Below are 56,514 nucleotides of genomic sequence, written 5' to 3'. Positions count from 1 at the left end.
GCCTTCTCGATCGCGTAGATGGCGACGTTGCCGGAGCCGGAGACGGCGACCCGGCGCCCGTCCAGGCTCTCGCCGCAGCTGTGCAGCATCTCGGCGGTGAACATCACGCAGCCGTAGCCGGTCGCCTCGGTCCGGGCCTGCGCGCCGCCCCAGCCGAGGCCCTTGCCGGTGAGCACGCCGGTCTCGTAGCGGTTGGTGATCCGCTTGTACTGGCCGAACAGGTAGCCGATCTCCCGGCCGCCGACGCCGATGTCCCCGGCCGGGACGTCGGTGTGCTCGCCGAGGTGGCGGTACAGCTCGGTCATGAAGGACTGGCAGAACCGCATGATCTCGGCGTCCGAGCGGCCCTTGGGGTCGAAGTCGGAGCCGCCCTTGCCGCCGCCGATCGACAGCCCGGTGAGCGCGTTCTTGAAGATCTGCTCGAAGCCGAGGAACTTGACGATGCCGAGGTTCACCGACGGGTGGAAGCGCAGCCCGCCCTTGTACGGGCCGAGGACGCTGCTGAACTCGACCCGGAAGCCGCGGTTCACGTGGATGTCGCCGGAGTCGTCCGTCCACGGGACCCGGAACATGAGCTGCCGCTCGGGCTCGCAGATCCGTTCGATGATCCGGGCGTCGACGAACTCGGGGCGGCGGGCGAGCACCGGCCCGAGAGTCTCCAGGACCTCGTGGACCGCCTGGTGGAACTCCGCCTCGCCCCGGTTGCGGCGGACCACGTCCGCGTAGAGCGCCTCGATCACGCGCTGCTCGGCGTCGAAGGAGGTCGGCGAGGTCGGGGAGGTGGCGGCGTGGGAGGTGGTGGGCATCTGATCAGGACCTTCCGTGGTCGTCGGTGCTCGTGCGCGAGGCGTTCCCGTGCCCAGGAAACGGGGGAAGTCTCGCAGTGTCCACAACCCGGCTCCCGAGGCATCCACATGCTGAAACCCCCGCGCCCCGCGGACCGTACGATCCACCAGCGCCCTCGCGTCCGTACGGAGTCCGGCTGAACCGACGTCCGCACGCGAAGCCTCCGCCGCCCAGCCCCGGACGATCGTCACGGAACGTAGGCGCCCCGCTGGGAAAGCGGCGGGAACAGGTGGGGCACGGGCGGTGTTGTGCGCCTCCGTAGCTGTATCGGGCACAGACGGTATGCAGTTGTTCAAATTGGAACCAACGAGTACGGTCGACATCCGATCCACCCGATCTCCTGTTCATCTGCTCATCGACTCATCGACGGAGGCCCACCCATGCCGCAGCCCGGCCCCGCCACGGTGCGCTCGCGCGTGCGCATCCCGCTGACCTTCCCCGACGGCTACCGCGCCGAGGCGGAGGCCTTCACCTTCCACGGCCTGGCCGACGGCGCCGAGCACCTGGCCCTCGCGTTCGGCGAGGTGCCGGAGGGCGGGACGCCGCTGGTGCGCCTGCACTCGGAGTGCCTGACCGGCGACGTGTTCGGCTCGGACCGCTGCGACTGCGGCCCGCAGCTGCGCGAGTCGGTCGAGCGGATCACCGAGGCCGGCGGCTACCTGCTGTACCTGCGTCAGGAGGGCCGGGGCATCGGGCTCTACAACAAACTCGAGGCGTACGCCCTGCAGGACTCCGGGTTGGACACGTACGACGCCAACACCGCGCTCGGCCTGCCCGAGGACGACCGGGACTACACCGCGGCCGCCCAGATGCTCACCGCGCTCGGCGTCACGGGCACCACCGGCACCGCCGACACCGCTGACGCCACCGCCGGCGCCACGGGCATCGACCTGTTGAGCAACAACCCCGACAAGGCGGCGCAGCTGTCCGACCTCGGGATCACCGTGCGGCGGCGGGTGCCGACCGGCGTCCACCTGTCCGCGAGCAACGTGCACTACCTGCGGGCGAAGGTTCGCGGAACGACCCTCTCACTCGCCCACGATCTTCTGCAGGGGCGCGTCAGCTGACCGAAGGCCCGGCGCAGGCGGGTGGAATGCGGCCGTCAGCCGTCCGATCCCCGCCGGCGGACCGTACGCAGCACCCCGTACGCCGCGACCGGGAGCACCACCAGCAGGGCGGCCCAGAACGCGCCGTGCCCCCAGAGCTCCGCGACGGCCGAGAACTGCCCCTGGAACACCGGGATCCGCAGTGCCTCGATCGGGCCGAGCGGTCCGGGCCAGGCGCCGAGCACCAGGGTGGCGGGGATCCAGCAGCAGAGCAGCACCCGGGCGGTGGTCGGCGTTCCCAGGGTGCTCGCGCACAAGACGACGGCCAACAGGACGGCGAACCCGGCCTGGTAGGCCGCGCCGCTCTGGCCGGTCCCCCAGGAGGCCGGCGTCGGGTGGTGCCCGGTGGCCGCCAGCCGGACCTCGACCGCGGCCCACAGCAGCAGGACCAGCACGCCGGTGCTCCCGAGCGCGAACAGCGCACGGTCCCGGGCACCCGCCGCGCCCGTCCGCCACTGCCCGCCCTGCTGCCGAACCGTCGCACCGCGCCCGGCGAGTCGCCGCCAGGCCTCCCGGGCCTGCCGCCGGGCCTCGTGCGCGGGTTTCAGCAGCCGGTTCGCCGCGCGCTCGATCAGCGCGAGCGACACCAGGACCGCCACCACCGCCGCGATGCCGGCCCAACTACCCATCCCACCCTCGAACATGACCACCCGCTCGGCCACCGGCTTCGGCATCCGCAGGCCCGTCATCGGCGGCCCGAGCCGCAGGTAGCCGATGGCGAAGGCCCCGACGCCGGTCAGGGCCGCCGTGCCGAGGCCGACCCGGGCGGGGAAGAAGGCGAGGACGGCGGCGGCGACCAGCGCCGCGCCCAGTTGGCCGACCACCTGCTGCGCCGCGTGCTCGCCGGCCTTCTTCAGCGGCCCGCCGAGGGCGCCGTCGGGCGAGATCTTGAGCTGGACCCCGGCCTCGACGGGGTAGCGGAACACCGCCCCCGCCCACAGCAGCAGTCCGAGGGCGAGGAACAGCAGCAGGACGGCGCCCGCCCGGCGCGGCAGGCCGGTGCGGGCGTGCGGCCACCATGCCCGCAGCCGGGTCGGCCAGTCCAGCGACGCCCGCCCGCCCGCGCGCTGCCACAGCCGCCCCCACCAGTGGTCCCGGTCGACCCGGCCCTCCCGCTCCTCCCCCTCGGGGCGCTCCGCCCGGCCCCGGCCGCGCGGGCGCAGCGTCTCGGCGGCGACCAGGGCCGCGCGCCCCGCGCTCTCCCCCGGGTCGGCGCTCACCGCCCGCCGCCGCAGCGCCGACCAGCGGCGCCGGACCGCCTCCGGTGCGGCGATCGGGTCCGGTGCCGGGCGGCGCGCCGCGGCGCGGACGGCCGTACGGACGCCGGAGCCGGCGGCCAGCGCCGCGTCCACCACCGCCGCCGCGACCAGGGCGGCGAGCTCCGACACCCGCTCGGGCAGCGGCAGCCGGTGCAGGGCGGCGGGCAGCGGCGAGAGCCGGCCCAGCAGCCGGTCGCGTTCCTCGGGGCGCACGCTCAGCCACACCACCAGCCGGTGCGCCTCCTCGCGTTCCTGCGGGCTGAGCCCGTCACCGCCCCGCCGGCCGCCGCCGACGGTGCGCGCCGCGCGGTCCACCTCGGCCAGGACGTCCGGGAGCCCGGCCAGGGCGAGCAGCCGGGAGCAGTGCTCGCCGGAGCACTCGGGGTGGAAGCAGTCGTAGCGGGCGGCGACGGCCGGGGCGCCGACCTTGACCAGGGCGTCGATGAACGCCGCGCCGCCCGCCTCGGTGGCGATGCGTTCCAGCCCGGGGGTGTCGATCGGGCGGTCGAGGTAGTACGGGGTGGCGGCGGGGGCGAACGCGGCGCCGAAGGCGAGCACCGCCAGGGCGGCCACGGCGTCGCGGCGGGAGCCGGGCGCCCGGGCGACGTCGGTGAGGTGGTGCAGGTCGAAGACGTTGTCCTGGACGTCGTCGCGCAGCCAGTCGCGCAGCCGCTCCGCGCCCCCTGCGGATAGCCAGCGGGCCGCGTCGCCGGAGCGCCGGAGCAGGACCTCGGCGAGCTTGGCCGGGTCGCTGAAGGGGGCGCCGAAGAAGGTGATCGGACGGTGCGCGGCGCGGCCGCCGCCGTCCGGCCTGGGCTGCCGCCGGACCACTGCGGGGCTGCCGCCGGCCAGCCAGCTCCGGACCTGCGGGGCGGTCCACCGGCCCTCCGGGTTCTTGGTGAACAGCCCCTGGAGGAGCAGCAGCTGGCGCTGGTCGGCGACGGCGGAGAGGTCGACCTCGTCCCCCAGGACCAGTTCCAGCTGCAACGCCTCGTCGCTGATCAGCAGGCCGTCCGCGCCGAGGAAGCGGGGGCGGCCGACGAACAGCTCGTACAGGACGTTGCCGAGCGCCCACCAGGGCCCGGCCTCGTGGTTGCGACCCGCCAGGAGCTCGGGGGCCATGTACGGGATGGTGACGATCGTCTCGGGCGTGAAGCGGCGGCTGGCGGTGAGCCGGGCGACGCCGCCGAAGTCGGCGATCACAAACTCCCCGGGCGCGCGGCCGGGGCGGACCAGGATGTTGGCCGGCTTGAAGTCGAGCGGGTTGCGCTCGATCCGCCGCTGCCAGAAGTCGAGCAGGGCGACGAGCTCGTCGACGATCCGCTCGGCCTCCCGCCGGTCGGTGTGCCGGCCGCGCTCCCGCAGGTCGGCGAAGTGGTCGGCGAGGGTGACCGGCAGGTACTCCATGGCCACCCAGTCGAGTTCGGTGCCGTGGTGGCCGACCCGACCGAAGTCGACGATGTGCGGGACGTGGCGGCGGTAGTCGTCGTTGCGCAGGTAGGCGAGCAGGGCGGCGTCCATGGACTGGCCGGCGGCGGCCACCTTGACCGCGGCGTCGCCGCCGCCGTCGGTGCGCCGGACGTGCCAGACGGTGCCCTCGGTGCCGGAGCCGGCCACGCCCTGCGGGGCGAAGCGGCCCCGCAGGGCGTCCGGGAAGGCGCCCGCGAACCGTCCGCCGGCCGGCCCCTCGCCGTCCGGCACCCCTTCGGCGGACCCCGCACCGCCCGGCACGCCGTCCGCGGCGCCCTCGCCGCCCCGGCTGGGACCGGGGCCGATCCGGTCGGCCCAGGCGGGGGTGGCGGAGCGCCCGGCACCCGCGCGTCGCTGGACCCTGGTCGGGGCCTCCGGATCGACCCGCTCCGGCCTGGCCCGCTGCACCCTGGTCGGCGCCTCCGGATCGAAACGGGCGCCGCCGCCGTCCGGTGCCTGCCGGGTCGCGGCGTCGGGGTCCGCCCGGGTGCGCGGGACGGCGCCGAGCCGGGACGGCCGGTCCGGCACGACGCCGAGGCGCCGCCCCCACGGCCGCCGGTCCACCCTGGTCCGGGGCTCGGGCCGGGATCCGGCCCCGCTCTCCGACCAGGGCTCCGCCCGGCCCTCGTCGGCCGGGCCCGCGTCCTCCGGTGTGGCCATGCGGCGCTCTCCTCCCCGCTTCCCGGGGCCCGCGCACGGGGCGGCAGCCACGCGCGCACCGGCCCCGGGTGGTGATTTTGACGCGCCATCATCCCGCATGGTGGGCCGCGGTGTTGGCCGCTTTCCGGAACGCGGCCGAGTGGTTGCGCCACCGCCGTCAGGCGCGGACGTGGTCGGGCTCGGGGCCTCGCCGTCGGGGCCTTCGACGGCTGGGCCCTCGACGCCTCAGCCCTCGATGCTTGAGCCCTCGGCGCTTGAGCCCTCGGCGCTTGAGCCTCCGATGCTTCAGCCCTCGGCGCTTGAGCCTCCGACCGGGCGCCCCTGGGGCTCCTCCGTGATCCGACGGGCGATCTCGCCCGGGCGCACCGGGCGGCCGAAGTGCCAGCCCTGTGCCCAGTCGCAGCCGATGGTCCGCAGCCGCTCGGCGTCCTTGCGGGTCTCCACGCCCTCGGCGGTGACGGTCAACCCGAGCGCGTGCGCCATCGACACCAGGCCGCTGACGATCCGCCACCCGGTGGACTCGTCCTTCGCCGGATCGTGCAGGTCGCCGACGAAGGACCCGGCGATCTTCAGCCCGGAGACCGGCAGGTCGCGCAGGTAGGCGAGGTTGGACCAGCCGGTGCCGAAGTCGTCCACCGCCAGCGAGACGCCGAGGTCCACCAGCCCGTGCAGGGTGCGCAGCGCCTCGTCCTCGGGCCCGACCACGGTCGACTCGGTGATCTCCAGCTGCAGCCGGGCCGGATCGAACCCCGTCGTGTCGAGGATCCGGCCGAGGTCGGTGACCAGCGCCGCGCTGCGCGCCTGGCGCACCGCCAGGTTGACGTTCAGCTGCGGCGCGGCGTCGCCGAACCGCTTGATCCAGTCCGCGGCCTGACCGCAGGCCTGCTCCAGCACCCAGCGCCCGAGCGGCATGATCAGCCCGGTCTCCTCCGCGGTGGTCACGAACTCGTCCGGACCGAGCACGCCGAGCTGCGGGTGGCGCCAGCGCACCAGCGCCTCCACGGCGGCCAGCCGGCCGTCCGCGAGCGCGTACAGCGGCTGGTAGTCGATGAAGAACTCGCCCTGGTCCAGAGCGGCCGGCATCCGGACCGACACCGCGTAGCGGCTGACGGCGCGGGCGTTCTCCTTGGGGTCGAACAGCGTCCAGCGGCCGCGGCCGGCCTCCTTGGCCCGGTACAGCGTCAGGTCCGCGGCCCGGACGGCGGCGCCCGGGGTGGTGGTGGACACCCGCCGCTCCAGCACGCCGACGCTGGCGCCCACGGCCAGCTTGTGGTCACCGATCAGCACCGGCCCGGCCAGTGCCTTGAGCACCGTCTTCGCCGCCGCGACCGCCTCCTGCTCACCCCGGCAGTTCTCCAGCAGCACCACGAACTCGTCACCGCCGAGCCGGGCGACCAGGTGGCCGAGCGGGCTGAGCGCGGCCTTCAGGCGGGCGGCCACGGCGGACAGCAACTGGTCGCCGGTGTCGTGGCCGAGGCTGTCGTTGACCACCTTGAAGCCGTCGAGGTCGACGTAGCAGAGGCCGAACCTGGCGCCCGGCTCCGGCTCCTCGAACAGCTTCTCCAGCCGTTCGAAGAAGGCGGCCCGGTTCGGCAGGCCGGTCAGCGAGTCGTGGGTGGCCTGGTGGCGCAGCCGCTCCTGGAGCCGGTAGCGGTCGGTGATGTCCTCCAGCATCGCGACCTGGTACTGCGGGATGCCGTCGTCGTCGCGGATCAGCGAGACGGTCAGGTGGGTCCAGACCACCTCGCCGTCCTGGCGGTAGTACGGCTTGTCGAACTGGAAGTACTCCCGCTTGCCGCTGATCAGCTCCTCGTAGGCCTCCCACACGCCCGGGGTGTCCTCGGGGTGCACGAGGTCGCCGACCCGGCGGCCGGTCATGTCCTCCGGGGCCGCGCCGAACAGCTCCTGGAGCGCCTTGTTGACGGCCAGGATGTTGCCGTCGGTGTCACCTATGCCGATGCCGATGGCCGCGCTCTCGAACAGCGCGCGGAAGCGTGCCTCGGAGGCGCGCAGCGCCCGCTCGGCCTCCTTGCGGGCGGTGTCGGCGGCGGTGCGGATCGCCTCCTGCTCACGCAGTGTGCGCTCACGCAGGGCGGCCGCCCAGCCCGCCGCGAAGGCGCCGGTCAGGGCCGGGCCGCGCGCGTCGCCGACCGGCTGGGCCTGCAGCAGTTCCACTGCCCTGGCCAGCAGCACCGGGTCGGTGAAGTGCGCGTCGACCAGCTCCGCGCCGGCCTGCGCGGCGAGCCGGGGCTCGAACGGCTCGTCCTGCTGGGCGCGGTGGAGCAGGGCGGCGGTCCGGGCGACCAGGCGGCGGAGCAGCCCGGGGTGGACGGCCATGCCGTGGTCGGCGGAGAGCAGGCGCGCCCAGGCCTCGTGGAACCGTTCGGCGCTGTCGGACACCGGGATGGTGCTCATTCGTCCACCAGGGTGGGCGCGGTCACGGCGGCGGGGTGCGCGGTCGCCGCCGCGGGGGGCGCGGTCACGGCGGCGGGGTGCGCGGTGGCGGCGTCAGACCGGGCGGGGGGCGCGACGGTGCGCCCGACGGCCGCTTCGCGGAGCCCGCGGCCGTCGGTCCCTCGCCAGATCCGTCCGCTCAAGGGCGGAACCCTACGCCCGCCACCCCGGTCATCCGCTCCGGGTGCTCGCCGACCGCCTCCGGCTGGTCCGGATGCCACTGCGGCAGGTAGACCACGCCCGGTTCGATCAGTTCGAACCCGGCGAACATGCCGGTGATCTGCTCATGGGTGCGCATGGTCAGCGGGGTCGGCGTCCTCTGGTAGAGCTTCTGGTGGTCCTCCGCCTGGTCGGGGCGGCCTTCCAGCGAGGCGTGCGAGAGGACGAGCGCGCTGCCGGGCGGGAGCGCGTCGCGGATCGTGCCGATCAGCTTCCACGGGTCCTCGTCGTCGGTGACGAAGTGCGCGACGGCGACCAGCAGGACGGCCACCGGCTCGCCCTGCGCCAGCAGCCCGGCCACCTCGGGGCGGGCCAGCAGGTCGTCGACGTCGCGCAGGTCGGCCTGGACGACGTCGCTGCCCGGGTCGTCCTCCAGTAGCAGGCGGCTGTGCGCGACGGCGACCGGGTCCCGGTCCACATAGACGACCTGGGCCTCGGGGCGGACCGCGCGGACTATCTCGTGCACCGCGCCGAAGGTCGGGATGCCGGAGCCGATGTCCAGGAAGCGGGTGACGCCGCGCTCGGCCAGGAAGGTCACGGCCCGGCGGAGGAAGGCCCGGTTGGAGCGCATGATCTGCGGCAGCTCCGGCCACAGGGCCATCGCCTTGCGCGCCATCTCCCGGTCGACCTCGAAGTTGTGCGAGCCCCCCAGGTAGTAGTCGTAGACCCGCGCGGCGTTCGGTTTGTCCAGGTCCGTGCCCTCCGGTACCCAGCTCGGTCGCCGCATGCCTGTGACTCCTTCACTCCGGTTCTGGGGATGCAGCGCCTCGCGGCGACTGCATATGACAGATGAGACTACAAGCACGGAAGATCCTCCCCCGCACCCCGAACGGGTGCAAGCGGAACGTCTCCGTCCTGACGTGCGGCGTTTTTTGAAGCGTTCGCCTCCCGTCCGGCCGGCGCGCGGGGACCACCGGCCGGCGGCGTCGGGGACCGCCCCCTCAGCCGCGAACCGCAGGTCGGGCGCCAATTCGACGGATCCCCCGAGGTGTTGAGTTGAACGGCGCCCGTCGAAAGCCGCCGCCGCCCCGGCCGGACCGGGCCGGGACCGGACTAGGGTGGGGCGCGTGGACCCCAACCACTACCGCTTCCGGGGCGTGTGGCGGCTCTCGGCGCCGGCGCCCGCTGTGTACACGACACTGGAAGACGTGCAGAGCTACCCACTGTGGTGGCCCGAGATCCTCGACGTGCGGCAGACCGGCGAGGACTCCGGGGAACTGGTGGTGCGCGCGCTGCTGCCGTACCGGCTGGTGATCGGGCTGGAGGCGCGACGGCACGACCCGGCCGCCGGCGTACTGGAGGCCGCCATGCGGGGCGACCTCAACGGGTGGTCGCGGTTCACCGTCACCCCGGACGGCGCGGGCAGCCGGGTGCTCTTCGAGGAGGACACCCGACCCGGAAAGCCCCTGCTGCGCCGCCTCGCCCTGCCCCTGCACCCACTGTTCCGGGCCAACCACGCCGTGATGATGCGCCGGGGGCGAAGGGGGCTGGCGGCGCATCTGGGTGGCCGACAGATCACAGGGGACAAGTAACAGATAACAGCGAACAGATAACAGATTTCGACATCTGTCATCTGTTCGCTGTTATCTGTTCGCCGCCAGCTCCGCCCTGGTGACCACGGGGCCGGTGGCGGTTAGCGTGGCGGCGCACCCCCGAGCCGCCGGAGGACCGTCATGCCCACCACCGCACCCGACGCGTTCGGCTTCGCGGCCCCCTTCGACCGGGCCGGGACGGGCAGCAGCAAGTGGGCCCGCGCGGGGGCGCCCGGGGTGATCCCGATGGGCCTGGCGGACATGGACCTGCCCGGGCCGCCGGCCGTGGCCGAGGCGCTGGAGCGCCGGGTCCGGCACCGTGCGTACGGGTACACGGTGTGCGACCCGGCCGGGCGGGCGCTGGTGGCGCGCTGGTACCGCACGCGGCACGACGTCGAGGTGGACCCGGACTGGGTCCTGCTGCTGCCGTGCGGTCCCCGCACCGCCGTGCGCCTGCTGCTGGAGACCGTACGACCGCAGGCGCCGGTGCTGTTCCCGACCCCGGAGTGGGGCGGCTTCGCCCAGCTGTGCCGGGCGGCCGGCCTCCCGTACCGGGAACTGCCGCTGGCCGCCGGCCCGGACGGCTACCGGCTCCCGGACGGCCCGCTCGCCGGCCCAGCCGGAGCCGTGCTGCTGAGCAGTCCGCACAACCCCTCCGCCCGGGTCTGGCCGGCCGCCGAACTGCGGGCCCTCGCCGAACGGGCGGCGGAGGCGGGCGCGCTGCTGGTCTCGGACGAGGTGCACGGCGATCTCACCCACCCCGGGTACGTCCACCCGGTCGCCGTGACCACCGTGGACCCGGCGCTCCGGCCCCGGGTGGTCACCCTGAACTCGGTGGGCAAGACCTTCAACTCCTCCGGCGTACCGAGCAGTTTCGCGCTCGTCCCGGACCCGGACCTGCGGGCCCGGTTCACCGAGGTGCTGGCCGGATTCGGCCTCTGGGAGGGCGGCCTGCTGGAGCAGACCGTCCAGCGGGCGGCGCTGGAGGAGGGCGGCCCGTGGCTGAACGCGCTGCTCACCCACCTCGCCGCCGCCCGGACCCGGCTCACCGACCGGTTGGGACCCGCCGTCCGCTCCGCGCCGCAGGCCTCCTACCTGCTCTGGCTGGACGCCGCCGCCCTGGGCCTGCCGCCGGCCGGGGCCCGCCGGGCGCTGCTGGAGCGCTGCGGCCTGGAGGCCTCGGACGGCGCCGAGTTCGGCCCCGGCGGCCGGGGTTCGCTGCGGCTGAACTACGCCCTGCCGGGCCCGGTGCTGGAGACCGTCCTGGAACGTCTGAACCGCCTCTGATCCCACCGCCAAGCCACGGCCAAGCCACCGCCAAGCCGCCTCCAGGCGCCGCCGGACCGCCCCGCAACCACCCCGAAGCCATCCCTCCCACCGCCCGGAAGCTGCTCCCGCAACCACCCCGGATCCCCCGATTCACCCGATCGCACCACCCCTGACCTGCGGAAACGAACGTTCACACGATATTTGCGAAGCGCTCCCGCATGCTCCGTAGCAGACTGGGCAAGGTAGTTCGGGCCGCAATCGTGACCCCGAGGATGGTAAGTCCGGTGATACCGACATCCCGTACCACTCCGCCCGACCGGCAGAGCCCCCCATCGCCCCCGACCGGGGTGACCCCGTTGACCGAGTCGGGGGCGCGCAGCCACGTGTCGGGCGTCTGCTTCAAGATCGGACCGCCCCGCCTGGTGGGCGTCGAGGTCGAGTGGTTCGTCCACGACGACCGATGTCCCGACAAGCCCGTCCGGCCCGAACTGGTCGACCGCGCACTGGCGTCGCTGCCACTCGGCGGCCCGGACGGCGACTCGCTCCCCTCCGGTTCGCGTCTCACGCTCGAACCCGGCGGTCAGGTAGAGCTCAGCTCCCCGCCCGCCACCGGCCTCCTGGCCTGCGTCGAGGACACCCGACGCGATCTGACCGCCCTGCGGGCCGCCTTCGCGGCGCAGGGCCTGCGACTCACCGGCACCGGGACGGACCCGCTGGCCCGCCCCCGCCGGATGGTCCTGGACCACCCCCGCTACCGGGCGATGGAGCGCTTCTTCGACTCCGCGGGCCCCTGGGGCCGGATCATGATGACCGGCACGGCGTCGGTGCAGGTGTGCCTGGACGCCGGCGACGCCGGCGGCCCGCACGCGGTGGAGCGCCGCTGGCGGCTGACCCACCTGCTCGGCCCGGTGCTGGTCGCCGCCTTCGCCAACTCCCCGCTGCTGGACGGGAGACCGACCGGTCACCGGTCCACCCGGCAGACCGTCTGGTCCCAGATGGACCCGACCCGCACCCTCGCCCCGGAGCCCGACCACGGCGACCCGAGCGAGGCCTGGGCACAGTACGTGCTGGACGCCCAAGTGCTGTGCGTACGCCGCCCGGAGGGCCTGCCGTGGACGGCCCCGCCCGGGCTGACCTTCCGCGACTGGATCCGGGGCGCCGGCGAACGCCCGCCCACGCTGGCCGACTTGGACTACCACCGCACCACCCTGTTCCCGCCGGTGCGCCCGCGCGGCCACCTGGAGCTGCGGATGATCGACGCCCAGCCCGGGGACGGCTGGGTGGTGCCCACCGCACTGGTCACCGCGCTGCTGGACGACCCGGTGGCCGCCGACGCCGCGCTCGCCGCGCTGGAGCCGCTGGCGTGCCCGGGCGGTCCGCGCCCGCCGCGCAGCGACGTCTGGCGCCGGGCCGCCACGCTGGCCGTCGCCGATCCCGAGCTGCGCCGCGCCGCCCTGACCTGCTTCGCCACCGCCGACGCCGCGCTGGGCCGCCTGCCCGGCGCCGGGCGGCTGCGCGCCGCCGTCGCCGAGTTCGCCGAGCGCTACCCCGCGCGCGGCCGCTGCCCGGCCGACGACCAGCTGGACGCCCTGCGCTCCGGCACCCGACGCACTCCTCCGGAGGAGGCCGCACCATGACCGACGTCCGACCCCCTGCCGCCCCGGCGGCGGGCACCGAGTCGCTGCGCGAGACCATCGCGGCCGAGCTGCTGGCCGCCCGCGCCCGGACCGCCGCGCTGACCGACTGCGTCGAGGACGGCGACCTCACCGCCCAGCACTCGCCGCTGATGTCCCCGCTGGTCTGGGACTTGGCGCACATCGGTAACCAGGAGGAACTCTGGCTGCTGCGCAACGTCGGCGGCCGCGACCCGATGCACCCGGAGATCGACCCGCTGTACGACGCCTTCCAGCACCCCCGGGCCGAGCGGCCGAGCCTGCCGCTGCTGCCGCCCGCCGAGGCCCGGGCGTACGCGCACGAGGTACGCGGCCGGGTACTGGACCTGCTGGCGGCCAGTCCGCTGGAGGGCGCACCGCTGCTGGACGCCGGGTTCGCCTTCGGGATGATCGCCCAGCACGAACAGCAGCACGACGAGACGATGCTGATCACCCACCAGCTGCGGAAGGGGGAGCCTGCGCTGGCCGCTCCCCCGCCGCCGCCCGCCCCGGCGGACGCGGCCGCCCTGCCCGCCGAAGTGCTCGTCCCCGCAGGGCCGTTCACCATGGGCACAGACACGGAGCCGTGGGCGCTGGACAACGAGCGCCCGGCGCACGTGGTCGACCTGCCGGCCTTCCTGCTGGACACCACGCCGGTCACCAACGCCGCGTACCAGCGGTTCATCGCGGACGGCGGCTACGACGAACCGCGCTGGTGGACGGCGGAGGGCTGGGAGCACCGCCGGCGCGCCGACCTGACCGCCCCGCTGTTCTGGCGCCAGGAGGACGGCCAGTGGCTGCGCCGCCGGTTCGGCACCGTGGAGCCGGTCCCGGCGGACGAGCCGGTGCTGCACGTCAGTTGGTACGAGGCGGACGCCTACGCCCGGTGGGCGGGGCGGCGGCTGCCGACCGAGGCGGAGTGGGAGAAGGCCGCCCGGCACGACCCCGCCACCGGCCGCTCCCGCCGCTACCCGTGGGGGGACCAGGCCCCCGGCCCGGAACACGCCAACCTCGGCCAGCGGCACCTGCGCCCGGCCCCGGCCGGCAGCTACCCGGAGGGCGAGTCCCCCTACGGTGCACGGCAGTTGATCGGTGACGTGTGGGAGTGGACGGCCAGCGACCTCCACCCCTACCCCGGGTTCCGGGCGTGGCCGTACCGGGAGTACTCGGAGGTCTTCTTCGGGCCCGAGTACAAGGTGCTGCGCGGCGGCTGCTTCGCGGTGGCGCCGGTCGCCTGCCGGGGCACCTTCCGCAACTGGGACTACCCGGTCCGGCGGCAGATCTTCTCCGGGTTCCGCACCGCCCGCGATCTGGAGTCAGCCTGATGTGCCGTCACCTCGCCTACCTGGGTGAGCCGGTGGCGCCGCAGGAGCTGCTGGTGCACCCGCCGCACGGGCTGTACCGGCAGTCCTGGGCGCCCCGGGCGCAGCAGTACGGCACGGTCAACGCGGACGGCTTCGGCCTCGGCTGGTACGCGGACGGCGACGAGGTGCCCGCCCGCTACCGCCGGTCCGGGCCGATCTGGGCGGACGCCGCGTTCGCCGACCTCGCCCGGGTGATCCGCACCCGGGCGCTGCTGGCGGCGGTCCGCTCCGCCACCGACGGCTGCGCGGCGGGCGAGGCTGCGGCCGCGCCGTTCGCCGCCGGGCGCTGGCTGTTCAGCCACAACGGCGCGGTGGCGGGCTGGCCGGGCAAGCTGAACGCCCTGGCCGCCCTGCTTCCGCCGGCCGAACTGCTGGACCTGGAGGCCCGCTCCGACTCGGCGCTGCTGTGGGCGCTCGTCCTGCACCGACTGCGGGCGGGGGCCGGGCTCGGCGAGGCGCTGGCGGACACCGTCGCGGACGTCACCGCGCACACCACCGGCCGACTCAACCTGCTGCTCACCGACGGCCACGCGATCGCCGCGACGGCCTGGGGCGACACCCTGCACCACCGCACCCTGCCCGGGCTCGGCACGGTGGTGGCCTCCGAGCCGTACGACGACGCCCCCGGCTGGACGGCCGTCCCGGACGGCTCGCTGGTGATGGTCGAGGGATCCGACGTCACCGTCCGTCAACTCCTCGGCCACCACTGATCCTCCACCGTCCATTCATCTTCTGAACAGAGGACCACCCTGTCATGGACACTTTCGATCTCACCCGACTGCTGCCCTCCGACCACTTCAGCACCGCGTTGCGCCACGACGTGCAGCGCGGCCTGACCTCCGAACCCAAGTGGCTGCCGCCGAAGTGGTTCTACGACGCGCGGGGCAGCGAGCTGTTCGAGGAGATCACCCGGCTGCCGGAGTACTACCCGACCCGCGCCGAGCGGGCCATCCTGACCGCCCGGGCCGGCGAGATCGCCGCCGCCACCGGGGCCCGCACCCTGGTCGAACTGGGCTCCGGCTCCTCCGAGAAGACCCGGCTGCTGCTGGACGCGCTGCGCGCACTCGGCACCCTGGAGACGTACGTCCCGGTGGACGTCAGCGAGAGCGCGCTGACCGCCGCCGGCGCCGCGCTCGCCGCCGAGTACCCCGGGCTCGCCGTGCACGGCGTGCTGGCCGACTTCACCGCACGGCTCGGCCTGCCCCCGGACGGCGGCCCCCGGCTGGTCGCCTTCCTCGGCGGCACCCTCGGCAACCTGCTGCCCGACGAGCGGGCCGCCTTCCTGCGCGGGCTGCGCGCCGCCCTCGACCCGGGCGACTTCCTCCTGCTCGGCACCGACCTGGTCAAGGACCCGGCGGTGCTGGTCGCCGCCTACGACGACGCGGCCGGGGTGACCGCCGAGTTCAACCTCAACGTGCTCAACGTGCTCAACCGCGAGCTGGGCGCCGACTTCGACCCGACCGCGTTCGCGCACGTCGCGCGGTGGGACCCGGAACGGGAGTGGATCGAGATGCGGCTGCGCTCGCTGCGCGCGCAGACCGTGAAGATCCCGGCCCTGAACCTGCCGGTGCACTTCGACCGGGGCGAGGAGCTGCGCACCGAGGTGTCGGCCAAGTTCCGCCGGGAGCGAGTGGCCGGGGAGCTGGCGGCGGCCGGACTGCGGCTGAGCCACTGGTGGACGGACGAGGAGGGCCGGTTCGGGCTGTCGCTGTCCGCCCCGGCGTGAGCCCTGCGGCGGCCGGCGCAAATGCCGCCCCATTTGCTTGTTCACCTTACTAATGCTCAGAGCAAGAATTGAGGTTCCTACGTACAAGCCTTAAACGAATAGGGGTTACGATCTCGGCACCGAGCTCAGCGTTGAGTACCAGGAGTCAAGATCATGAGCGCCCCCCAGAAGCCCTCCGAGGCGGTCGAGGCGGTCGAGGCCCCCGCGCCCGACCGCCTCGGCTTCGTCGTCTTCATCACCGCCGCCGCAGCCCTCGGCGGGTTCCTGTTCGGCTACGACAGCTCCGTGATCAACGGCGCCGTCTCCGGGATCCAGGACAAGTTCGGCGTCGGCGACGGCGTGACCGGTCTGATCGTCTCCTCCGCCCTGCTGGGTTCGGCGGTCGGCGCCGCGCTGGCGGGCCGGTTCGCCGACCGCTACGGCCGCATCAAGGTCATGAAGGCGGGCGCGCTGCTGTTCGCCGTCAGCGCGGTCGGCTCGATGCTCCCCTTCTCCGCCTGGGACCTCGCCTTCTGGCGCGTCCTCGGCGGCGCGGCCATCGGCATCGCCTCGGTGATCGCCCCGACCTACATCGCCGAGGTCGCGCCCACCAAGTACCGGGGGAGGCTGGCCTCCTTCCAGCAGGCCGCGATCGTGCTCGGCATCGCGATATCCCAGCTGGTCAACTGGCTGCTGGCGAACACGGCCGGCGGCGACACCCGCGGCCAGCTGCTCGGCCTGGAGGCCTGGCAGTGGATGCTCGGCATCTGCGTCGTCCCGGCCGCGGTCTACTTCACGCTCGCCTCGGTGATCCCCGAGTCCCCGCGCTACCTGATCCAGGCCGGTCGCCTGGACGACGCCCGCGCCGTGCTCGCCGACGTCGAGGGTCAGGGCGTCGACACCGACGCCCGGATCGCCGAGGTCCAGGGGCTGATCGCCTCCGACCACCGCCCGCGCTTCCGCGACCTGCTCGGCGGCCGCTTCGGCCTGCTGCCGATCGTCTGGGTCGGCATCGGCCTGTCGGTCTTCCAGCAGCTGGTCGGCATCAACGTGATCTTCTACTACTCGTCGATCCTGTGGCAGTCGGTCGGCATCGACCAGAGCAACTCGCTGCTGATCAGCTTCGTCGGCTCGGTCATCAACATCCTCGGCACCGTGGTCGCGATCCTGCTGGTGGACCGGATCGGCCGCAAGCCGCTCGCCCTGATCGGCTCGGCGGGCATGGCCGTCGCGCTCGGCGCGGCCGGCTGGGCGTTCTCCTCCGCCACCGGCAGCGGCGGCAACGTCACGCTGCCCGACCTCCAGGGCACCGTCGCGCTGGTCGCCGCCAACGCCTTCGTGCTGTTCTTCGCGATGTCCTGGGGCGTGGTCGTCTGGGTGATGCTCGGCGAGATGTTCCCTAACCGCATCCGGGCCGCCGCACTGTCCGTCGCCGCCTCCGCGCAGTGGATCGCCAACTGGGCGATCACCGTCTCGTTCCCGTCGATGTCGCGCTGGAACCTGTCCGCGACCTACCTGGTGTACGCGGCGTTCGCGGCCCTGTCGATCGTCTTCGTGGCGAAGTTCATGAAGGAGACCAAGGGCGTCCGCCTGGAAGACATGGGCTGATCCGACCGTCAGACCTTTCGGCCCCCGCACCCTAGCGCCATCAGCGCCGGTGCGGGGGCCGAATCGTTTACTCCCTGCGGCGGTGTGGGCACCTCCGGTACTCCTGTTCGCCAGGAGGGATGTGTCCTTGATCTTCGACCGGCTTCGCGCCCGCAGACCCGCCGCCCCTGCCGGCGGCTGCCCGTACGCCCACACCCACGTTCACGCCCCGGTCTGGCCCCCGGCTCCGGTGGCCGCGAACACGGCACCGGCCCCGGCGCCCGCCGAACCACCGTCGGCGCCACCGCCGTTCACCGATCCGGAGCAGGCCGCCGAGTTCATCCGGCGGTTCCACGGCGAACAGCCCACCGCCGGCCCCGCCGACGCCCGGATACGGATACGGAGCGTCCTCGACGAGATCGACCGCACCGGCACCTACGAGCACACCCCCGCCGAACTGGCCTACGGCGCCAAGCTCGCCTGGCGCAACGCCGCCCGCTGCATCGGCCGGCTGTACTGGCGCAGCCTGGTAGTGCGCGACCTGCGGCACCTCGGCTCGGCCGACGACATCGCCGCCGAGTGCTTCGAGCACCTGCGGCTGGCGGGCAACGGCGGGCGGATCCGCCCGGTGGTCTCGGTGTTCGCCCCCGACCGCCCGGGCCGCCCGGCCGCCCGCATCGTCAACCAGCAACTGGTCCGCTACGCAGGCCACCGGGTCGACGGCGGCGTCGTCGGCGACCCGGCCGGCGCCGCGCTCACCACCCGCGCGCGCGACCTCGGCTGGAAGTGCGCCGAGGACCGCTTCGAGGTACTGCCCCTGCTCGTCCAGGAGCGCCCCGGCGAACGCCCCCGCTGGTACGAGCTGCCGGACGACACCACGCTGGAGGTGCCGCTCGCCCACCCCGCGTACGACTGGTTCGCCGACCTCGGCCTGCGCTGGTACGCGGTGCCCGCGATCAGCGACATGACGCTGGAGATCGGCGGCGTCCGCTACCCGACCGCGCCGTTCAACGGCTGGTACATGGGCACCGAGATCGGCGCCCGCGACCTCGCCGACGCCGACCGCTACGACATGCTCGCCACCGTCGCCGAGCGGCTGGACCTGGACACCTCCAGCGACCGCACCCTCTGGCGCGACCGCGCGCTGATCGAACTCAACATCGCGGTGCTGCACTCCTTCCAGGAGGCCGGGGTGACGATCGCCGACCACCACACCGAGTCCGCGCGGTTCCTCCGGCACGTCGCCCAGGAGAAGCGGCTCGGCCGGCCGACCCCGGCGGACTGGAGCTGGATCGTGCCCCCGGTCTCCGGCGGGCTCACCCCGGTCTACCACCGGTACTACGACGCGGTGGACCCGTCGCTGCGGCCGGCCTTCGTGCCGCGCGAACCCTGGTGAGGCCCACCGGGTGAACGCGGGCCCGTGGCTGCCCGGCGCACGTCCGGACATCCGGCGGGCTCACCCCGGACGTACGAAGGCTCGACGGACCGCGAACGCCCGCCCCGCCTACGGGCGTTCGGCCTACCACTGCCCGGCTTGCGGACGTTCGGCCTACAACGGCCCCGCCTACGGGCGTTCGGCCCACGACGGCCCGGCTTGCGGGCGTTCGGCCTACGACGGCCCGGCCTACGGGCGTTCGGCCAGGCGCTCGAAGCGCAGGACGAGCCCGTCGAGCAGTGCCTCCAGGCCCGTCTCGAAGGCGCCCTCGTCCACCGTCCCGCGGTGTCCGGCCAGCCGGTGCGCCTCGCCGAGGTGCGGGTAGTCGGCCGCGTCGTACACCTCGGCGTCCGCGGGGAAGCCGGCCGCGAAGGAGGCCAGCGCCGATCCGGTGACGAAGTAGCGCATCAGCGCGCCGATCCGGGTGGCCTGGCCGCGCGGCCAGCCGGCCTCGACCAGGTGGCCGAAGACGGCGTCGGCCAGGCGCAGCGCGTTCGGCCGGCGGCCCGGGCCCTGGGCGAGCACCGGCACGATGTTGGGGTGGGCGGCGAGCGCGGCGCGGTAGGAGCGGGCCCAGTCGCGCAGCGCGTCCGGCCAGGGCGTCGCCCGACCGCCGGGGGCGCCGAACATCGACAGGTCGACTTCGCCGATCACGCTGTCCACCACCGCGTCCAGCAGTTCGTCCTTGGTGGCGACGTGGTTGTAGAGCGAGGGCCCGCTGACCGACAGTTCGGTGGCGAGGCGGCGGGTGGAGAGGGCCGCCAGGCCCTCGGCGTCGATCAGTCGCAGAGCGGCGGCGACGATGCGCTCGCGGCTGAGCAGCGGGGTGCGCGGGCGGGCCATCGGGGTACGTCCTCCGGTTCCTCCGGTCGGGTGGGGCGGCGACCGATTCTGACAGGTGCCCCTTCCCAGCGCGGGCCGGCCGGGGCTACAGTCCCTCCATAAAACTTGCAGCGCTAGTTTAAGGGATCGGGAGCCGCCGTGAACCTGGAGCTGTCCGCGGAGCAGAGCGCCGTCCGGGACCTCGCCGCCTCCTTCACCGACCGCGAGATCGCGCCGTACGCCGCCGAGTGGGACCGCGCCGAGTCCGTCGACCGCGCGATCATCGGCAAACTCGCCGCACTCGGCTTCCTCGGCCTCACCATCCCCGAGGAGTACGGCGGCAGCGGCGGCGACCACCTCGCGTACTGCCTGGTCCTGGAGGAGCTCGGCCGCGGCGACTCGGCCGTCCGCGGCATCGTCTCGGTCACGCTCGGCCTGGTCGCCAAGTCGGTCAACGGCTACGGCACCGAGGAGCAGAAGCGGCACTGGCTCCCCCGGCTCACCTCGGGCGAGGCGCTCGGCTGCTTCGCCCTCACCGAGCCCGGCACCGGCTCCGACGCGGCCAACCTCACCACCCGCGCCGTCCGGGACGGCGACGACTGGCTGATCAGCGGCGCCAAGACGTTCATCACCAACGGCACCTGGGCCGACGTCGCCCTGGTCTTCGCCCGCACCGGCGGCGACCATCCCGAGCACCAGGGCCACAAGGGCATCACCGCCTTCCTCGTGCCCACCGGGCTGCCCGGCTTCACCCGCACCGAGATCCACGGCAAGCTCGGACTGCGCGGTCAGGCCACCGCCGAACTCGCCCTCGACAACGTCCGGGTGCCCGACAGCGCCCGGCTCGGCGAGGTCGGCAAGGGGTTCCGGGTGGCGATGTCCGCGCTGGCCAAGGGCCGGATGTCGGTCGCGGCCGGGTGCGTCGGCATCGCCCGCGCCTGCCTGGAGGCCGCCGTCCGCTACGCCGGCGAGCGCGAGCAGTTCGGCAAGCCGATCGCCTCGCACCAGCTCGTCCAGGAGCTGCTGGCCGGCATCGCCGTCGACGTCGAGGCCGCCCGGCTGCTCACCTGGAAGGTCGCCGACCACATCGAACGCGGCCTGCCGTTCGCCACCGAGTCCTCGGTGGCCAAGCTGTACGCGAGCGAGGCCGCCGTCCGGGCCGCCAACAACGCGCTCCAGGTGTTCGGCGGCTACGGCTTCATCGACGAGTACCCGGTCGGCAAGTACCTGCGCGACGCCCGGGTCATGACGCTCTACGAGGGCACCAGCCAGATCCACCAACTGCTCATCGGCCGCGCCCTGACCGGCGTCGACGCGTTCTGACCACACGTTCCGACAACACGTCAACACCCGCTGAAAACACCGCTGTTCCGTCTGCTAAGGAGCCCGACGACGTGCGTCCCGTCTACTTCGCCGCAGCCCGCCGCACACCCATCGGCCGGCTGCGCGGAGCGCTCGCCACGGTCCGCCCGGACGACCTCTCGGCCACCGTGCTGCGCGCCCTGCTCGCCGACGTCCCCACCCTCGACCCCGCCCGCATCGACGACGTCTACTGGGGCGCCGCCAACCAGGCCGGCGAGGACAACCGCAACGCCGCCCGGATGGCCGTCCTGCTGGCCGGCCTGCCGGAGACCGTCCCCGGCGCCACCGTCAACCGGCTCTGCGCCTCCGGCCTGGAGGCCGTCACCCTCGCCGCCCGGGCCATCGGCTCCGGCGAGGCGGACGTCGTCCTGGCCGGCGGCTGCGAGTCGATGACCCGCGCCCCCTTCGTCCTCCCCCGCCCCGACGAGGCCCTGCCGCACCGGATCGAGACCTACGACACCCGGCTCGGCTGGCGGCTCACCAACCCCCGGATGGCCGACCTGCACGGCGTGCTCAGCATGGGCGAGACCGCCGAGGAGGTGGCGAGCCGGTACGGCATCGGCCGGGAGCGCCAGGACGCCTTCGCGCTGCGCAGCCACCAACGGGCCGCCGCCGCCCGCAAGGACGGCCACTTCGACGCCGAGCTGATCCCGGTCGAGCGGCCCGACGGCGTGACGGTCGGCCAGGACGAGGGCATCCGCGAGGACACCAGCCTGGAGAAGCTCGCCCGCCTCAAGCCCGCCTTCCGCCCCGGCGGCACCGTCACCGCCGGCAACGCCTCGCCGATGAACGACGGCGCGGCCGGGCTGGTCCTGGTCAGCGAGGAGGCGCTGCGCGAGCTCGGGCTGCGGCCGCTCGGCCGGTACGTGGCCGGCGCCTCCGCCGGGGTGCACCCCGACATCATGGGAATCGGCCCGGTGCCGGCCACGCAGAAGGTGCTCGGCCGGGCCGGCTGGTCGCTCGCCGACCTCGACACCGCCGAGCTGAACGAGGCCTTCGCCGCCCAGGCCCTGGCCTCCGCCGACGGCCTCGGGTTCGACCCGGAACAGGCCGACGAACTGGTCAACCCGAGCGGCGGAGCGATCGCGCTCGGCCACCCGCTGGGCGGCTCGGGCGCGCGCATCCTCACCACCCTGCTGCACCGGATGCGCCGCACCGGCGCCCGGCGCGGCCTCGCCACCATGTGCGTGGGCGTCGGTCAGGGCACCGCCGTCCTCGTCGAGAACGTCCTCTGAGGGAGCACCGGAAGTGACTGAAGTGACTGAAGTGTCTGCGGCGAGCGGAGCCGGCGAAGTGAACGAGGTCGGTGAAGTGAACGAGGTCGGTGAAGTGACGGGCCACGCGCGCAGGTTCGCGGGCCGGGTGGCCGTCGTGACCGGCGCGGCGCAGGGCATCGGTGCGGCCACCGCCCGCCGACTCGCCGCGGAGGGCGCCACGGTCGCCGTCCTCGACCTCACCGCCGAACGGGCGGCCGGGACGGTCGCGGAGATCACCGCCACGGGCGGCACCGCGCGAGCGTACGGCTGCGACGTGGCCGACTACGACGCCGTCGAGGCGGTGTTCGCGCAGGTCGCGGCGGATCTCGGCGGGGTGCACATCCTGGTGAACAACGCCGGGATCACCCGGGACAACCTGTTCTTCAAGATGCCGAAGGCCGACTGGGACGCGGTGCTGACGGTCAACCTGACCAGCGCGTACAACTGCAGCCACGTCGCACAGAAGTACATGGTGGCGCAGAAGTACGGGAAGATCGTCTCGCTCAGCTCGCGCTCCGCCCTCGGCAACCGGGGCCAGGCGAACTACGCGGCCGCCAAGGCCGGCATCCAGGGGCTCACCGCGACCCTCGCGATCGAGCTGGGCCCGTTCAACATCAACGTCAACGCCGTCGCCCCCGGGTACATCGCCACCGCGATGACCGCGGCCACCGCCGAGCGGGTCGGCAGCACGGCCGAGGACCACCAGGCGGAGGTCTCCGCCCGGACCCCGCTGCGCCGGGTGGGGCAGCCGGAGGAGATCGCCTCCGTGGTCGCCTTCCTTGCCAGCGAGGACGCCTCCTACGTCAGCGGGCAGACCTTGTACGTCAACGGCGGGGCCCGGTAGCCACGGCAGGGTCATCAGGTATTCTGACGATCGTACTGACGTGTCATCACATAGCCGTCCCAGGTGCGAGGTTACCTTCACCTGGGACGGCCTTTACCTTTTCGCGTGGCCGAGCATGACCATGTCCTTGATCAAACGACCCCACCAAATGACTATGGCATGATCATGCGACAATCGATGGGATGGCCGGACCACCCGACCGGACCAGGTCGGGCCCTGCGTCCCAAGGAGTCCCATGGGCAGCCCCGCCCCCCTTCGCCGCGCCCTGGCTCTGCTCGCCGTCGGGGCCACCGCCCTCACGGCCGGCACCATCGCCGTACCGGCGGTCGGCGCCGCGACCGCCGCCCCCGCACACGACCTCGCGGGCGTCCACGTCCGCCCGGCCTCCTTCGGGCACCACAACGCCCAGGCGCGCGTCGCTCCGCTGAGCACCACCCAGTGCGTCAGCCAGATCGGCATCCACTGCTACTCGCCGCTGCAGTACCGCAACGCCTACAACCTGAACCCGCTGTACCAGGAGGGCGTCACCGGCAAGGGCCGCACGATCGTCATCGTCGACTCCTTCGGCTCGCCGACCATCCAGCACGACCTGGAGGTCTTCGACAAGCAGTGGGGCATCCAGGACACCCAGGTCGAGGTGGCCAAGTGGGGCAACGTCCCCGTCTTCGACCCCAAGAACCCCGACCACACCGGCTGGGCCGGCGAGACCACCCTGGACGTCGAGTACGCCCACGCCATCGCCCCGGACGCCCACATCGTCCTGGTCGAGACCGGTGTCGCCGAGACCGAGGGCACCACCGGCCTGCCCGAGATGATGGACGCCGAGCAGGCCCTCATCAAGGCCGGCCGCGGCGACGTCATCTCGCAGAGCTTCGGCGCCACCGAGAACACCTTCCCGGGCTACGACAAGGGCGACTTCAAGTCGCTCACCGACCTGCGCTACGCCTTCAAGGCCGCCGCCGACCGCAACGTCACCGTGCTCGCCGCCTCCGGCGACAACGGCGCCACCGACGCGCAGACCAACGGCACCGACCTGTACCCGTACAAGGTCAACTCGTGGCCGTCCTCCGACCCGCTGGTCACCTCCATCGGCGGCACCCAGCTCACCCTGGACGACAACGGCGCGCGCACCGCGCCCGACAAGGTGTGGCACGACAAGTCCGGCGCCGGCGGCGGTGGCGTCTCGGGCATCTTCGACCGCCCGTGGTACCAGGCCGGCGTCGCCAACGTCACCGGCAACCACCGCGGTACGCCCGACATCAGCATGAGCGCGGCCGTCGACGGCGCCGCCTGGACCTACGAGTCCTACGACCCGACCGCCGTCGGCTGGCACCTCACCGGCGGCACCAGCGAGGCCACCCCGCTGTTCTCCGGCGTCGTCGCCCTCGCCGACCAGCTCGCCGGCCACCGCCTCGGCCAGCTCAACTGGCGCCTGTACGGCCTCAACCTGCTCCCGAGCGGCTTGAGCGGCATCGAGGACGTGAAGGAGGGCGACAACTCCTGGAACGGCGTCACCGGCTACACCGCCACCGAGGGCTACGACCTCTCCAGCGGCCTCGGCACCATCAACGGCGCCAAGTTCGTTCACGCCATCGCCGGTCGGTGACCGGTAGCAGGTAACAACTAACAGCGAACAGATAACAGATTTCGAAATCTGTTATCTGTTCGCTGTTTTCTGTTCTCTGTCAGCTGTCGGCTGCCAGCTGTCCGGCCGAGGTGTCAGGCGCGGTCCGCCGGGGAGGGGACGGGGGCGGCAGGGGCAGGGGCAGGGGCAGGGGCAGGAGCAGGAGCGGCGGCCAGCTGGGCGAGGTAGCGCTCGGCGGCGCGGAGCTTGCGGCCGTCCCGGCCCGGGAGGAAGGCGCGGAGTTCAATGATCTCCGGGGCGATCCGGAGGGCCGCCGCCCGGTCGGGGATCGAGCGCCAACAGGCTTCGGCGTTGGTGGCCGCCTGCTGCGTCTCCGGGTGGTCCGGGCCCTGCGAGCGGAGCAGCGTCAGCGCCACCTCTCGGTAGATGTCGGCGGCCTCGGCGGGCCGACCCGCGAGACGGCACACGTGCGCCCGGACCTGGCGCACCTGGAGGACCGGTTCGGAGACCGCGCCGTGCTCGGCGATCGCCTCCAGTTCGAGGGCGAAGGCGAGGTCGGTGGCGGCACCGTGGTCCCCGGCATCCGCGCTGCGGACGATTCGGCCGATGACCTCCCGGTAGTCGGCGCGCGGCGGAACGGACGCCGGAGCGTCAGCGGGCGCCGGGTCGACTTGCACCGCATCGACCGGCACCGCGTCCACGGGGGCCTCGTCCTCGGCCGGCGCCGCGTCCTTCGGCAGCTCTGCCTCCGGCGCCGAGTCTGCGGGGGCCTCGTCTGCCAGAGGAGCTTGCGCCGGGACGGCGTCCTGCGGTTCCGCCGTGACCGGGACGGCATCCGTCGGCTCCGGCTGCTCCGTCGGTTCCGGTTCCGGTTCCGGCTCCGGCTCCGGCTGCTGAAGCTTGGCCAGCGACACGCCCGCAGCCGACTCCACGGCCTCGGCGGCCTCGACGACCTCGGGCACCTCGTCCGCCGGCGCGAGCTTGCGCAGGGTCACGCCCGACGAGTCGGCGGGCTGCGCCTTCAGCAGACTGACCGGGCGGGCCGGCCGGGGCGGGGTCGGCGGCACACCGGGCTTGACCAGGCTCACCAGTCCGGCCTCGGCCACCGGGGCCAGGGCCGGAGCCGGGACCGGGGCGGCCACGGACGGTTCGACGACGGCGTCCCACGGCTCCGCCTGGCCCGGCACCAGCGGCGCCGGTGCCGCCGGCGGCACCGACGGTGCAGGTGGCTCGGACGGTGCAGGTGGCTCGGACGGCGCGGCGTCGACCGGCGGCACGGCCTCGGCGAAAGGCACGGCCTCGGCCACCGACGGCACGACGTCCGACAGACCGTCGCCACGGCGGGCGGTGTTGCGGAAGACCGGGCGGTCCGGGGCGTGCGTGGCCAGGATGATGACGTCCGGCCGCAGCACCGAGTACACCTGCTGCCGCAGTTGCTCGGGCGCGAGCACGTCGCCCGCGCCGGGGCGGCCGCCGTGCAGCGCCTCGATCAGGGCGCGGGTGAAGGTGCCGATCTGCTCCGGGTCCGGGCTGACGACGGCCCACAGCGGAATGCCCTCGCTGAGCGGCGAGACGGCGCCCTGGAGGTACGGCCACGCGTTCTGGTCGGCGCTCAGGTCGGCGATGACGAGGGTCTGCCACTCGGCCGGGCGGTGGCCCAGCTCGGCGGCGACGGCCTGCCAGGGCAGACCGTCCTGCTTGGAGTCGCGCAGGGTGAGCTGAAGCTGGCCGCCGCGCTTGTCGGCGACGATGTGCCCGCCCAGATGGACGAGCAGCGGCCCCGGGTGGCGGGAGGCGGCGCGCAGGTGGGCGAGGACGGTGTGCGGGTCACTGGCGCCGGGCAGGTGGACGGCGTCCACCGCGTCCGCTGCGAGCAGCACCTGCGGCGAGACGGCCGCGAGCATCGCGGACAGCACCGACGCCTGGGCGGGACCACCACGGCCCCAGGTGCGGCGCCCGGAGTTGCCGTAGCCGCCCTCGACGACCAGGATCCGTCCGCGCGGCGCCGCCCCGAGCCCGCCCGCACCGGAGGCACCCGCACCCGCACCCGGTGCCGGGAACGGCAGCGGCGTGGCCGCGGAGGGCGGCACGCTCACGACGGGCATGCCGGTGACGGTCCATCCGGTGGGCGCGGCCGGCAGCGGGGCCGGGCCCACCGGGGCGGACGGCGGGACCGGCGGCGCGGGCGGCGGCTCGTACAGCGCGGCGGGCCCGGGCGGGTGTTCCTCCGCCGGGATGCGCGGCGGCGGTACGGCGTCCCACGGGCCCGAGTCCGCTGCCGGTTCGGGGCCTCCTGGGACAGCTGTCGTCTCCGCCATCTTCTGGTCACCGCCCCACCCCGCCGCTTCGCGGCGTCTGATGCCCTTGCTGTGTGGTGCCTGCCACCACTCCCGTTGCGCCACCCTACGAGATCCCGGCACACCCGATCCAGGCCGGGTCTCCGATCAGCGCGCCACACGGCCCGCTATCGTGCCGTCATGGCAGGCCTCGGCGTACCTCTTCTGTTCCTCGACATCGACGGACCACTGATCCCGTTCGGCGCGCCGCCCCCGGGCGGCTACCCCACCTACCGCGGCCCGTACGCCACCGGCCCAGGCCCAGGCCCCGGCTCAGGCCCGGATGCCAGCCCCCTGCTGGCCCGCGTCGATCCGGCACTCGGCCGACGCCTGCTGAACCTGCCCTGTGAACTGGTCTGGGCGACGACCTGGATGTCCGACGCCAACGCCTGCCTCTCCCCCTGGCTCGGCCTGCCTCAACTCCCCGTTCTGGACTGGCCGGTGGCCAACGACGACGAACCGGTCGGCCTGCACTGGAAGACCCGCGCACTGGTGGCCCGGGCCGCCGGCCGCCCGTTCGCCTGGGTGGACGACGAGATCACCGCCGCCGACCGCCGCTGGGTCTCGGCCCACTCGCCCGCTCCCACGCTCCTCCACCGCGTCGATCACCAACGCGGCCTCGCCGACGCCGACTTCGCCACCCTGGACGCCTGGCTGCGGTCAGTCTGACTACACTCCCCCGCCATGGACTACGCCGCCGGACCACCACTGCCCTGGCACGTCGCACTGGACGGCGGGGTGCTGATCGAGCTGTGGGCGGACGGATACGGCGTCGAGGACGGGGCGTACCTCTTCAGCGTGCTGGCCCGGGCCACACAGGAGGAACAGCGGCAGGTCGACGTCGTCGCCCGGACCCCGACGGACCCTCAGCGGGTGGGTGTCGCGGTCGCCCGGTTCCCGGCCACCGCCGTCCGGGACGTCCACACCGCCACCACCCGTGCCGCCGACGGCCGGTGCGCCTGCCCGGGCTGACCGGGCACAGCACCCCGCCCGCGTGTCGCTGCCCGGCCGCTCCGAGGGGCGGCCGGGCAGCGGAACGGGCCGGGTCAGGAACCGGCGAGCAGATCGCGGAGGAGGGCGACGGTGTCGGCGTCGAGGTCGCGGCCGGTGCGGCGGCTGAGCGCGTCGAGGCGGTTGACGGCGCGCAGGAGCTGGTCGCGGGCACCGGCCGAGGCGTAGGCGTAGAAGAGGTCCCGGTGCAGGAGCTCGACGTCCGGGGCGACGGCGAGGCCGCGGAACACGGCGGCCTCGGCACTGCGGTGGTCGCCGTACTGCAGGCGGCGGGCGGCCAGTTCGTGGGCGGTGTCGACGATCGCCGCGATCATGTCCTGGCGTTCGGCCTCGGCCCAGCCGTAGGAGGCGGGCGGGGCCTCGGCGAACGGTGCGCCGCGCACCAGGGCCAGGGCATGGGCGAGGGCGGCGTCGGCGGTGGCGCTGGTGCTGCGCATGCCGCGCCGGTAGAGGCTGCGGAACTCGTCCCAGTCGCAGGTGACGACCGGGGTGAAGGAGTAGCCGTCGGTGGTGTCGGTGGGCAGGAAGGCGCGGCCCTCGGGCGAGGTCCCGAACCAGGCTGCCAGGTCGGCGAGTTTGCCGGGTAGCGGGCTCTTGGCGTCGGCCGCGGTGGGGTGCGGGTCGAGGTGGGCGGCACCGGGGTGGAGGTCGTGGTCGAGGGCGTGGTGGTCGGCGCCGGGGCGCAGCGCGAGGTAGACGGCGAGTTCGGTGAGCCGGGGCAGCGCGCCGGGTTCGGCGGTGCCGAGGGCCCCGGCGACGTCGACCGGGCCGAGCAGGCGGATCCGGGGGGCATTGCGGGTGGCGTGCGCCTCCGGGGAGCGGAGGATGGCGAGCAGGTCGTCGCTGTCGCTGCGCCCGGGGGTGGTCTGGGCGACCAGGGCCGCGGCGGGGCCGGGCTCGGCGACGGCTCGGGCGGCGGGCCCGGCGGCAGACGCGGACTCGGACGCGGCGCCAGGCCCGGGATCAGCCAGGGGCTCCGGGCGGGACGGGATGCGCGGGTCGGCGCCGGTGGGCGCGGGCGCAGGCTGGTGCGTCGGAGCGGGCTCGGCGCGCGGCGCGGGCACGACCGGCTGGACGGGCTGGACGGGCTGGACGGCCGCCGGGGCTTCCTCCGCCGCCTCCGCCGCGCCCGGACGGCGCAGGTCCCGGGTGGCCTCGTCGACGGCCTGCTCGGCCACGGGCTCGCTCTCGGCCCCGGTCCCGACCTCCGTCCCGACCTCCGTCCCGCTCCCGGCCTCCGTTCCGATCCCGCTCCCGGCCTCCGTCCCGCTCCCGATCTCCGTCCCGGTCTCGGCGGACGCGGCCTGCCGCCCCTGCCCGTTGACCGCGTACCGCCCCGGTCCGGCCGACGGGGCCGGTACCGGCGTCGCCGGGTCGGTGCCCGCGAACGGGCTGGCGCCGGTGCCGATGCCCCGGGCGAGCAGCCGAGGCCCGGAGGCCGTGTCCGTACCGTCCTGCGCGCCGACCGCCGGGGCGCCGACGGCGGCCAGCACCGGTACGGCGGCGGGCAGTTCGGCGGTGTCGGCGTCGTCCGCGTCCGGGTCGGACCCGGGACCGTCCAGGGTCCAGGCGGGGGCCGGGTGCTGGGTGAGGTCGTCGGCGGCGCGGAGCAGCTCGGCGACCTGGTCGTACTGCTGGTCGCTGAGCCGCTGGAGTTCGACGGTGAGGTGCAGGCCGGGGATGGCGGCCTGGCCGGTGGCCGGGAGGGTCCAGCGGGCGACGGGGCCGGTGCCGCGCTCGGGGGCGCGGGTGATCACGGCGACGCAGGTGCGCGGGCGGGCGTCGAGCAGGCGGCCGAGTTCGGCCGGGATGTCGCCGTCGGGCTGCTGGGCGCAGAGCACGATCTCGGGGATCCAGGACTCGTCGGCCTGGCCCCGGCTGCGGGCGTCGCGCGGGCTGGCGGCCTCGGCGGCGACCAGCGTGGCACGGGCCTTGGCGGTGCGCGGACCGAGTGCGGCGAGCGCGGCCTCCAGGGTGGGGTGGCGGTGGACGCGCTCGGCGGCCGGGCCACTGATCGGCACCTCCTCGGCGAGGTCGACCAGGTGCAGGTGGAGCCGGTCGGCGAGCGGGCTGTGCGCGAGTTCGATGGCGAGGGTGCGCAGGATGTCGCGGGCGTCGTCGGGGTGGCCGGAGAGGTGGAGCAGCCGCACGGCCTCCAGGTCGGCGAGGACGACCGAGCCGTCGGGCGAGGCACCGAGGGTGACCAGGGCGGGGTAGGGCGCGGCGGTCTTGCGGGCCTGGGCGGCGCTGAGCAGGTCGCCGGAGTCGGGGCTGCACCACCAGACGTTGGCGGCGTGCGCGGCGCGGAACGGCGCGATCGGGGTGGCCGGGCCGGAGAGGTGCAGTTCTATGGTGTGGCCGGGGGTGATCCGGGCGGCGACGATGGCGGGCAGCCGCTTGCCGCCGCGCACGGTGTTGCGGGCCATGGTGCGCAGTGCGCGGTCGAGCAGGTCGAGGCCGGCGTCGTCCTGGCGGGCCCTGAGCTCGTTCTCGAAGGCGGCGGCCTCGGCCGCGGGCATGGCGATGCGGTGCCGGGGGCGGCGAGCGCGTTGCTGGGTGCCGCGCTTGTGGGCGACGGTGCCGACCATGACGGCGGCGAGCAGGACGCCGACGGTGGAGGCGGTGAGAGCGATGGAGTAGTCGTCGCCGGCGGCCGGTTCGGCGTGCGCGGCGGGCGCGGGCGCGTGGACGGGCGCCTGGGTGGGCGCCGGGGTGGCCGGCTTCGGCGCGGCCTGGGAGGGCGCCACCTGGGTCGGCGCGGGGGCCGGGGCAGGGGCAGGCGCAGGAGCAGGCGCAGGCGCAGGAGCAGGCTCAGGCGCCGGAGCCGGAGCCGGAGCCGGCGAGGAGGCGGGCGCGGGAGCGGCGGCCCCCGGCACGGTGAGCACCATCCCGGGTACCACCACGTCCGGATCGGTCAGCTGCTCCCCGTCCGGCGCCTGTGCCCCCTTGTTCGCCTCGAACAGCTTCGGCCACGCCTCGGCGTCCCCCAACTCCCGCTGGGCGATGGCGGACAGGCTGTCCCCGGCCTGCACGGTCACCGTCGCGTGCCCGCCCGCACCCGGCTCCGTCCCGGACTGCGGCGCCTGCGCCGACCCGGGCGCAGAGCCGGACGCCGCCCCTGAAGCCGACCCGGCGCCGGGCGCCGGCGCGGCGTCCGTACCGGAGGCGGGCGCCGGAGCCTTCGCCTCGTCCGCCTTGGCGTCCCCCGGCATCAGCAGCGACCACCCCGGCTGGATCGGCCGGTCGGCGTCGAAGCGGATGCCGGAATCGTCCATCACCCGGCCGTCGTTGAGCTTGGCGATGTCCACCCACCTCTCGCCGGAGCCGAGTTGGTTCTCGGCGATGGACCACAGGCTGTCGGCGGGCCGGCTGTCCCGCACGGTGTACGTGGGGTTCTGCTCGGCGGCGGGTGCCAGGGCGGGCGCGGACTGGGCGGCGGGCAGGGCGGCGCGCTGTACGCCCGCGGTCAACTGGGCCGGGGCGGTGACGGTGTGGGCGGGGGCGGCCGCGAAGGCCGAGCCGGCGACCGGCATCAGCGCGAACACCGAGCCGACCAGCCCGGCCGCGAGCCGCTGGCTCCAGCCGAAGGCCGGGATGCGGCGGGCGATCCGGCCGCGCAACTGGGCGGGGATCTCCAGCAGGACGGAGAGCGCGAAGCAGGCCCAGGCGAGCCAGCCGACCACGACCAGCAGCCAGAGGAACAGCCGTCCGTCGTCCGGACCGGTGAGCGCCTGGCCGACGCCCTCCGGCGCGACCTCGCCCATCGCGGCGACCGCGCGGGTGCCGTAGAGCAGCAGCGCGGGGACGCCGAGCAGCAGGGCGAACAGGGTGACCAGCGCGGCGAGTGCGGTGATCAGGGCGGCGCCGCGGCCGCGCCCGCGCGGTGGGCGGGGCGCCGGGGCGGCGGGCCGGCCGGCGGCCCGGTGTCCGGTGTGGGCCCGGTCGTTGGCGGTTCGAGCCCGGCCCGGGGCGGTTCGGGCCTGGTCCTTGGCACGTGGCGCGGCCATCAGTCGGTCTCCGCTTTCTCGACTCCGTGGACGAGGGTCGCACTGCCCTTGCCCGTTACCTTCCGCTCCCCGAGTGAGCCCAGCAGGACGGGCCGGAAGTCGGCCCGCACGGTGACGGTGACGACCTTGCCGTCGCCGGAGAACTCGACCTCGCCGGCCCGCAGGCCGTACAGGGCCAGGTAGGCGTCGGCGGCCTGCCGGACGTAGTCCTGCTGGATCCTGAAGCCCTTGCCCTGGAGGACGGCGGCCTGGTCGAGCTGCTGTCCGCCGACCCGCGCGGCCTCCTGGGCGTACGCGTCGGTGCGTTCGGCGACCCGCAACCGGCCGCCGGCGTCGATCACCAGGGCGATGACGAGCACGACGTAGGCCGCGCAGATCGCCACGAAGAGGGCGACCGCGCCCCGGTCGGAGCGGCGCCGAAGCCGCGCCCTGAACGGCACTCTCATCCCCCCTGCCCCTTCCGCACTCGTTCTCCCCACCGGCCCCCACCGGGCGCCCCTCGGTCCCGTTGCGTCATCCCCCGAGCGCTCTCCGCTTGCGTCTCCCCCGCGCGGGCCGTCCCCAATCCCCCGTTGTGGCCCGTGTCCCGCCGGGCGCCCTCCCGGGCCGTCATGTGCCCCGGTAGCGGTCCACCACCGAGGTGAACTCGCCGACGAGGTGCTTCGTCACGGGTACGCCGGACGGTCCGCCGAGCAGGTCGGCCAGTTCGACGTCGCACACCACCGTGACCTTGACGGTCGTGACGGCTCCGCCGGGCAGGTCCAACTCGCCCGGCACCACCTGGACGTCCCCGTTGCGGCAGGACACGCCCTGCTGGCGCAGCGTCGCGAGGGCCGACTCCCGGCCCGGTTGCACCATCCCGTCGACGCTGCGCTGCAGCGAGGCGGTGCGCGCGCCCGCGCGGGCGGCGGCCTCGACCGTGCCGGCCGTGGTCTGCACCCGTCCGGCGGCGACGGCCACCAGGACCAGCCCGACCACGGCCGGCACGACGATCGCCGCCTCGATGGCGATCCCGCCGCCGTCGCCCCGCCGCCCGGGCCACCACGCTGGCAGGCGCGCCGGCCGCGGTGCCGACGCGCGCGGGGCGCGGGTCCGCCGTCTCACGGCCGCACCACCGCGGGCGGGACGAACCGCTCGCGCGGCGCCTCGGCGAACTGCCGGAGGGAGGGTGCCGACAGCCCGGGTATCAGCAGCGGCGGCCGCACCGCCACCGTGACCCGGATCAGCTCGGGCGTGCTTCCGTCGGTCGTCACCGTGTAGGAGCGGACGCCCTGCCGGTCGAGGAAGTCGCTGGCCTGCCGGCCCGCCGCCTCGTTCTTCGCCTCGTCCGTCGCGTTGCCCTGCACCCGGCCGGCGTCCACGCCCTCCCGGGCGGCGGTGAGCGCGAGCTGCCGGTCGTACCACCAGAGCGCGGCCTGGACGACGAGCAGCAGGAGCACCAGGACGACCGGGAAGACGATGGCGAGGCTCACGCTCATCGACCCCCGGTCGCCGCGACGGCGGGGTCGGTACGTCACTTGGTGGCGCCACCCGCACCCGCGCCCGGCATGTTCGGGTCCTGCTCGACCTTCTGCACGACCTTGTCCTTCAGCAGGTACAGCGCGGTCGCGACGGCGCCCGCGACGAAGACCAACGCGATGATGGCGAGGGCGAGTTCGATGCTGATGGCGCCGCGGTCGCCGCGCGCGCGGGCGGCGCGCAGCCGGCCCAGCCGCAGGGTGAACAACAGCAGGGCGAACTGCACGGGCAGCAGGACGGGCCGGATCAGCCTGCCCGCCAGGCGGGCGAGTCGGACGGTCATTCGGGTCTCCCGGTGGTGTGGTGTGGTGTCAGATGCACTGTGAGGGACGTCAGTTGAGCATCTGGTGGAGTGCGGGGAAGACGATCAGGACGGTCATCAGCAGGGTCAGGGCGGCCCCCGGCGCGACCATCCGCTCGCTGTCGGCGTTGGCGCGGGCGAGGTCCTCGGCGAGCAGTTCGCCGCGCAGGCCCTTGGCGCGCGCCCGCAGGGTGTCGTACACGGCGGCGCCGTCGGTGCCGGACAGCCGCATGATGTCGGCCACGTCCTGCAGCGGGCTGAGCCCCAACTCCTCGGCCAGCGCGTCGAGTCCGGCCCAGGGCGGGAGCCGGTCGGTGGCGGCGCGGTCGAGGGCGTCGCGGATGCGGCGGAACACGGTGCCGCGCCCGACCGCGGCGGCGCGGCGCAGCGCCTCGGCGGGCCCGCAGTCGGCGGCCCGTTCCAGGGCGACGAGTTCCAGGTAGGCGGCGATGCCGTGCAGGTACTCGGTGCGCGCCTCCTTGGCCTCCCCGCGCACGATGGCGTCGGGGACGAACCAGAGCAGGCCGGCCAGCAGCGGCCCGGCCAGCAGCGGCAGGGCGAAGGGCAGGCCGACGTCCATCAGCGCGGCCATCGCGCCCAGGTAGGCGGGCAGCGCCAGGCCGATCACGGCGAACAGCAGCTTGTGCACCATGAACCGGGCCGGGGTGCGGCCGATCAGGGCGAGTTCGCGGTGCGGGACCGACACCCCGCGCAGGTGGACGGAGCGCTCGCCGATCCGGTCGTACCAGCGCGGCCGCTCGTCCGGGTCCGCGTCCCGCTCGGCGGGGGTGCGGTGCAGCCGGTCCAGGGCCTGGCGCAGGTCGGGCGGTGCGGGCCGCAGTTCGGCGATCAGCAGGGCGAGGCCGCCGGCGGCGACGGCCCCGGCCAGCACGGACCAGGGGGAGATCACCGGACCTCCCCGAGCTGCTCGACGGCGGCGTCCTCGCGCACCGGGGCGCGGCGCCCGCCCTTGCTGCGCCGGTCCGGCGTCAGCAGCCGGGGCACCGGCGGGTGCGAGGCGAGCGCGCGCATCCAGGCGATGATCGCGACGAACAGCGCGGCGACCACGGCGAGCACGATCTGGCCGAGCAGCGTCCCGTACGGGCGGGTGTACTCGGTGTTGAAGGAGCCGACCGTGACGACCAGCACGATGATGCCGACCAGCCAGCGGATGGTGGTGCGGTGCTTGGCCCGGTCGGCCTCGATGGCGCGGCGCTGGCGGACCTCCTCGCGCACCGAGTCGGCCATGTCGGACAGCGCCCGGGCCAGGCCGGGGCCGCTGTCGCCGGAGCGCAGCACGAGCGCGGCGAGCACCTTGTCGGCGGTGGCGTCGGCGAGGCCGTCGGCGAAGGCCTGCAGCGCCTCCTCGGGCCGCCAGCGGGCCTGTAGCCGGGCCGCCAGCTCGCCGATCTCCTCCTCCAGGGCGGCGGGGGCGGTGCGGCGGCTGGTGACGATGGCCTGGTTGAGGCCGACGCCGAGCAGCAGCACGTCGGCGATGCGCTGGGTCCACTCGGACAGCGCCTCCAGGCGTTCGATCCGGCGGGTGTCCGGGCGGGTGGTGTCGAACAGCCAGGGCAGGCCGAACACGGCCAGCGGCACCAGCAGCGCGGTCAGCGGGATGCCGGTGAACAGCCAGCCGAGCGGGGCGCCGATCAGCGCGAGCGGCAGCTGGATCCGGCGCAGCCGCACGACCCGGGCCGAGCCGGCGCCGGGCGCGCCGTACCAGAGGACGTGGGCGCGGCCGGCCGGCGGGCCCTCCCGCTGCGGCGTCTCCTCCTCGTCCGCCGGCTCGCTCCCGCGGGCCCAGGCCACCAGGGCGACCAGGCCGCCCGCGACCGCCAGCCCGCACAGGGCGAACAGCAGCATCATCGCGCGCCACCGCCGATCCGCAGCTGCAGCGGGGTGGCCCAGCCCCCGTACCGGGAGCCGAGCAGGGCGGCGTCGAAGCCGGCCCGGCGCAGGTCGTCCAGGCACTGCGGCGGGGTGTGCGGGACGGCCCGCGGCTCGCCGAGGTCGACCCGGGGGCCGAACACGGTGTTCAGCGCGGGCCGGCCGCTCTCGCCGAGGCCGGTGACCTCCAGGACGTGGGAGACGAAGCGGTGCCGGCGGCCGCCGACGGCGGTCTCGTCGACCATGGTGACGTGCACGATGAGGTCCAGGGCGTTGGCGGTGAGCCGGTAGGCGAGCGAGTCGGTCATGTGCGAGCCGTATTCCAGGCAGAGTTCGGCGATGCGGTCGACGACCATGTGCGGGCCGCGGGCGTGCAGGGTGCACATCGAACCGCCCTCACCGTTGGTCATGACCCGCAGCATCGGCACGACCTCGCCGGAGCGGACCTCGCCGACGATGATCCGGGACAGCGTCATCCGCAGCGCCGCCGGGATGAGGTCACCGATGCTCAACTCGCCCGCCAGGCGGCCCTCGACGCGCTCGCCGTTGCCCTCGCGGGCCTCCATCGGAACGACCTGGCGCAGGTGGCCGAGGGTGTGCAGCCACAGCTCGAACTCCGACTCCAGGGTGCCGATCCGCTCGTCCGGCGGGATCTCGGCGGCCATCGCCCGCAGCAGGCTGGTCTTGCCGACGCCCTGGGTGCCGGTGATCATCACGTTCTTCCGGGCCCGGATCGCGGCGGCCAGGAAGGCGGCCAAGGTGCTGTCCAGAGTGCCGAGTTCGACCATCTCCGGCAGCGTCGCCGAGGCCACCCGGTGGCGCCGGATCGCCACGTACGGGCGGGGCGTCACCTCGGTGAGCGCCTGCAGGCGCATGCCGCCCTCCAGGCGCAGCGCGAGGGTCGGGCTGGCGGTGGACAGGCTGCGCTCGCCGCCGCCGTGCTGGCGGGCCAGGTCCTGGAGCAGTTCGACGAGTTCGGCGTCGCTGTCGGCCACCGGCGGGACCTGGCGCAGGGGTTGGTGCACCCGGGAGACCCAGACGTCGTCGCAGCCGTTGATCAGGATGTTCTCGATCTCCGGGTCGTCCAGGTAGGGCTGGAGGCGCCCGGCCCGGAACAGCAGGTCGAAGACGGCCTCGGCGAGGGCGCGGTCCTGCTCCCGGGTGGGCGGGATGCCGTGGGTCTGCGCGTAGGCGTCGGACCAGCGGGCGACCGCCTCCTCGATCAGCGCCCGGCCGCGCTGGCGGCGGGTGGCGCGGTCCGGTTCGGCGCCCGAGGTGGCGGTCAACCGGGTGATCTGCTGGTGCAGTTCGGCCGCGACCTGGCGCTTCAGCTCGCGGGCCACCTGCGGGTCGACGGCCGGGCGGGTGGCGGCGCCGCGCAGGTCGAGCGAGGGCAGCTGGGAGGGCACGGCGGTGGGCGTGGCCGCGCCGCCCTGGTGGGCGTACGGCGGCGCGGGCTGCGGCCCGGGCTGCGGGGCGACCGGGCCCGGCTGGTAGGCCTGCGGCGGCGCGGCGGCGGGCGCTGGGCCCTGGATCGGGGCCTGGACCTGGGCTTGGGCTTGGGCTTGGGCCTGGACCTGGGCTTGGGCTTGGGCCTGGACGTGGGTGGCCCAGGGCAGCGCGGCCGGGTCGGCCGCGGGGTGCTGGTGCAGGGGGCTACCGCGCACGGAGCACCTCCCCGGGGTTGTACGGCTGCGGATCGTTCGACTGCACACCGTTCGGCTGCGCCTGGTCGGGCGTCACGGCGGGCTGCTGGAGCGGGTACCGGCCTTCGTCCTCGGGCTCCTGCCGGACGGAGGGGGGCCGCTGATCGGACGGGGCCTGCCGGCCGTACGGGGTGTACGCGACCTGCTGCCCGTACGGCGGCGGCTGCGGCGACTGGACGTGCGACGGGAACGGCGCCGGCGCGGCCGGCTGGGGGGCCAGCCCGGCCAGCGGTGCCACCGGGCCGGTGACGATCACCGGCGCGACCGGCTGCGGCGGGGTGTACGAGGGCTGCTCCCCCTCGGCGCTCCCCCACGCCGTCTCCGCGTACGCCGCCGTCTCCACGTACGCCGCCGGCGGCGCGGACGTTGCCGGCGGCGCGGACGTTGCCGGCGAGGGCACGTGCGGCGCCGGGACCGGGGTCGGGGTCAGGACCTGGGCCTGGGGCGGCACCGGGGCCTGGGCCTGGGCGGTGATCTGGGCCTGGGCCGGGATCGGCGCGGCCGTCGGCGCCAGCCGCTGGCGCCGCCGGCGGACCAGCAGCTGCACCTCGTCCGCCGCCGAACGCGCCGTCCGCATCAGCTCCGAGCGGATGAACCGCCGGTCGGTGATGTCACCGCCGTCCGAGAGCACCCGGGCGGTGCGGGTGGCGTGCGGCAGCAGCCCGAGCAGCGGCACGCCGAACTCGCGCGACACCTCCGCCCCCGAGTAGGGACCCTCGGCGACCAGCAGCAGCCCGAGCGCGTCCACCCCGGTGCCGGCCGTGGAGAGGTCCTCGGCGAGCGCGGACAGCCGGGGCCGGACCGAGCTCAGGCCGCGCAGCGTGGTGCGGACGGTCACCGCGACCACGTCCGCCCGGCGGGCCAGCACCGCGCTCACACCGGTGGCGCCGGAGCGGCCGAGGTCCACGATGACGTCGTAGCCCTGTGGTTCGAGGCCGTGCAGCAGGTCGGCGAGCGGCTCCCAGGTGTAGGCGAGGCCCGGGGCCTGGGTGGGGTCGGTCAGGCCGGGCAGCAGCAGCCGCTCGGCGGTGCCCTCGGGCGAGAGGTCGATCAGCTGCTCCCAGATGGTCTGGGCGAGCAGTCCGCGCCGGTCGGCGACGGCCAGGTTGCGCAGCCCGTACACCGCGTCGACCCGGCCTTCCAGGGCGCCCGCGAGCACCGCGCCGCCGTCCGGGTCGGCCTCCACCAGCAGGACGCGCCGTCCGGGCGACAGCGGCCAGGCCAGCAGCAGGGCCAGGGCCGTCGTGGTCGCGCCGGGCGCGCCCGGACCGCCGACCACCGCGATCACCGCCATCAGGCGCCACCCGCCCCGGTCGGGGGCACGGGGGCCGCGGGAGCCGTGCCCGCACCGGCGGGCGCCCCGGAGGCCGCACCGGTCGGCGGGGCCGTCGGCGCGGCGGTGCCACCGGTGCCGCCGACCGCGCCCGAGCCGCCCGTCCCGGCCGCACCGCCCGCCGCGGCGGCGCGCGGCGCCAGCAGGACCTGGATCCGCCCGCCGGCCACCCACTGCGCCAACCGGGGGCCGTCCGCCGCGCCGACGGCCACGTCGATCACCTGGCTGCCGTCGGTGTCCACCCGGCCGACCGTGATGACCGTCGCGGGCATCGAGTCGGCCTTGTTGTTGTCCGGGGTGTAGACCACGACGATCTGCAGCCCGGGCTGGAGCCGACCGGCGGGCAGCTGGGTGCGCTTGGCCGAGACGCCGACCACGATCTGGCCGGGCTGCACCAGAAGCGCCTGCGCGACGTCGGCCCGGGTGAGCATCGCGCCGCGTTTGAGATCGGTGGCGGCCCGCATGCCGACCGTCTTCTCCCGTTCCGTGGCCGCCAGCGGCCGCAGCGCCGGGTCGCCGGCGATCCGGGCCACCACCAGGTCGTCGTCGGTGATCACCTGACCCCACGGGACGTCCCGGGCCAGCGCCAGTACGGCGACCCGTTGGCCGGTGCTGTTGTAGAGCACCGCGCCGCCCAGGCCGCCGGCGGCGATCAGCGCGACCGCCATCGCCAGCACCGCCGGACGGCGCCGCCGGGCCCGCAGCGTCCGGCCGGGGGCGTGCGGGGCGGCGTGCCCCTTGCCCTTGCCCTTGCTCGGGCCGCCGCCGGGAGCCTGGCCCGGCCCCTGGCCCTGGTCCGGGACCGCCACGGACACCGCGGCCCCTGCGGGTGTGCCGGATCCCGGCGTCGCGAATGTACGGTTCTCCACCGGGTTCCGCCCTTCCCTCGTGCTCGTGCTCGTTCCGGGTCGTCAGTGCTGGGTCGTCAGTGCTGGGTCGTCGGTGCTGGGGTCGTCGATGGTGGGGTCGTCGATGGTGAGGTTGTCGGCGCTCGGATCGCCTCCTCCCGCAGGTCAGTTGAGGACCTGCACCTCGGCGACCTTGAGCGTGAACTTCGAGGACTGCGGCATCTTGACGTCGAAGGTCTTCGCGTTCGGCCCCGTGACCACGACCTGGCCCACCCAGTTCGCCGTCACCGTCCCGTCGAAGACGCCGCTCTTCTTGGTGCCCGAGCCGACGGCGAACTGGTAGCCGCAGTCCGGTGACGCGGCGGCGCCGTACGCGGGGTCGTACCGCGTCCCGGCCGTGTCACAGGTCACCGAGACGTCCTTGTCGAAGCTCCAGGTCACGCTCCTCAGCACGGGCGTGACGGTCACCGAGGCGCCCGGGACGGACAGCGTCTTGGGCGCGGGCGCCGCGACGCCGTCCAGCCAGAGCCAGACCGGCGCCTTCACCACCGCCGTGCCCTTGGGCGCGACGCCCGCCGCCGGCTTCGGGAAGCGCATCTCGTGGGCGAACCCGTAACCGACGTCCACCAGGTTCAGCGCCGGCGGCCCGGCCGGCGAGGTGGCCTCAAACACGATCTCGGCGCCGTCCTGCCCGCCTCCCGTCTGCGGGCAGACCTTCGAGTAGAGCGCGCCCTCGGACGGCTTGTGCCCCTGCCACTCCGGGGCGCCCTCGGCGGGCGGGTTGTCCAGGGGGCGGAAGTAGCACCCGACGCCGCTGTTGAACCAGCCGCGCTCCGGGTCGTGGCAGGGCCACTGCTGGTCGTGGTAGCTGCACAGCAGCGGGCCGTCAGCGGTGCTGCCACCGCCGCCACCGCCGGGCTGTGAAGGTCCGGGATTCGGTTTCGTGCCGCCGGAGTTGACCCCCGAACAGATCACGTCCGGATAACATTGTTCGGCGCCTCCGCTCGGCGGTTCGTCCGCCACCGCCGTCACCGCCGAGGCCACCAGCAACCCGGCGGACAACGGCGCGAGGATCGCGAATCGCCGGGCCGGTTTACGCGTGTTCAGCATGTCCGGTCCACCTCCCGCTTGAAGTCGTAGATCAGCCAACGTGCTTGGAACCAGCGCAGGGACGCGGTCGCGACGTAGCGGTTCAGTCGGGCGCCCGGATCCTTTGCCACCTGGGTGACGGCGTCGACGCGGTGCCAGCCCGATACGTCGACGCAGTCCTCGATCACCGCGGTCTGCGGATCGGCTTTCAGGTCGACGGCCTTGACCACCGCCGAATTGCGCGGCGTACCGGTCATCACCAGTTTGGCGTCACGCAGTTGGCCGAGACTGACGAGGGTGTCGGCAAGGGCCCGCCCGGAGGAGTACGTCTCCAGCGCGAATCCGTCCGAATCCGACCGCCCGAAGGCCTCGGTCTGAGCCTGCCACCAGTCCTGATACGTCTTCAGGGCCAGCCGACCCATGGCACCTTCCGGACCTTCGGTCGGCGCGATCGAATCGTTTACCGAACCACTCGAAGGAGTTACCGGAGCCACTCCCGCAACACTGGGCGCAGCCGTCCCGAGACGATCGACGGAACCATCGGCACCGCTGCTCGCGCAAGCGCCGAGGAGCAACACCAGAACCACCCCACCGACCCCAACCGCCCCAGGGCGCAACACATTTCCGCGCTGCCGCATCGCCCCACCTCGTCGCGACCGACCGATCCGTGATCCGTGGCCGCCGGAAGAATTCCGCCGTCCCGCCGGTGTTTCCGCTGGGGATCGATTCTTCGCCAACCCACCCCATCACGGCAACACCTCAGGCCCCCTGACCTTACGCGGAAGGCGGTTCCGTCGGGGCACTTTCCCGCCACAGAACGGCCAACAGTTCTTCGGAAAGCGACAATCCGGCCAATGCGCCCCGAACCGCGGCCCGATTGCGCATCAACAGGCGCCCACCCTGCGGCGGAACGAGCAGGCGCGCGCCCGGCGCACCCGAACTACCCGACCCATCGCCCCCGTCGAGCAGCGCGGCGACGGACGGCTGGAGATCCAGCGGGGCGACGGCGGCCGGAGCACCCGGGACGCCCTGCCGGAGCACAGCGGTGAGGGCGTGGCTGAACGAGCCCTCGCCACCCGGCAGTACGGCGTCCCGGCCGCGTCTGCCCGGGGTGTAGCGGCCGACCCGGCCCCACAGCGGGACGCGTGGGTAGGCCAGCAGTTCGCCCGCGCCGTCCTCGCCGCCACCGCGCTCCAGCGCCGCCCAGGTGTCCCGGTCGGCCACCGCGTCGACCAGCAGCAGCGCCTCCTCCTGATCGCCGTGCACCATCGCACTGACCACCCAGTCCCAGGCCAGGCCGCGCCGGTAGGCGTTGTCGGCGGTGCTGCCGCCGGTCACCAGGGCGAGCCGCCGTCCGCGCGGATCGACCGCCAACTGGCCGACCAGGCAGACCACCAGCCACCGGCCGGGGTGCTGGGCGGCGTCCCGGACGGCGGTGAGCATCGCGTTGGCGTCCGCGTCCGGCGCCACCTCGGTGACCCGGCAGCCCGCCGCGCCGACGTCGAAGCACATCCCGGGCAGCACCTGTGCGAGCAGCCGGGCGCCGTCCGGCGCCAGCGCCGAACCACCGAAGCCCCGATCGGGCCCGCCGTCCGCCCCGATCACCACCAGGTCGACCCCGCCCGCCATCCGCACGCCCCCTCCCTCGCCGGCCCCGGCGCACCCGGGGCCGCCCGCCGCGCCCACCGCTGCCGTGGTGCGCAGGGGCGCGTACCGTACCGCCGCCGGGCAGGCTACCGCTCCGGGCGGCCGCCGACGGGGCTCCCGACCCGTCCGCTCAGGGACCATGGGCCCTATCGACGCGCGCGCCGACCGGAGGACGATCGGACGCATGGAGCGTGAGGACCGTGTGGAGACCCTGAGCGAGGCCGAGTGCCTGCGGCTGCTCAGCACCGTGCCCGTCGGGCGCGTGGTGTACACCGAGCACGCGCTGCCGGCCGTACTACCGGTCTCGTTCGAGGTACTGGACGGGCGACTGGTACTCGCCGTGCGCCGGGGAAGTGCCACCGCGCGCGGGCTTGACGGCACGGTGGTGGCCTTCCAGGCGGACCTGCTGGACCCGGTCGCCCGGACCGGCTGGAGCGTGCTGGTGCACGGGCGGGCCGACGTGGTGCGCGAGCCCGAGCAGGTGCGGCGGGTGCTGCGGTCCGGTCTGCGGCCGTGGGTCGGGGACCCGGAGCCGATGTTCGTCTCGCTGGCGCCTGAGCTGGTCAGCGGCCGCCGGCTGTTCCCCGATCTCACACCCCGCGTCCGCACCCCCTGACAGATACCGGCGGGTAGGCATACGCTTCCGGCGTCCTGACCTCTCCCCCAGGAGCGCACCCGTGACGAGCTTCGCCTCCCTCGCCGATCTGACCGCCGCCGTCGGCACCGAACTGGGCACCAGCGAGTGGCACACCATCGAGCAGCGGCAGATCGACCTGTTCGCCGAGGCGACCGGCGACCACCAGTGGATCCACGTGGACCCGGAGCGGGCCAAGGAGAGCCGGTTCGGCTCGACCATCGCGCACGGCTACCTGACCCAGTCGATGATCCCGGTGCTGGCGAAGGAGTGCTACGGCGTCGAGGGCGTGCGGATGGCGCTGAACTACGGCTCGGAGAAGGTGCGCTTCCCGGCGCCGGTGCCGGTGGGGACGGCGATCCGCGCCACCGCCGAGCTGGTCTCGGCCACCGAGGTGCCGGGCGGGGTCCAGGCGGTGGTGCGGTTCACGATCACCAGTGCGGAGAGCGCCAAGCCGCACTGCGTCGCGGAGACGATCACCCGGTTCTACGCGTAGCGGCGCGGGTACGCCGGACGGGGCCCGGGCAGGGCGTGGGGCGGGCGCGGGTACGCCGATTGGCCCGCGCGGGGCCGCCCACCAGGTCCGGACGGCCCACGACGAGTAATCTCCGACGAGATGGTTGTCGTATCACAGCGGCCTCACCGGCCACCGGGATACGCCCCCGGCACGCCCGGTAGCCGTGACCGTCCTTGGAGGAGCCGTGCCCCGCCCCGCCCCCTGGTTCTCCCGCCTCGCCGGTCTGTCCTCGCAGTTGGCCCCGCCGACCACCGATTCGGCCACCCGCCCGGCCGCGGACCCCACCGGGCGGGGCCTGGCCCGACTGCCCCGCGCGGCCTGGCACCGGGTCCGGACCGAGGCCTTCGGGGCCGAGCCCCGGGGGGAGCGACTGGCCCGGATCCGCCGCTCACCGCAGTTCGCCGCCGGCGCCTTCCGCAACCCGCTGCCCACCCGGCGCCTGGTCTACGAACGCAGCCCGCTGGAGATCACCCGCGCCCAGCTGACCGGGGACAAGACCCGCCGGGCGCCGACCGCCGCCGTGCCGGTGCACCGCCTGCTCCCGGTCGACCTCGCGGCCCCACCGGACTCCGGGCTGCGGCTGACCTGGCTCGGCCACGCCACCGTGCTCGCCGAGATCGGCGGGCGGCGGGTGCTGCTCGACCCGGTGTGGGGGGAGCGCTGTTCACCGTTCGCCTGGACCGGCCCCAAGCGGCTGCACCCGGTGCCGCTGCCGCTGTCCGAACTCGGGCCGGTGGACGTGGTGGTGGTCTCGCACGACCACTACGACCATCTCGACATGGCCACCATCCGCGAACTGATCGGGACGGACGCGGTGTTCGCCGTCCCGCTCGGGGTCGGCGCGCACCTGGAGCACTGGGGAGTGCCCGCGCGGCGGATCGTCGAACTGGACTGGTGGGAGTCGGCCGAGGTCGCCGGGCTCACCCTGACCGCCACCCCGGCCCGGCACTACTGCAGCCGCGGCCCGCGCACCAGCTCGCTGTTCCTCTGGGCGTCCTGGGTGGTGGCCGGCGGCGGGCACCGGCTCTTCCACAGCGGGGACACCGGCTACTTCCCCGGCTTCGCCGAGATCGGCCGCCGGCTCGGGCCGTTCGACGCGACGATGATGCAGGTCGGCGCGTACAGCGACTTCTGGCCCGAGGTGCACATGACGCCCGAGGAGGGCGTCCGGGCGCACCTGGACCTGGGCGGCGACCTGCTGCTACCGATCCACTGGTGCACCTTCAACCTGGCGCCGCACCCGTGGGAGGAGCCCGCCGAACGCGTGGTCACGGCCGCCCAGGCGCTCGGCGCCCGGTTAGTGGTGCCCCGGCCCGGCAAGCCCTTCGAACCGGCCGACCCGCCCGCGCTGCGGCTGTGGTGGCGCGCGGTCGCGGCCACGCCGCGCGGCATCGAACCGCTGGTCCACGAGCGGGGCGCGGCGCCCGTCCGTGAACGGGTGACGGACTTCAGCGAACAGATTTCAAAATCTGTTCGCTGAAATCTGTTATCTGTTTTCTGTCATCTGTTCGCTGTCATCTGTTCGCTGTCACCTGTTCGCCGCTACCCGTTCGCTGCCATCTGCTCGCCGCGCCCCGGCCGCCGCCGGCGGCGGATCAGCGCCCAGGCCCCCTTCTGCACCAGCAACGTCAGCACCCCGGCCAGCACGATCCCCGCCAGGTTCAGCTGCAACTGCACGCTGGAGCCCCAGAACCGCGGCTGAGGTCGAGACCTCGGCCCCAGCCGAGGCCTCAGCCCGCCAGGACGTCCCGCAGCGCGCGGGCCTCCTTGACCACGCGGCTCGATCCGCCCTGCGCCGCCGTCGCCGTCACCTCGGCCACCGGCCCCCGGGCGCCGGTGCGCCGGGCGCAGTCCGCCGCGAGGGCGAGCAGGTCGCCGAGGCCCCGGGCGGACTTCCCCGCGCCGCCCAGCAGGGCCGGCAGCGCGGGCCCGAGCACCGACCACACCGTGCCGTAGGCGCCCGTCCCGGCGGCCAGCGTGAGCGCCGCCCCGAGCCGGGTGGACTTCACCGCGCCGCAGTCGACGAGCGCGCCGAGTTCGCGGCCGAGCTGCCCGCCGTCCAGGTCGCCGCGCGCCGCGAGCACCAGCAGGGCGTCGACGGCGGCCGTCCGGTCCTCGGTGTACCGGGCGCCCAGGCCGTAGGCCAGCGCCAGGTGCACGGCGAGCCCGGCCGGGCCGCCGGCCTCGGCGAGGGCGGGCAGCAGCCCGCCCCTGTGGTGTTCGTCCCGGTCGGCGCCGGCGGCGAAGTGGTCGAGCCAGCGGGCGGCCAGCTCCTCCCGGTGCCAGGGGAGCATCGCGGCCCAGTGCACGGTGGGCCGCCAGGTCCACTCACCCACCTTGCGGGCCCGGGCCACGCTCGGCTCGGTGCCCTCCAGCAGCGCCCGGAACTCGGGGGCGAGCCGCTCGCCGTCCGGGCCCTTCGGGCCGGCCCCGATGCCGGGCTGGGCGACGGCCACCCGCCGGACGTCCTCCCACCAGCGGTCCTCGTAGTGGTGGCCGTGCCGCGAGCCCCGGCCCGGGGCGAAGAGCACCCGCTCGGACGGCTGGCCGGGCAGGCCGCCGGTGCGCAGCCAGTGGGCGGCCCACCGCCCGGACGGCGAGGTGAGCGCCTCGGCCGCGCGCAGCACCTCGGCGTCCGCGTGGGGGCCGACCCGCAGCAGGGCCGCGCACAGGTCGGCCCGGCCGGGGGTGACGCCCGCCGCCTGGTAGCCGGCGAGGCGTTCGACCAGCGCGCCCGGGTCGAGCGCGCCGGTGGTGTCGGTCGGGGTGGCCAGCAGGTAGGGCGGCGGCTGGGCGACCACCTGCCGGGCGGCCTCCTCCATCCGGGCGGCGAGGACGTTGCCCTGCACGGTGTTGATCTGACCGCGCAGCGGGGAGCGGCCCTTGCCGCCGAGGAAGTCCCAGATCCGGTGCCGCGACGTCTCGCCCGCCACCGCGGCGGCGACGTAGAGGACGTCCCGGGGCGCGCAGTCGTGCCAACGGCCGACGCCGTCCCACGGGTGGACCCGCCGGACCGGCTCCAGCGCCTCGGCGAGCGCTGTCCGGTCCTGGTGGGCCTGGCGGACCAGGCCGTCCAGCACGCGTTCGAAGACCGCCATCTCGGGCTCGTCGGCGGCGAGCAGGGCGGACAGCTCCTGCGCCAGTTCGGCCGCCGAGGCGATCGGCGGGCCGAGCGGGAGCGGTTGGGGCGCGGGCGGGAGGAGTTCGTTCCACCCGGTGTCCGGGTCGTCGTCCTCGCCGCCGCCGACCGGTGCGCCGAACAGTTCGCCGGCGCGCGGGTGGTGGGCCGGGTCCAGTGCCTCGGCGGCGAGCCGCAGTTCGGGCAGTACCGCCTCCCCGGCCGCGCGGAGGTGGCGGGCCACCACGTTCAGCGCCCGCTCCTGGACGCCCCGGTCCGGGTGCCCGAACGCCTCGGCGGCCGCGAGCACCACCGGCCCGGACCGCCCGGGCGCGCGCCGGGCCGCCCGCTCCAGCCAGCCCAGTTGGGCGCGGACGAGCTTCTTCTCGGCCCGGAACAGCACCACCGCCGACGCCTCGGTCAGCACCTCGGGCTCGATCAGCCCGGCCTCGTCCAGTCCGGCGAGCACCCCCTGGGCGTGCCCGGCGACCACCGACAGCCCGTCCAGCAGCGGCAGCACGTCGCGCACCCGGGCGGCGTACTCCTGCGGCGTCGGGGCGAGGGCCTGCAGCACGTCCAGGAAGAACCGCTGGTCGGCCGGCTTGCCGCCGCGCAGCAGCCGGGCCAGGCAGCGGTCGATCAGGTCGGCCCGGTCGAGGTCGCCGGCCGCGGCGAGTTCGGCGATGGCCTCCGTCCAGGCGTCCCCGGGGCGGGGGGTGAACCGCCAGGACAACGCCCCGCCGACGTCGGCGAGTTCGAACACCCGGGGCAGCAGCACCGGGGTGAAGTCGTCGGCCCGCAACTGCTCGGCCAGCGTGGGCCGCGGGCCGCTGCCCAGGCGCATGCGGTCCGTCCACTCGCGGACGAAGGGATCGGTCTGCGGCACCGCGCAGCCGGTGCGGCGCACCACGTCCTCGATCACCGGGTACAGCGACCAGCCCCAGCGCGGCCCCGGCCGGGCGGCGAGCCGGGTGGCCACCTCGACCTGCCATTCCTCCGGCTGCGCCGCGACGAGTTGGCGCAGCGCGGGGTGGCGGGCCCATTCGCGCGAGGTGAAGTCGCGGGCGCCGAGCCAGGTGGCGGCGGCGGCCGGGCCGGTGTGGCAGCCCGCACCGGCCAGCATCAGGGCACCCTTGACGGCCGTCGCCTGCTTCGACCACTCGTCGCGCACGTCCTTGCGCAACGCCTTCAGCGCAGGCAGGCAGCCGCGGCGCTGCGCCTGGTCCAACGCGGCCACCAGCGCCGGTATCTGCGGCATCCGACCGCCCCGGGCGGCGGCCAGCAGTTCCTCGACCGCGGTCGAGGCCGGGCCGGCTCCCGGTGCGTCCGACGCCGCTGCCCGCGTGTCCGATGCCGTCTCCGCCACCTGTGCCACCTGTGCCACCCCGCTCACGCCTGGACCCCCTTCGCCACCGTCTGACCGTGCGCCCCGCTCCGGCCCTGCCCGCTGGCCTGCCCCTGCTCCCCAGCCCGCCCCTGCTCGTCGGCCGCCCGCCGGGCCGCGTCCCGCACCATCCCGACCGCCAGCGCGTGCTTGCACGGCCCGCGCCCGCCGCGGTACTTGGCCCACCAGAGGCAGGTGCAGCCGAGGCGCCCCGCCTCGTCCGTCCGCACCCGCTGGATGTGGTCGTCCACCGTGACGACGGCCGTCGTACCGCCCGGCTCCAGCCGTACCGCGCCCGCCGCGACCAGCGCCTGGGCGGCCCGCAGCCGCGGGTTGGCGGCCTCGGCCCGGTCGGCGTCGTACGGGAGCTGCCGGTGGAAGTAGGCGGCCTCGGCGGTGTCGTAGCCGATCTGCCCGGCGGTGCCGAGCCGGGTGAGCGCGGCGCGGACCCGCTCGGGGCTCAGCCCGGACTGCTCGGCGAGGTCGGCGACCTCGATCCGCGGCTCCCAGGCCAGCAGCACCGCGACGAGTTCGGCGTCCTGCTCGGCGGCGCCGGTGGCGAGCGCGCCGAGCACCCCGCCCTCGCCGGAGAAGCCGCGGGAGACGTCCGGCGAGAGCGTCAGGGTGAGCCGCATGCCGGGCAGCACCACCTCCCAGGCCGAGGCCGCCGGGCCGGCGGCGACCGGGCCGTACACCCGCAGGGCGAGTGCGTGCCGCAGCACCCGCTGGAGCGCCACCAGCCGCTCGGGCCCGGGCAGGCAGACCGCGCCGGGCACCGGCCGGGTGGTGGGCCGCAGCGTGCGCCCGGCCGGGACGACCCAGCCCACGCTGCGGCCGCCGCGCGGCAGCGAGCGCAGGAAGCGGACCGCCTCGGCGGCGGGCAGTTCGGCGCGCAGGTCGAAGCCTGCGGCGACCACCTGGGTCTCGGCGAAGCCGCGCAGCCAGCGCTGTGGCAGCGGGACCTTCTTCTCGACCAGCGGCCCGTCGAAGCTGGTGACCTCCAGCGCGTCCGGCCCGACCGCGAGGTGCAGCGGGTCGGCCGGGCCGATCCTGGTCAGGGCCTCGCGCAGCGGGTTGTTGACGTCGACGTTGGTGGTGCCGTGGCCGATGTCGTCACCGTCGAGGCCCGCCTGGAGCACGTCGAGGCGGGCGTAGACGCCGCAGCAGCCGGAGAAGGACTCGAAGCGCAGCCGGTCCCCGTTGGCGGTGACCACCGGGTCGAGCGAGGCGCGCAGCTGCGGCTGGTAGTACCGGGCGGCGGCGACGTCCGCCACGGCGAGCAGCGCGGCGGCGGCCGGCGCCGGGTCGGCCAGGAAGCCCGCGAAGAAGCGCGGATTGGCCACCGCGCCGACCGGGGTGGCGCCGCCGGAGGTGGCCAGGTCGAGGTGCCGGCCGTCGGCGCCGTCGAGGACGGCGGACGGGCGCAGATAGGCGTACGCGTGTGCGGATTGCGTCATGCCGAACACGCTAGGTGAGGGCACTGACAATCCGTCGGCCCGCCGTCGCACTGGAACAGGTTCTACCCGACTGTCGAGCCCCTGAGCGTTACCCAGGTCACACCGCGGCGCGGGCGCCTTCTGCCACTATGGGCCCGTGACCGACCTGACCGAACAGGAAATCCGGGCCGCCCGCCCGACCGGCTCGTTCGCCGGACTGCTGGAGATCGAGCGACTGGACGAGAACACGTTCCGGGGCCGCTGCCACGCCGGCGCCCCGATGCGCGCCTTCGGCGGGCAGGTCGCCGCGCAGGCGCTCACCGCCGCCGGTCGCACCTGCGACGACCGGCGCGCGGTGCACTCGCTGCACGGCTACTTCCTGCTGCCCGGCGACCCGACCCAGCCGATCCGGTACGAGGTCGAGCGGGTCCGCGAGGGCGTCTCGTACACCACCCGCCGGGTGACGGCGCTGCAGGACCAGAACGCGATCTTCACCCTCTCCGCCTCCTTCAAGCGTGCCGAGCCCGCCCCCGACCGCCATCGCGAGATGCCGCCGCTGCCCGGCCCGGAGAGCCTGCCGGACGCCTTCTCGCGCTGGGATCCGGCCCTGCGCGCGGCGATCACCGGCACCGGCGGCTTCCGTGACCTCGAACTGCGCTTCGTCCCGCCGGACGCGCCGGGCGTGCCGCCGTCCGTGCCGGGGATGCCGCAGCAGTTCGTCTGGCTGCGCATCGCCTCCCCGCTGCCCGAGGACGACCCGCTGCTGCACGTCTGCGCGCTCACCTACCTGTCCGACCTCACCCTGGCCTCCACCGCCGGGCTGCACGAGCAGCCGAACTTCTTCCAGCGCACCGAGCCGCCCCGGCTGCTGATCGCCTCGCTGGACCACGCGATGTGGTTCCACCGCCCGTTCCGGGCCGACGAGTGGCTGCTGTTCGCCCAGCGCAGCCCGTCCTCCTCGGACGGCCGCGGGCTGGCGCTCGGCGAGTTCTACGACCGCGACGGGCAGCTGGTCGCCTCCGCCGTACAGGAGGCACTGATCCGCCGGCTGCGCTGAGGCGGCCCGCCCGGCGCGGGCCCGGACGGGGCGAGCCCGAGCGGACCCGAGCGGACCCGGACGGCCCGGTGACCGCCCGACGAACGCAAGGGGGCCGGTCGGCGTCATACTCCTGAGCGGCCCCGGCCCGTATCATGGTGCGGGTGACCAAGGTTGACCTGTCACCACGGCCGGTGGAGGCGATGTCTCCGCGTCAGCTAGAACGCCGCGGAAGCCTGATCGCGGCCGCGCTCGCCCTGGTGAACGAGATCGGCGTCGAACGGCTGCAGATGAAGCAGGTCTGCGAGCGGTCCGGAGTCGCCCTGGGGACGGCGTACCGCTACTTCTCGTCGAAGGACCACCTCCTGGCGGCGGCGATCGCCGAGTGGCACCGTCTGCTGCTGGCCGACCTGGTGGCGGAGCTGCGCGGCCCGCGGGCCGGGCTGGGGGCCACCGACCGGGCGGTCCGGTTCGTCCGCGGCGGGATGCGGGCCTACCAGCGCCAGCCCGAGCTGGCCCGGCTGCGGGTGGCCGTCGCCGCCTCCACCGATCCGTTCGCCAGCGAGGCCCTGCAGGGCATGGCCCGGGCCGACAGCACCGCCCTCCAGGCGGTGACGGCCGAGGTGCCGGCCGCCGCCAGCGACCTGGTGCGGCACATCGTCGCCCACGCCTGGCAGGGCGAGCTGACCGCCTGGGTGACGGGCCGCACCACCCTCGGCGACGCCCGGCGGCGGCTGGAGGACGTGGTGCGGCTGGTGCTGAACCCGTACGAGACGCCGTACCCGGCCCCGTACGAGGTCCAGCCCGCCGCCCACCGGCCCTGAAGGCCCCGGGGACTGAAGGCCCCGGGCCCTGAAGGTCTCAGGCCCCGAGGGCTCGGGGCCCCGAGTCCTGGGCCACCGTCACCGGGTGGACCACCACGGCGCCGAAGAGGTAGCCCTCGCGGTTGAACACCGCCCGCGTGGGCTGGGTCGTGCCCTGACGGTCGGTCGCGCGGGCGCGCAGCTCGTACGGGCCGGACCGCTCGGGGCGCCAGTCGATGCTCCAGCGCGTCCAGCCGTGGGCGCGCGGCTCGTCCCGCAGGTCGGCACGGCGCCAGCTGCGGCCGCCGTCGGTGCTCACCTCGACCCCGCGCACCGCAGCCGCGCCGGACCACGACCGCCCGTGCAGCCGGTGGCCGCGGCCGGCCTCCAGCACCGCGCCGGAGGCCAGTTCGAAGGCGCTCTTGACCACCTGGGTGGTGAGCGGCGCGCTGCCGCCGTCCGGGTAGTCGGGGCCCCAGAACCGGTAGAAGTCGGTGTTCCACGGCGAGTACAGCGGATGGTCGGCCACCTCGATCGTGCCGACCCACTTGATCGAGGCGATGCCCACCCAGCCGGGCACCACCAGGCGCACCGGCGCGCCGTGGTCGGGCGTCAGCGGCTCGTCGTTCATCTCGTACGCGAGCAGCACGTCGTCCAGCGCCTTGGCGACCGGCAGCGGCCGGCGGACCGGGCCGTAGTCGGTGCCGCCCACGACGTAGTGCGGGTCGAGGCCGGTCGGCAGCACGTCCACCGCGCCCCGGGTCAGCCCGGCGGCGCGCAGCACGTCGGCCAGCCGCACGCCCCGCCAGCTCGCCGAGCCGACGCCGCCGAGCGTCCAGGGCGTGCCGGGAACGCTCTGCTGTTGCTGGCTCCGGTAGTAGCTCCGGGCGTTGCCGGCGCACTCGATCAGCGCGCTGATCCGGGTGGACGGCAGCCTCCGCAGGGCGTCCAGGTCGAACTCGACCGGCCGCTCGGCCACCGGGGCACCGCGCAGGCCGCTGCCGAACAGCTTCAGCCGCCAGGTGTCGGGGTCGATCACCGGGGTGCTGGTGTGGTTGCGGACGAAGAACCGTTCCACCGGGACGTGGCGACCGACGGCGGCCTCGCCGTCGGCGTCGCGCAGCGCGTCCCAGCGCATCTCGGCGTTGGTGCCGCGCGGAACGAACCACTCGGCGGGCAACGGTTTGACGATTCCGGGCACGGGCTTGGGCACCTCCTCGGCGGCCGCCCGGGCCGGGGCGAGCACCGGGACGGCCAGGGTGGGCGTGGCGAGCACCCCGGCGGCGGAGAGCATCCGCAGCAACGTCCGGCGATCCACTCCGTCGGCACGGGCCTCGCTGGCCAGCCACTGACGGCGGCGCAGCCGGTCGTAGCCGGCCTCGTCGAGCGGCACGGGAGCCTCATCGATCGGCGCGGCGGGGGTGTGGACCTCGGCGGCCATGGCGGCACTCCTTCACTGTCAGGGTAGGCGGTTCGCGGTGCGCGCGGCTACGGCCGCGGACGGGGCGCCGACCGGACGGCGCGCCCGGCCCACCACGACCTTCCCGGTACGCACCGGACTTGACCTTCTCACCGGTGTGAACTCCTACCGTTCCCGTTGTCGGAGAAGCCGCAGCCCACTCAGGAGCGCCCATGCCCCCCGCCCCGCTCGCCCGGATCGCCCCGCTCGCCCGGATCGTCCAGGGCTCCGGCCCCGGCCTGCTGCTCGCGCACGGCGCCGGCGGCAGCGCCCGGGACAACTGGGGCCCGCTGCTGCCGGACCTCGCAGCCCACCGCACCGTCGTCGCCCCCGACTACCCCGGCTCCGGCGACAGCCCGTACGAGCCGGGCGAGCCCACCCTGGACGAGCTGGCCGACCGCCTGGTCGCCACCGCCATCGAGGAGGGCCTGGACTCCTTCGACCTGGCCGGCTACTCGCTGGGCGCCGCCGTCGCCGTCCGGGCCGCGACCCGCCACCCCGGCCGGGTCCGCTCACTGCTCCTGCTCGCGGGCGTCGCCGGCGGCTCGGCGCGGCTGCGGCTGCTCGCCGACCTCGCGATCGACCTGGCCGAGCGGCCGGCCGACCTCGCCCGGCTGATGCTCACCGTCGTCTTCGGCGAGACCTGGGTGGACGCCCTCCCCGAGGACCGGCGCGAGGAGCTGCGGGAGGCGCTCAAGTCCCCGGTCCCGGACGGCTTCCGCCAGCAGTTCCGGCTCGCCGGCCGGGCCGACGTACGCGCCGAGCTCGCCGCGATCGGCGTCCCGACGCTGGTCGTCAGCACCGCCGAGGACATGCTCGTCCCGCCGTCCCAGCACCGCGCCCTGGCCGAGGGCATCCCCGGCGCCCGCTGGGTCGAACTCGCCGGCGGGCACCTGCCGGTGGTCGAACTGCTGCCCCAACTGCGCGAGGTGGTCCTGGAGTTCGTGAAGAGCTGAGCGCCGCCCGGACGCACCCGCCCCAGGGACACCCCCGGACGCCCGGGAACACCCCGGCACGGTCGGGCGTTCGCCCGGTCATGCGCATCGGAGAACTCGCCCGCCTGACCGGGGTGTCCACCCGCCTGCTCCGCTACTACGAGGAGCAGGGCCTGATCAGGCCCGCCCGCAGCGCGGCCGGCTACCGCGAGTACGCCGAGTCGGACACCGTCCGGGTCCGCCAGATCCGCAGCCTGCTCGCGGCCGGCCTGACCACCCGGGTCATCGCCGAGATCCTCCCCTGCGCCACCGGCCCCGTCCCGGTCCTGGAGGCCTGCCCGGTGCTGCTCGCCACCCTGCGCGGCGAACTCGCCGACCTGGACGCCCGGATCGACGACCTCACCCGCAGCCGCCGGGCTCTCTCCCACTACCTCGCCACCGCGCACGCCCCGGCCCACGAGCGCGCGGCCTGACAGGACGTAGGTCCCCACCCGCCGCCTCCCCGGCGCGCCCTCCCGCCCCTCGCGGCGCGAACTGGACATAGTGCGACATGCAGCTTTGATCCGAGCATGTCGCCGATGCCCAGGTCCGCCCCCCGAGGTAGGAGAGGTCCACCCGATGAGCAGCCAGCCGCCGAAGTCCGACCAACGCGGGAGGGAGCCCGACGAACCCGCCGCGACCCTGCCCGCCGACCGGGCGGTGTTCGGGATCAGCGCCGTCCTGGTGCTGGCCGTGGTCGCCTGGGGCGTCTTCGCCGAGGACTCGCTCGGCCGGACCTCCAGCACCGCGCTCGGCTGGGTCCTGCACAACTTCGGCTGGCTGTTCGTGGTGGCCGCCGACGTCTTCCTCGTCCTCACCGTGCTGCTCGCCTTCAGCCGCTTCGGCCGCATCCGGCTCGGGCGCGACGACGACGAACCCGAGTTCTCCACCCTCGCCTGGGTCGCCATGATGTTCAGCGCCGGCATGGGCATCGGCCTGATGTTCTACGGCGTCGGCGAGCCGCTCCAGCTCTTCGCCACCCCGCAGCCCGGCTCCGGGCTGGAACCGCAGAGCGCGGCCGCCGCCCAGCAGGCCCTGGAGTTCTCGCTGTTCCACTGGACCCTGCACCCCTGGGCGATCTACGCGGTCGGCGGCCTCGCCCTCGCCTACACCACCTTCCGCAAGGGCCGCGGCAACCGCGTCTCCGCCGCCTTCGTCCCCCTCATCGGCCAGCGCGGCGCCGACGGCTGGGCCGGGCGGGCGATCGACCTGCTGGCCGTCTTCGCCACCGTCTTCGGCTCCGCCACCAGCCTCGGCCTCGGCGCGCTCCAAGTCGCCGACGGCCTCGGATACATCACCTCCGTGCGCAACACCCAGAACGCCCAGCTGGTCATCATCGGCTCGCTGACCGCCGCCTTCGTGCTCTCCGCCTTCTCCGGCGTCCACAAGGGCGTCAAGTGGCTCTCCACCGCGAACGTCGTCCTGGCCTCGCTGATCATGCTCTTCGTCTTCGTCTTCGGCCCGACGGTGTTCGCGCTGGACTCGATCCCCTCCACCGTCGGCGGCTACCTCTCCGACCTGCTCGGCATGTCCACCCAGACCGGGGCCTTCACCGACGAGAGCTGGCTCGGCTCCTGGACGATCTTCTACTGGGCCTGGTGGCTCTCCTGGGCGCCCTTCGTCGGCACCTTCATCGCGCGCATCTCCCGCGGCCGCACCGTCCGGCAGTTCCTGATCGGCGTGCTGCTGGTGCCCAGCGGGGCGACCGTGATCTGGTTCTGCGTGATGGGCGGCACCGCGATCCGGCTGGTCAGCACCGGTGCGGCCGACCTGGTCTCGACCATCCCGAAGGGCGCGGAGGCCTCCCTGTTCGAGATGCTGCGCTCGCTGCCGCTCGGTACCGTCACCAGCGTGGTCGCCGTCCTGCTGGTGATGACCTTCTTCATCACCAGCGCCGACTCCGCCTCGCTCGTCCTCGGCTCGCTCTCCAGCCGCGGCTCACTGCACCCGAGTACCTGGCTCGTGGTGGTCTGGGGCGTGCTGATGGGCGGGGTCGCGGCCGCCCTGCTGCTGGCCGGCGGGCTCACCGCGCTGCAGAACGCGACGATCCTGGTGGCGCTGCCGTTCGTGGTCGTGATGCTGCTGCTGTGCGTGTCCCTGGTGAAGGAGCTCCGCGAGGACCCGGCCGCCGGCCCCTCCCGTTTCCACCCCGCGCACGGCCTGCGCGACGCCGTCCGGGTCGCCGTCGGCGAAGCCCTCGCCGAACGCGGACGACCGCGCTGACCAGCGCGTACGCCCCACCCGCGGGAGTGGGGCGTACGCGGCCAACCGACGCCCAACACCCGTCCGGACTTCACCCGCGCGTACCGACCGTTCACACCGCCCTGGAACCCTCCCTGTCATGAACGCCAGCCCTCAGGCGCCCTACCAGGAACCGCGCTTCCCGCTCCCCCAGCGCCACCGCCGCCTTCTCGCCAGCACCGCCGTCCTCGCCTCCGTCGCCCTCGGCGCGCTCGGGGTCGGCGCCACCGTCGAAACCGTCCAGCACGGCACCCTCGCCACCGCCACGGCCACCGCGAGAAAGTGACCGGCAGGCCCCCCGACCGACCCCTTCAGCACCGCCGTCCGCACCCGGACGCGGTGCTTTCGGCTTTCACGGGGGACGCCGCTCAGGCGCGCCGTTGCTCCCGGGCGCCGGCCGGGCGGGGGACCGCCGGGGCAGGGCGGGAATGGCGGCCGGTGCCGGGAGCGGGCCGCAGGTCGGGCGCGGGGGCGTAACGGGCGGCGGGCGGGCGCAGCAGCCAGCCCGGGGGGCGGGTGCCGCGGGGGGTGGGGGTGATCAGGCCGAGGCGGTGGAGCAGGTCGAGGGCGTCCCGGCGCAGCGCGGTACGGTCGGCGAGGTAGTCGCGGTGCCAGCCGGCCGGGAGGCCGTACTCGTCGGCGATGTCGCCGAGAACGCCGTCTATCAGCGCGTCGGGGATCGGGACGTCGCAGCCGGTGGTGGTCTCGCCGGGCAGCGGACGGACCTCCTCGACCAGCCGTTCGAGCAGCAGCAGGGTGGCCTGGGGCAGGGTGCCGGCGCCGGGGAGGGCGAGGTCGG

49 protein-coding genes (2 of these 49 running past the window's edge) are annotated in these 56,514 nt (G+C 74.8%); 24 read left to right on the top strand and 25 right to left on the bottom strand.

Features of this window, described 5'->3' with window-relative positions; genetic code table 11:
- Positions 1-806, bottom strand: the 5' portion of a protein-coding gene (gene gdhA / locus ACIOJE_RS10430) for an NADP-specific glutamate dehydrogenase (RefSeq protein WP_400774954.1). 592 nt of this gene lie to the left of the window's left edge; the window shows 806 of its 1,398 coding nt (coding positions 1-806); the start codon lies at positions 804-806; its stop codon lies beyond the left edge, outside the window.
- 420 nt (positions 807-1,226) lie between these two features.
- Between gdhA and ribA the strand changes: the two genes are divergently transcribed.
- Positions 1,227-1,913: a GTP cyclohydrolase II gene (ribA, locus tag ACIOJE_RS10425; protein ID WP_400774951.1), complete on the top strand. Its 687-nt coding sequence runs from the start codon at positions 1,227-1,229 to the stop codon at positions 1,911-1,913.
- 35 nt (positions 1,914-1,948) lie between these two features.
- Here the strand turns inward: ribA and ACIOJE_RS10420 are convergent, their stop codons facing one another.
- The 4 genes from ACIOJE_RS10420 to ACIOJE_RS10405 form a co-directional block, all read right to left on the bottom strand.
- Positions 1,949-5,341, bottom strand: coding sequence for a hypothetical protein (locus ACIOJE_RS10420; RefSeq protein ID WP_400774948.1), 3,393 nt, complete (start codon positions 5,339-5,341; stop codon positions 1,949-1,951).
- 285 nt (positions 5,342-5,626) lie between these two features.
- Positions 5,627-7,756: a putative bifunctional diguanylate cyclase/phosphodiesterase gene (locus ACIOJE_RS10415; protein WP_400774945.1), complete on the bottom strand. Its 2,130-nt coding sequence runs from the start codon at positions 7,754-7,756 to the stop codon at positions 5,627-5,629.
- Positions 7,753-7,938 carry a hypothetical protein gene (locus ACIOJE_RS10410; RefSeq protein ID WP_400774942.1) on the bottom strand — a complete coding sequence of 62 codons (186 nt, stop codon included), beginning with the start codon at positions 7,936-7,938 and terminating at the stop codon, positions 7,753-7,755. Before ACIOJE_RS10410 ends, ACIOJE_RS10415 begins: the two co-directional genes overlap by 4 nt.
- A complete protein-coding gene (locus tag ACIOJE_RS10405; protein ID WP_280679550.1) occupies positions 7,935-8,741 on the bottom strand; it encodes an SAM-dependent methyltransferase in 807 nt (268 codons plus the stop codon). The genes ACIOJE_RS10410 and ACIOJE_RS10405 overlap by 4 nt, the downstream gene beginning before the upstream one ends.
- A 340-nt stretch (positions 8,742-9,081) precedes the next feature.
- Between ACIOJE_RS10405 and ACIOJE_RS10400 the strand changes: the two genes are divergently transcribed.
- From ACIOJE_RS10400 to ACIOJE_RS10365, 8 genes are all read left to right on the top strand, one after another.
- The gene (locus tag ACIOJE_RS10400) at positions 9,082-9,546 is read left to right on the top strand and encodes an SRPBCC family protein (protein ID WP_280679548.1); all 465 of its coding nucleotides are present in this window, start codon (positions 9,082-9,084) and stop codon (positions 9,544-9,546) included.
- A 141-nt stretch (positions 9,547-9,687) separates the two neighbouring features.
- On the top strand, positions 9,688-10,833 hold the full coding sequence (locus tag ACIOJE_RS10395; protein WP_280679546.1) for an aminotransferase class I/II-fold pyridoxal phosphate-dependent enzyme: 1,146 nt from the start codon (positions 9,688-9,690) through the stop codon (positions 10,831-10,833).
- A 329-nt stretch (positions 10,834-11,162) separates the two neighbouring features.
- A complete protein-coding gene (gene egtA, locus ACIOJE_RS10390) occupies positions 11,163-12,452 on the top strand; it encodes an ergothioneine biosynthesis glutamate--cysteine ligase EgtA (protein ID WP_400774939.1) in 1,290 nt (429 codons plus the stop codon).
- Positions 12,449-13,792, top strand: coding sequence for an ergothioneine biosynthesis protein EgtB (gene egtB / locus ACIOJE_RS10385; RefSeq protein WP_400774937.1), 1,344 nt, complete (start codon positions 12,449-12,451; stop codon positions 13,790-13,792). The genes egtA and egtB overlap by 4 nt, the downstream gene beginning before the upstream one ends.
- Complete coding sequence (gene egtC, locus ACIOJE_RS10380; RefSeq protein WP_280679540.1) at positions 13,792-14,541, top strand: ergothioneine biosynthesis protein EgtC; 750 nt, start codon at positions 13,792-13,794, stop codon at positions 14,539-14,541. The genes egtB and egtC overlap by 1 nt, the downstream gene beginning before the upstream one ends.
- A 44-nt stretch (positions 14,542-14,585) precedes the next feature.
- Complete coding sequence (gene egtD / locus ACIOJE_RS10375) at positions 14,586-15,557, top strand: L-histidine N(alpha)-methyltransferase (RefSeq protein WP_280679538.1); 972 nt, start codon at positions 14,586-14,588, stop codon at positions 15,555-15,557.
- Between the two features lie 153 nt (positions 15,558-15,710).
- On the top strand, positions 15,711-17,144 hold the full coding sequence (locus ACIOJE_RS10370) for a sugar porter family MFS transporter (protein ID WP_400774934.1): 1,434 nt from the start codon (positions 15,711-15,713) through the stop codon (positions 17,142-17,144).
- A gap of 229 nt (positions 17,145-17,373) precedes the next feature.
- Complete coding sequence (locus ACIOJE_RS10365) at positions 17,374-18,519, top strand: nitric oxide synthase oxygenase (RefSeq protein ID WP_400775129.1); 1,146 nt, start codon at positions 17,374-17,376, stop codon at positions 18,517-18,519.
- 228 nt (positions 18,520-18,747) lie between these two features.
- On the opposite strand, the gene ACIOJE_RS10360 is transcribed toward ACIOJE_RS10365, so the two are convergent.
- Complete coding sequence (locus ACIOJE_RS10360; RefSeq protein WP_400774932.1) at positions 18,748-19,401, bottom strand: TetR/AcrR family transcriptional regulator; 654 nt, start codon at positions 19,399-19,401, stop codon at positions 18,748-18,750.
- Positions 19,402-19,539: 138 nt separating this feature from the next.
- Here ACIOJE_RS10360 and ACIOJE_RS10355 point away from each other — a divergent pair, with 138 nt between their 5' ends.
- The 4 genes from ACIOJE_RS10355 (at position 19,540) to ACIOJE_RS10340 (ending at position 24,448) form a co-directional block, all read left to right on the top strand.
- On the top strand, positions 19,540-20,703 hold the full coding sequence (locus ACIOJE_RS10355) for an acyl-CoA dehydrogenase family protein (RefSeq protein WP_400774929.1): 1,164 nt from the start codon (positions 19,540-19,542) through the stop codon (positions 20,701-20,703).
- Between the two features lie 71 nt (positions 20,704-20,774).
- On the top strand, positions 20,775-21,977 hold the full coding sequence (locus tag ACIOJE_RS10350; protein WP_280679528.1) for a thiolase family protein: 1,203 nt from the start codon (positions 20,775-20,777) through the stop codon (positions 21,975-21,977).
- 94 nt (positions 21,978-22,071) lie between these two features.
- Positions 22,072-22,842, top strand: coding sequence for a 3-oxoacyl-ACP reductase FabG (gene fabG, locus ACIOJE_RS10345; RefSeq protein ID WP_280679749.1), 771 nt, complete (start codon positions 22,072-22,074; stop codon positions 22,840-22,842).
- Between the two features lie 235 nt (positions 22,843-23,077).
- Entirely contained in the window at positions 23,078-24,448 is a 1,371-nt protein-coding gene (locus tag ACIOJE_RS10340) for a S8 family serine peptidase (protein WP_400774925.1), read from the top strand.
- Positions 24,449-24,561: 113 nt separating this feature from the next.
- Here ACIOJE_RS10340 and ACIOJE_RS10335 read toward each other — a convergent pair whose 3' ends face one another.
- Positions 24,562-26,745 (bottom strand): hypothetical protein, encoded by a 2,184-nt coding sequence (locus tag ACIOJE_RS10335; protein WP_400774923.1) that lies wholly within the window; start codon positions 26,743-26,745, stop codon positions 24,562-24,564.
- A 159-nt stretch (positions 26,746-26,904) separates the two neighbouring features.
- Here ACIOJE_RS10335 and ACIOJE_RS10330 point away from each other — a divergent pair, with 159 nt between their 5' ends.
- Both ACIOJE_RS10330 and ACIOJE_RS10325 read left to right on the top strand, forming a co-directional pair.
- The gene (locus ACIOJE_RS10330) at positions 26,905-27,432 is read left to right on the top strand and encodes an HAD domain-containing protein (protein WP_400774920.1); all 528 of its coding nucleotides are present in this window, start codon (positions 26,905-26,907) and stop codon (positions 27,430-27,432) included.
- 15 nt (positions 27,433-27,447) lie between these two features.
- Positions 27,448-27,735 (top strand): hypothetical protein, encoded by a 288-nt coding sequence (locus ACIOJE_RS10325; protein ID WP_400774918.1) that lies wholly within the window; start codon positions 27,448-27,450, stop codon positions 27,733-27,735.
- A 74-nt stretch (positions 27,736-27,809) separates the two neighbouring features.
- On the opposite strand, the gene ACIOJE_RS10320 is transcribed toward ACIOJE_RS10325, so the two are convergent.
- The 13 genes from ACIOJE_RS10320 to ACIOJE_RS10260 all read right to left on the bottom strand — a co-directional run bounded on the left by ACIOJE_RS10320 (position 27,810) and on the right by ACIOJE_RS10260 (position 42,095).
- Positions 27,810-31,781 (bottom strand): BTAD domain-containing putative transcriptional regulator, encoded by a 3,972-nt coding sequence (locus ACIOJE_RS10320; protein WP_400774916.1) that lies wholly within the window; start codon positions 31,779-31,781, stop codon positions 27,810-27,812.
- A complete protein-coding gene (locus tag ACIOJE_RS10315; protein WP_280679516.1) occupies positions 31,781-32,227 on the bottom strand; it encodes a hypothetical protein in 447 nt (148 codons plus the stop codon). Before ACIOJE_RS10315 ends, ACIOJE_RS10320 begins: the two co-directional genes overlap by 1 nt.
- 163 nt (positions 32,228-32,390) lie before the next feature.
- Positions 32,391-32,885 (bottom strand): TadE/TadG family type IV pilus assembly protein, encoded by a 495-nt coding sequence (locus ACIOJE_RS10310; RefSeq protein WP_280679514.1) that lies wholly within the window; start codon positions 32,883-32,885, stop codon positions 32,391-32,393.
- The gene (locus ACIOJE_RS10305) at positions 32,882-33,259 is read right to left on the bottom strand and encodes a TadE/TadG family type IV pilus assembly protein (protein ID WP_280679512.1); all 378 of its coding nucleotides are present in this window, start codon (positions 33,257-33,259) and stop codon (positions 32,882-32,884) included. The genes ACIOJE_RS10310 and ACIOJE_RS10305 overlap by 4 nt, the downstream gene beginning before the upstream one ends.
- 35 nt (positions 33,260-33,294) lie before the next feature.
- Positions 33,295-33,582 (bottom strand): hypothetical protein, encoded by a 288-nt coding sequence (locus tag ACIOJE_RS10300; RefSeq protein WP_280679508.1) that lies wholly within the window; start codon positions 33,580-33,582, stop codon positions 33,295-33,297.
- A gap of 49 nt (positions 33,583-33,631) precedes the next feature.
- Entirely contained in the window at positions 33,632-34,510 is an 879-nt protein-coding gene (locus ACIOJE_RS10295) for a hypothetical protein (protein WP_280679505.1), read from the bottom strand.
- A complete protein-coding gene (locus tag ACIOJE_RS10290) occupies positions 34,507-35,469 on the bottom strand; it encodes a type II secretion system F family protein (RefSeq protein WP_280679503.1) in 963 nt (320 codons plus the stop codon). The genes ACIOJE_RS10295 and ACIOJE_RS10290 overlap by 4 nt, the downstream gene beginning before the upstream one ends.
- Entirely contained in the window at positions 35,466-37,157 is a 1,692-nt protein-coding gene (locus ACIOJE_RS10285) for a CpaF family protein (RefSeq protein ID WP_400774911.1), read from the bottom strand. Before ACIOJE_RS10285 ends, ACIOJE_RS10290 begins: the two co-directional genes overlap by 4 nt.
- Positions 37,147-38,490: a hypothetical protein gene (locus ACIOJE_RS10280; RefSeq protein WP_400774908.1), complete on the bottom strand. Its 1,344-nt coding sequence runs from the start codon at positions 38,488-38,490 to the stop codon at positions 37,147-37,149. Before ACIOJE_RS10280 ends, ACIOJE_RS10285 begins: the two co-directional genes overlap by 11 nt.
- Entirely contained in the window at positions 38,490-39,344 is an 855-nt protein-coding gene (locus ACIOJE_RS10275; RefSeq protein ID WP_400774906.1) for an SAF domain-containing protein, read from the bottom strand. The genes ACIOJE_RS10280 and ACIOJE_RS10275 overlap by 1 nt, the downstream gene beginning before the upstream one ends.
- 198 nt (positions 39,345-39,542) lie before the next feature.
- The gene (locus ACIOJE_RS10270; protein WP_400774903.1) at positions 39,543-40,487 is read right to left on the bottom strand and encodes a hypothetical protein; all 945 of its coding nucleotides are present in this window, start codon (positions 40,485-40,487) and stop codon (positions 39,543-39,545) included.
- Complete coding sequence (locus ACIOJE_RS10265; RefSeq protein WP_400774901.1) at positions 40,481-40,888, bottom strand: hypothetical protein; 408 nt, start codon at positions 40,886-40,888, stop codon at positions 40,481-40,483. The genes ACIOJE_RS10270 and ACIOJE_RS10265 overlap by 7 nt, the downstream gene beginning before the upstream one ends.
- 352 nt (positions 40,889-41,240) lie before the next feature.
- The gene (locus ACIOJE_RS10260) at positions 41,241-42,095 is read right to left on the bottom strand and encodes a hypothetical protein (RefSeq protein ID WP_400774898.1); all 855 of its coding nucleotides are present in this window, start codon (positions 42,093-42,095) and stop codon (positions 41,241-41,243) included.
- A 202-nt stretch (positions 42,096-42,297) separates the two neighbouring features.
- Between ACIOJE_RS10260 and ACIOJE_RS10255 the strand changes: the two genes are divergently transcribed.
- The 3 genes from ACIOJE_RS10255 (at position 42,298) to ACIOJE_RS10245 (ending at position 44,744) form a co-directional block, all read left to right on the top strand.
- Entirely contained in the window at positions 42,298-42,729 is a 432-nt protein-coding gene (locus ACIOJE_RS10255) for a pyridoxamine 5'-phosphate oxidase family protein (protein ID WP_400774896.1), read from the top strand.
- Between the two features lie 61 nt (positions 42,730-42,790).
- Positions 42,791-43,243 carry a MaoC family dehydratase gene (locus ACIOJE_RS10250; RefSeq protein ID WP_280679487.1) on the top strand — a complete coding sequence of 151 codons (453 nt, stop codon included), beginning with the start codon at positions 42,791-42,793 and terminating at the stop codon, positions 43,241-43,243.
- Between the two features lie 316 nt (positions 43,244-43,559).
- Complete coding sequence (locus tag ACIOJE_RS10245) at positions 43,560-44,744, top strand: MBL fold metallo-hydrolase (protein ID WP_400775126.1); 1,185 nt, start codon at positions 43,560-43,562, stop codon at positions 44,742-44,744.
- Between the two features lie 62 nt (positions 44,745-44,806).
- On the opposite strand, the gene ACIOJE_RS10240 is transcribed toward ACIOJE_RS10245, so the two are convergent.
- Genes ACIOJE_RS10240 through ACIOJE_RS10230 form a run of 3 tightly spaced genes read right to left on the bottom strand, consistent with a single transcriptional unit; the run spans position 44,807 to position 49,223 of the window.
- Positions 44,807-44,941 (bottom strand): hypothetical protein, encoded by a 135-nt coding sequence (locus tag ACIOJE_RS10240; protein ID WP_400774894.1) that lies wholly within the window; start codon positions 44,939-44,941, stop codon positions 44,807-44,809.
- Positions 44,942-44,994: 53 nt separating this feature from the next.
- The gene (locus tag ACIOJE_RS10235) at positions 44,995-47,748 is read right to left on the bottom strand and encodes a DUF6493 family protein (RefSeq protein ID WP_400774892.1); all 2,754 of its coding nucleotides are present in this window, start codon (positions 47,746-47,748) and stop codon (positions 44,995-44,997) included.
- 23 nt (positions 47,749-47,771) lie between these two features.
- Positions 47,772-49,223: an SWIM zinc finger family protein gene (locus ACIOJE_RS10230; protein ID WP_280679483.1), complete on the bottom strand. Its 1,452-nt coding sequence runs from the start codon at positions 49,221-49,223 to the stop codon at positions 47,772-47,774.
- Between the two features lie 136 nt (positions 49,224-49,359).
- On the opposite strand from ACIOJE_RS10230, the gene ACIOJE_RS10225 reads away from it, so the two are divergent.
- Positions 49,360-50,259 carry an acyl-CoA thioesterase II gene (locus ACIOJE_RS10225; RefSeq protein WP_280679481.1) on the top strand — a complete coding sequence of 300 codons (900 nt, stop codon included), beginning with the start codon at positions 49,360-49,362 and terminating at the stop codon, positions 50,257-50,259.
- A gap of 143 nt (positions 50,260-50,402) precedes the next feature.
- Positions 50,403-51,062, top strand: a complete 660-nt coding sequence (locus ACIOJE_RS10220; protein ID WP_280679479.1) for a TetR/AcrR family transcriptional regulator — start codon at positions 50,403-50,405, stop codon at positions 51,060-51,062.
- 37 nt (positions 51,063-51,099) lie between these two features.
- Here ACIOJE_RS10220 and ACIOJE_RS10215 read toward each other — a convergent pair whose 3' ends face one another.
- Positions 51,100-52,482: a sulfite oxidase gene (locus ACIOJE_RS10215; protein ID WP_400774888.1), complete on the bottom strand. Its 1,383-nt coding sequence runs from the start codon at positions 52,480-52,482 to the stop codon at positions 51,100-51,102.
- Positions 52,483-52,673: 191 nt separating this feature from the next.
- On the opposite strand from ACIOJE_RS10215, the gene ACIOJE_RS10210 reads away from it, so the two are divergent.
- The 4 genes from ACIOJE_RS10210 (at position 52,674) to ACIOJE_RS10195 (ending at position 56,001) form a co-directional block, all read left to right on the top strand.
- Complete coding sequence (locus ACIOJE_RS10210) at positions 52,674-53,456, top strand: alpha/beta fold hydrolase (RefSeq protein WP_400774885.1); 783 nt, start codon at positions 52,674-52,676, stop codon at positions 53,454-53,456.
- A gap of 80 nt (positions 53,457-53,536) precedes the next feature.
- Positions 53,537-53,908 (top strand): MerR family transcriptional regulator, encoded by a 372-nt coding sequence (locus tag ACIOJE_RS10205; RefSeq protein ID WP_280679473.1) that lies wholly within the window; start codon positions 53,537-53,539, stop codon positions 53,906-53,908.
- Positions 53,909-54,053: 145 nt separating this feature from the next.
- On the top strand, positions 54,054-55,697 hold the full coding sequence (locus tag ACIOJE_RS10200) for a BCCT family transporter (RefSeq protein WP_280679471.1): 1,644 nt from the start codon (positions 54,054-54,056) through the stop codon (positions 55,695-55,697).
- A gap of 118 nt (positions 55,698-55,815) precedes the next feature.
- Positions 55,816-56,001, top strand: coding sequence for a hypothetical protein (locus ACIOJE_RS10195; protein WP_280679469.1), 186 nt, complete (start codon positions 55,816-55,818; stop codon positions 55,999-56,001).
- Between the two features lie 82 nt (positions 56,002-56,083).
- Here ACIOJE_RS10195 and ACIOJE_RS10190 read toward each other — a convergent pair whose 3' ends face one another.
- A protein-coding gene (locus ACIOJE_RS10190) for a DUF2398 family protein (protein ID WP_400774882.1) crosses the window boundary here: on the bottom strand, positions 56,084-56,514 show its 3' portion. It continues 1,483 nt past the right edge of the window; the window shows 431 of its 1,914 coding nt (coding positions 1,484-1,914); the start codon falls outside the window, past its right edge; its stop codon occupies positions 56,084-56,086.

It is taken from the genome of Kitasatospora sp. NPDC087861 (assembly GCF_044742585.1).
Taxonomy (GTDB): Bacteria; Actinomycetota; Actinomycetes; order Streptomycetales; family Streptomycetaceae; genus Kitasatospora.
This window is presented reverse-complemented; position numbering and strand designations above follow the sequence as displayed.

Excerpts from the sequence above, each read along its gene's own strand:
- ribA (WP_400774951.1), top strand. The coding sequence starts at position 1,227 with ATGCCGCAGCCCGGCCCCGCCACGGTGCGCTCGCGCGTGCGCATCCCG.
- ACIOJE_RS10420 (WP_400774948.1), bottom strand. The coding sequence starts at position 5,341 with ATGGCCACACCGGAGGACGCGGGCCCGGCCGACGAGGGCCGGGCGGAG.
- ACIOJE_RS10415 (WP_400774945.1), bottom strand. The coding sequence starts at position 7,756 with ATGAGCACCATCCCGGTGTCCGACAGCGCCGAACGGTTCCACGAGGCC.
- ACIOJE_RS10405 (WP_280679550.1), bottom strand. The coding sequence starts at position 8,741 with ATGCGGCGACCGAGCTGGGTACCGGAGGGCACGGACCTGGACAAACCG.
- ACIOJE_RS10395 (WP_280679546.1), top strand. The coding sequence starts at position 9,688 with ATGCCCACCACCGCACCCGACGCGTTCGGCTTCGCGGCCCCCTTCGAC.
- egtB (WP_400774937.1), top strand. The coding sequence starts at position 12,449 with ATGACCGACGTCCGACCCCCTGCCGCCCCGGCGGCGGGCACCGAGTCG.
- egtC (WP_280679540.1), top strand. The coding sequence starts at position 13,792 with ATGTGCCGTCACCTCGCCTACCTGGGTGAGCCGGTGGCGCCGCAGGAG.
- egtD (WP_280679538.1), top strand. The coding sequence starts at position 14,586 with ATGGACACTTTCGATCTCACCCGACTGCTGCCCTCCGACCACTTCAGC.
- ACIOJE_RS10370 (WP_400774934.1), top strand. The coding sequence starts at position 15,711 with ATGAGCGCCCCCCAGAAGCCCTCCGAGGCGGTCGAGGCGGTCGAGGCC.
- ACIOJE_RS10360 (WP_400774932.1), bottom strand. The coding sequence starts at position 19,401 with ATGGCCCGCCCGCGCACCCCGCTGCTCAGCCGCGAGCGCATCGTCGCC.
- ACIOJE_RS10340 (WP_400774925.1), top strand. The coding sequence starts at position 23,078 with ATGGGCAGCCCCGCCCCCCTTCGCCGCGCCCTGGCTCTGCTCGCCGTC.
- ACIOJE_RS10335 (WP_400774923.1), bottom strand. The coding sequence starts at position 26,745 with ATGGCGGAGACGACAGCTGTCCCAGGAGGCCCCGAACCGGCAGCGGAC.
- ACIOJE_RS10330 (WP_400774920.1), top strand. The coding sequence starts at position 26,905 with ATGGCAGGCCTCGGCGTACCTCTTCTGTTCCTCGACATCGACGGACCA.
- ACIOJE_RS10325 (WP_400774918.1), top strand. The coding sequence starts at position 27,448 with ATGGACTACGCCGCCGGACCACCACTGCCCTGGCACGTCGCACTGGAC.
- ACIOJE_RS10320 (WP_400774916.1), bottom strand. The coding sequence starts at position 31,781 with ATGGCCGCGCCACGTGCCAAGGACCAGGCCCGAACCGCCCCGGGCCGG.
- ACIOJE_RS10315 (WP_280679516.1), bottom strand. The coding sequence starts at position 32,227 with ATGAGAGTGCCGTTCAGGGCGCGGCTTCGGCGCCGCTCCGACCGGGGC.
- ACIOJE_RS10305 (WP_280679512.1), bottom strand. The coding sequence starts at position 33,259 with ATGAGCGTGAGCCTCGCCATCGTCTTCCCGGTCGTCCTGGTGCTCCTG.
- ACIOJE_RS10300 (WP_280679508.1), bottom strand. The coding sequence starts at position 33,582 with ATGACCGTCCGACTCGCCCGCCTGGCGGGCAGGCTGATCCGGCCCGTC.
- ACIOJE_RS10290 (WP_280679503.1), bottom strand. The coding sequence starts at position 35,469 with ATGATGCTGCTGTTCGCCCTGTGCGGGCTGGCGGTCGCGGGCGGCCTG.
- ACIOJE_RS10280 (WP_400774908.1), bottom strand. The coding sequence starts at position 38,490 with ATGGCGGTGATCGCGGTGGTCGGCGGTCCGGGCGCGCCCGGCGCGACC.
- ACIOJE_RS10270 (WP_400774903.1), bottom strand. The coding sequence starts at position 40,487 with ATGCTGAACACGCGTAAACCGGCCCGGCGATTCGCGATCCTCGCGCCG.
- ACIOJE_RS10265 (WP_400774901.1), bottom strand. The coding sequence starts at position 40,888 with ATGGGTCGGCTGGCCCTGAAGACGTATCAGGACTGGTGGCAGGCTCAG.
- ACIOJE_RS10260 (WP_400774898.1), bottom strand. The coding sequence starts at position 42,095 with ATGGCGGGCGGGGTCGACCTGGTGGTGATCGGGGCGGACGGCGGGCCC.
- ACIOJE_RS10255 (WP_400774896.1), top strand. The coding sequence starts at position 42,298 with ATGGAGCGTGAGGACCGTGTGGAGACCCTGAGCGAGGCCGAGTGCCTG.
- ACIOJE_RS10230 (WP_280679483.1), bottom strand. The coding sequence starts at position 49,223 with ATGACGCAATCCGCACACGCGTACGCCTATCTGCGCCCGTCCGCCGTC.
- ACIOJE_RS10215 (WP_400774888.1), bottom strand. The coding sequence starts at position 52,482 with ATGGCCGCCGAGGTCCACACCCCCGCCGCGCCGATCGATGAGGCTCCC.
- ACIOJE_RS10210 (WP_400774885.1), top strand. The coding sequence starts at position 52,674 with ATGCCCCCCGCCCCGCTCGCCCGGATCGCCCCGCTCGCCCGGATCGTC.
- ACIOJE_RS10205 (WP_280679473.1), top strand. The coding sequence starts at position 53,537 with ATGCGCATCGGAGAACTCGCCCGCCTGACCGGGGTGTCCACCCGCCTG.
- ACIOJE_RS10200 (WP_280679471.1), top strand. The coding sequence starts at position 54,054 with ATGAGCAGCCAGCCGCCGAAGTCCGACCAACGCGGGAGGGAGCCCGAC.
- ACIOJE_RS10195 (WP_280679469.1), top strand. The coding sequence starts at position 55,816 with ATGAACGCCAGCCCTCAGGCGCCCTACCAGGAACCGCGCTTCCCGCTC.